Here is a 57,092-nt window from a genome sequence, read left to right as displayed (position 1 = left end):
TCCTGCACCACCACTACGCGGGCCGGATGCGGCCCGCCGCGCACTACGCGATGGGCCTGCTGCCGCGCTGGCTGCGGCTGGCGGCGCCGTTCGCGCGGGTGCTGAACGCGGCGGCGCGGGTGCCTCCGCTGGCGTCGCTCGCCAAGCGGCTGGGGGGCATCGCCCCGGAGCGTACGATTCCGCCGCTGGCGCCCGAACCGTTCGGGCGATGGCTGGGGCGGCATCTGAAGGCCCGTACGGAGGTCTTCGCGCGGAGCCGTTCCGCGGTCCTGTGGCCGGACACCTTCACCGAGTATCTGACGCCGTCGGTGGGCCGGGCGGCGGTACGGGTCTTCGAGTCGGCCGGGATCGGTGTCGTGGCGCCGCCTCAGGGGGGCCGGGTCTGCTGCGGACTGACGTATGTCTCGACGGGCCAGCTCGACCGCGCGCGTACGGTCATGCGCCGCACGCTGGACCTGATGGAACCGCTGCTGGACGCCGGCCTGCCGGTCGTCGTCCTGGAACCGAGCTGCGCGGGCGCGCTCACCACGGACCTGCCGGAGCTGCTCGGCGACGACCCGCGCGCGGCGCGGCTGGCCGCGTCCGTACGGACCTTCGCCCAGGCCCTGGAGGAGTGCGCGCCGTGGTGGCGTCCGCCCCGGCTCGACCGTCGGGTCACCGGCCAGACGCACTGCCACCAGCACGCGGTCCTGGGCGACGAGGCGGACCGCAGGCTGCGTGAACGCGCGGGCCTGACCGGCGAACTGAGCGGCGGCTGCTGCGGGCTGGCGGGCAACTTCGGCTTCGAACGCGGCCATTACGAGGTCTCGGTGGCCTGCGCGGAGGACCAGCTGCTGCCGTCGGTGCGGGCGGCCGGAGAGGGGACGGAGATCCTGGCGGACGGCTTCTCGTGCCGTACCCAGCTGGCGCAGCTGGGCGGCCACCGGGCACGGCATCTCGCGGAGGTGCTCGCGGAGGCGCTGAAGGAGGCGGAATCGACGGGGAGTCCGGCCGAGGGGCGGTGACGGGAGGGGCGGTCCGGCGGTGGCCTTCGCGCCGTGCACCGTCCGGATCCCTCGGCCGGATCCCGTGCTTCTGTGTGTGCTCCTGCTGCTCCTGCCTGCTCCCGTGCTCCTGCCTGCTCCTGCCCCTGCTCCCGCGCCGGCGCGCTCGCGCGCGTCAGCTCGCGGTGGGCCGGCGCCTGCGGGTCGCGGAGACCAGGCTCGCCCCCGCGATGACGGCGGCTCCGGCGACCCCGACGACGACGGACGGGGTGGGGCCCGTGGCGGCCAGCGTTCCGTCGGGCTCACCGCCCGCCGCCCGCGACCGGGCGGCATCGAGGATCAGGTCGGTGACGGCCCTGGGATCGGCGAGCATGGCGAGGTGCGGGGCATTGATCTCGACGGTATGAGATCCGGCCCGCTTGGCCTCGAAGCGCTCCAGCTCGGGGGAGATGGTCTTGTCCTGGGTGGAGACGAGGGCCCAGGAGGGGATGGTCTTCCAGGCGGCGGGTCCGGCCGTGTCGGCGAACGCCTGGGCGGCGATGGGGCGTTGCGTCGCCGCCAGTACCGCTGTGGTGGCCTCGGGCAGCGAGGCCGCGAACACCGGCCGGAACCGCTCGGGCTTGATGTAGAGATCGATGGCGGTGGATCCGTCCGGCTGCGTGAACGGTACGGAGTTCGTGGCCGTACCGAGTTCGCTGCCCGGGAACTTCGCCGACAGGACGGAGAGGACCTCGCCCTTGTCGGGCATCAGCGCGTTGATGTAGACGAGCGCCTTGACGTGCGGATTGCCGACCGCGGCGCCGCTGATCACCGCGCCGGCGTAGGAGTGGGCGACCAGGACGATCGGGCCCTTGATGCTTCTGAGGACGCTGGCTATGTATGCCGCGTCGCCGTGCAGGCCCCGCAACGGATTGGCGGGGGCCATGACGCGGTAGCCGTCGTTCTGGAGGTTCGGGACGACCTCGCCCCAGCTCGACGCGTCGGCGAAGGCGCCGTGCACCAGCACGATCGTCGGTTTGGCGGCGGTGACGCCGCGGGACCCCGAGTGGTCGGCGGCAGCGGCGGCGTCGGCGGCGGGTATGGCGTTGACGAGCGCCGTCGCGGTGAACATCGCGGCGAGGGCGCACGCGTGGTGCGAACGTATCCGGGGGCCGGAACGTGAACCTCTCCTCGGGCCCGGACGCGAACGTGTCCGCCGCCCGGGAGTGGATGGCATGGCCATGTCTCTCTCCTCTGCTGAAACGGGTGAGGGCGAGTCGACATCAGTGTGTTCACCCCCTGCCGAGGGGGCGCGCGGTGACGGGCATGCGGGTGAACGGGGCGCGAGCGGGCGCGAACGGGGCCCGGTTGAACGCGGTCGGACGGGGTCGAGCGGGGTCGGACGGGGTCGGGCGCCGCGGTCGGGCGCCGCGGTCGGGCGCGATCACGCTCCCGATGTCAGTTCGTGGGCCAGGGCCACGAGATGGGGAATCGCCGGATGCGCGGCGCCCTCGCGCCAGACCAGGAAGACCTGGAGCCGCGGGGCGTCGGGCAGCGGCAGGTAGGCGACCCCGGGGTGGGGGTGCACGGCGGCCGTCGAGGCGCCCGTGACGCCGATGCCGCGCGCCGCCGCGATGGTCGTCAGCCAGTCGTCGGTGTTGGTGACCGTGACGGTGGCCGAGGGACCCGCGCCCGGCGGCCACAGCGCCGGACTCGTCGTGCCCGAGACCCGGTTGACGATCAGCGGTTCCGTCACCAGGTCCGCGAGCGTCAGGGACGGACGCGCGGCCAGCGGTCCGTCGGCCGGGACCGCCGCGATCCGGGCCTCGGTGAAGAGCAGCTCCGTGACCAGCCCCGGGGTCTCCACCGGGCCGCGCAGCAGCGCCGCGTCGACCTCGCCGCGCGCCAGCCCGGCCGTACGGTCGTCGATCCGCAGCAGTTCGAGCGGGGTCCCGGGCCGCTCCCGCTCCCAGCGGCGCAGCAACGGCGTGGTGTACGGGCCGAAGGCCGACCACGCGTGGCCGAGCCTGAGCGGCCTGCGGCGCAGCCGCTCGGCGTCGAGGGCGTCGTCGAACGCGGCGACGGCCGAGGCCGCCCGCTCGCGGAAGGCGCGCCCCTCGGCGGTGAGGGCGAGATGGTGGGTGGAGCGCTCCGCGAGCCGTACGCCGAGATGCTTCTCCAGAGCGGCGAGGGTGCGGGAGACGGCGGGCTGCGTGAGATGCAGCCGGGCCGCCGCCCGGGTCACGCTGGACTCCTCGGCGATGGCGAGGAAGCAGCGGAGATGGCGCAGCTCGATGCTCATGCGCCCGGAGCATAACGGCAGCCCAATCGGTATTTCACGGGGTGGACTCCAGGGCCGTAGCGTGACGGCGGGACAGAGCCCGAATGGGCGGCGCAAAAGTGCAGTATGTTGGACCGCGAGTACATTGAAGCGAACCAAGGGAGGGATCCGGTGGAAGAGCCGCGTACCGCTGCCGCTGCCGCCGACACCGGCGCCGCTGCCGACACCGGTGCGGCTGTCGCCTTCGATGCCGCGGCGGTCGATGCCACCGTCGATGCCGCCGCCGCTGTCTCGCTGCCGGAAGCCACCGGGGCCGTCCAGGCGGCACCCCCCGGCGACTCCACCGGATCCGGCCGGCCCGCGCGCGGCAAGCGGGCCCTCGGCCCCGTCGCCCTGGTCGTGGCGGGCGGGCTCTCCGTGCAGTTCGGTGCCGCCGTCGCCGTTCTGCTGATGCCCAGGACCGGCGCCCTCGGCGTCGTCTCGCTGCGGCTCGCGCTCGCCGCGATCGTGCTGCTCGCGGTCTGCCGGCCCGCCCTGCGCGGCCACTCGCGCGCCGACTGGGGCACGGTGATCGCCTTCGGTGCCGTCATGGCCGCCATGAACTGCCTCTTCTACCAGGCGGCCGACCGTATTCCGCTGGGCGCGGCCGTCACCCTGGAAGTCATCGGGCCGCTCGCGCTGTCCGTGATCGTCTCGCGGCGGCTGGTCAACCTCCTGTGGGCGGGGCTCGCGCTCGGCGGTGTGCTGCTGCTCAGCGGCGGCGGGTTCGACCGGCTCGACCCGTTGGGCACGGCGTTCGCGCTCGGGGCGGGCGCCATGTGGGCCGCGTACATAGTCTTCAGCGCGCGTACCGGCCGGCGCTTCCCGCAGGCCGACGGGCTGGCGCTGGCGATGGCGGTCGGCGCGCTGCTCGCCCTCCCGCTGGGTATCGTGGAGTCCGGCTCGAAACTGCTGGTGCCCTCCACGCTCGGGCTCGCTCTCGCGGTCGCGGTGATGTCCTCCGTCCTCCCGTACACCCTCGAACTGCTCGCCCTGCGGCGGCTGCCCGCCCCGACGTTCGCCGTGCTGATGAGTCTGGAACCGGCCATCGCGGCGACCGCCGGTTTCCTCGTCCTGGACCAGGCGCTGGCCGCCACCGACGCGCTGGCGATCGCGCTGGTCATCGTGGCGAGCATGGGTGCCGTACGGACGCAGATCGGCCGCGGGACCCCGAAGTCCGGCCCGGAGTCCGGCCCGGAGTCCGCGCCGGCGCAAACCCCCGCGCCGGCCCGGGGCGAGGCCGGGGAAGAGACCCTGTAACAGCAAAGCAAGCACGCTTGATTGTTTCTCCGGGCACTGCCATGCTCCGGGGCACGCACACCGCCGTGTCCCGAGGGGAGCGCATCCGTGTCCGACTCCGGCTCTGCCGCAGTGCACGACGATCCGCACAGCGACCTGCTCGGCGATCTGCGCGGCGAGAGCGAGGAACTCGACCGGCTGGTCGCCCCGCTGGAGCCCGGAGGATGGCTTCTCGCGACCCCGTCACCCGGTTGGTCCCTCGCCCACCAGATCGCTCATCTCACCTGGACCGACTCCGCCGCGCTGCTCGCCATGACCGACCCGGGCGCCTTCGCCGCCGCATCCGATGAGGCGCGCGCCGCCCCCGGCACCTTCGTCGACGAGGGCGCGGCGGCCGGGGCCTTACTCCCGCCCGCCGAACTGCTCGCCCGGTGGCGCGACGGCCGCGCGCGGCTGCACCGGGCCCTGCGCGAGGCGCCGCCCGGCGCGCGTTTCCCCTGGTACGGGCCGCCGATGAGCGCCGCCTCCATGGCCACCGCACGGCTGATGGAGACCTGGGCACACGGGCAGGACATCGCGGACGCGCTCGGCGTACGGCGCGAACCGACCGCGCGGCTGCGGCATGTGGCGTGGATCGGTGTACGGGCCCGTGACTACGCCTATCTCGTCCGGGGCGCGCGCCCGCCCGCCGAACCCTTCCGCGTCGAACTGACCGGTCCTGGCGGGGAGGTGTGGACGTACGGCCCCGAGGACGCCGTCCAGCGGGTGACCGGGCCCGCGCTCGACTTCTGTCTGCTGGTGACCCAGCGGGCGCACCGCGCCGATCTCGCCGTACGGGCCGAAGGCGCCGACGCCGACGCGTGGCTGGACATCGCGCAGGCCTTCGCCGGACCGGCGGGCCCCGGCCGCGCGCCCAAGGGGGCCCGATGACACCCGCGTCGCCGCCCGCGCCCCCGCCCGCGCCCCCGCCCGTTTCCCCGCCCGCGCCCCCGCCCGTTCCCCCGCCCGCTTCCTCGCCAGTGCCCCTGCCCCTGCCCGCTTCCTCGCCCGCGTCCCCGCCCGTTCCCCCGCTCGCTCCGCCGCCCGGAGTGCTGCGGATCGGGAACGCCTCCGGCTTCTACGGCGACCGCTTCGACGCGCTGCGCGAGATGCTCACGGACGGCCCGCTCGATGTCCTCACCGGTGACTATCTCGCCGAGCTGACCATGCTCATCCTCGGCAGGGACCGGCTGAAGGACCCGGACGCCGGCTATGCGAAGACCTTCCTGCGGCAGCTGGAGGAGAGTCTCGGACTCGCCCACGAGCGGGGCGTCAGGATCGTCACCAACGCGGGCGGACTGAACCCGGCCGGACTCGCCGCCGCCGTGCGCACGCTGGCCGGGCGGGTGGGCGTGCCGGTACGGGTCGCCCATGTCGAGGGGGACGATCTCCTCGCCCGCGGCGGCTGGGGCGAAGGCGTCCTCACCGCCAACGCCTACCTCGGCGGCGCCGGGATCACCGCCTGCCTGCGCGCCGGAGCCGATGTCGTGGTCACCGGACGCGTGACGGACGCGGCGCTGGTGACCGGGCCCGCCGCCGCGCACTTCGGCTGGGACGCCGGCGACCCCGACCGCCCCGGTGATCTCGACGCGCTCGCGGGCGCGGTCGTCGCCGGGCATGTGCTGGAGTGCGGTACGCAGGCGACCGGCGGGAACTACTCCTTCTTCACCCGGCACGACGTACGGCGGCCCGGCTTCCCGCTCGCCGAGATCCACGCCGACGGCTCGGCGGTCATCACCAAGCACGACGGCACGGGCGGGGTGGTCGACCTCGGTACGGTCACCGCGCAGCTGCTGTACGAGACCGGCGGCGCCCGGTACGCGGGACCCGACGTCACCGCGCGCCTCGACACCGTACGGCTGGAACAGGAAGGCCCCGACCGCGTCAGGATCTCCGGCGTACGGGGCGAGCCGCCGCCCCCGGCCCTCAAGGTCGGCCTCAACCGGCTCGGCGGCCTGCGCAACGAGATCGTCTTCGTCCTCACCGGCCTCGACATCGACGCCAAGGCCCGGCTGGTGCGCGGTCAGGTGGAGGACGCGCTCGCCGGACGGCGCCCCGCCGAGGTCCGCTGGGAGCTGGCCCGTACGGACCGGCCGGACGCGGACACCGAGGAGACCGCCAGCGCCCTGCTGCGTCTCGTCGTGCGCGACAGCGATCCGGAGGTGGTGGGCCGGGCGGTCAGCGGGGCGGCGGTCGAGCTGGCGCTCGGCAGCTACCCCGGGTTCCATGTGACCGCCCCGCCGGGCAAGGGCGTGCCGTACGGGGTCTTCGAGGCGGCGTACGTGGACGCGTCCGAGGTCGCCCACACGGCCGTGCTCCCCGACGGGCGGCGGGTGGCGGTGCCCGCTCCGTCACATGCCGTGCCACCCGCCCCGGGTACCACGGCACGCGAGCCCGTCCCCGTCCCCGCCCCCGCGCCGCTGCCCCCGCCCCCGCTGCCCGAACCGCTGCCCGCCGGCCTGCCCACCCGTCGCGTGCCCCTCGGCCTCGTCGTGGGCGCCCGCAGCGGCGACAAGGGCGGTGACGCCAACGTCGGTGTCTGGGCACGGAGCGAGGACGGCTGGCGCTGGCTCGCCCATGCGCTGACGACCGACAGGTTCCGTGAACTGATCCCGGAGAGCCGGGAGCTGACCGTCGTCCGCCATCTTCTGCCCCGGCTGCGGGCCGTCAACTTCGTTGTCGAGGGGCTGCTCGGCGAGGGCGTCGCCGCGCGGGCCCGCTTCGATCCCCAGGCGAAGGCGCTCGGCGAGTGGCTGCGCGCCCGGCACGCCGATATCCCGGAGGTCCTGCTGTGACCGTGCTCCCCTCGGCCCTCGACACCGCGTCCCCCGACTACGGCGCCCACCGCGCCGCCATGCTCGGCAAACTCGACGAACTGGCCGCGGAACACGCCAAAGCCCTGGCGGGCGGCGGGGAGAAGTACGTCGCCCGGCACCGCGAGCGCGGCAAGCTGCTCGCGCGCGAGCGGATCGAGCTGCTGCTCGACCCCGACACCCCGTTCCTCGAACTGTCCCCGCTGGCCGCCTGGGGCAGCGACTACCCGGTCGGCGCGTCCATGGTCACCGGCATCGGTGTGGTCGAGGGCGTCGAGTGCCTGATCACCGCCAACGACCCGACCGTACGCGGCGGCGCCTCCAACCCGTGGACGCTGAAGAAGGCCCTGCGCGCCAACGAGATCGCCTTCGCCAACCGGCTGCCCGTCATCAGCCTGGTCGAGTCGGGCGGCGCCGATCTCCCCTCCCAGAAGGAGATCTTCATCCCCGGCGGCGCGCTCTTCCGCGACCTCACCCGGCTCTCCGCCGCCGGTATCCCCACCGTCGCGGTGGTCTTCGGCAACTCCACGGCGGGCGGCGCGTACGTCCCCGGGATGTCCGACCACACCGTCATGATCAAGGAGCGGTCGAAGGTCTTCCTCGGCGGACCGCCCCTGGTGAAGATGGCCACCGGCGAGGAGAGCGACGACGAGTCGCTCGGCGGCGCCGAGATGCACGCCCGTACGTCCGGGCTCGCGGACCACTACGCGCTGGACGAACAGGACGCGATCCGGCGCGCGCGGCGGATCGTCGCCCGGCTCAACTGGCGCAAGGCGCACCCCGATCCCGGCCCGGCCGAGCCGCCGAAGTACGACGAGGACGAGCTGCTCGGCATCGTCCCCGGCGATCTGAAGATCCCCTTCGACCCGCGCGAGGTCATCGCCCGGATCGTGGACGGCTCGGACCTCGACGAGTTCAAACCGCTGTACGGGCCGAGCCTGGTGACCGGCTGGGCGCGGCTGCACGGCTATCCGGTGGGGGTGCTCGCCAACGCGCAGGGCGTGCTGTTCTCCGCCGAGTCGCAGAAGGCGGCGCAGTTCATCCAGCTCGCCAATCAGCGCGACATCCCGCTCGTCTTCCTGCACAACACCACTGGCTACATGGTCGGCAGGGAGTACGAGCAGGGCGGCATCATCAAGCACGGCGCGATGATGATCAACGCGGTCTCGAACTCCCGTGTCCCGCATCTGTCCGTGCTGATGGGCGCCTCGTACGGTGCCGGGCACTACGGCATGTGCGGTCGCGCGTACGACCCGCGCTTCCTCTTCGCCTGGCCGAGCGCCAAGTCGGCGGTGATGGGCCCGCAGCAGCTCGCCGGGGTCCTGTCGATCGTGGCGCGGGCCTCGGCGGCGGCGAAGGGGCAGCCGTACGACGAGGAGGGCGACGCCGCGCTGCGCGCGGTGGTGGAGCGGCAGATCGAGTCCGAGTCGCTGCCGGTGTTCCTGTCGGGGCGGCTGTACGACGACGGGGTCATCGACCCGCGCGACACCCGTACCGTCCTCGGCCTGTGCCTGTCCGCCGTCCACACCGCCCCGGTCGAGGGCGTGCGGGGCGGCTTCGGCGTCTTCCGGATGTGAGGTTGAGGTCCAGATGATCGAGTCCTTGCTCGTCGCCAACCGGGGCGAGATCGCCTGCCGGGTCTTCCGGACCTGCCGCGAACGGGGGATCGCCACCGTCGCGGTCCACTCGGACGCCGACGCGGGCGCCCTGCACGTACGGGAGGCGGACGCGGCCGTACGGCTGCCGGGGGCCGCGCCCGCCGACACCTATCTGCGCGGCGACCTGATCGTGCGGGCGGCGCTCGCGGCGGGCGCCGACGCGGTGCATCCCGGGTACGGCTTCCTCTCCGAGAACGCGGAGTTCGCGCGGGCCGTGCTGGACGCGGGCCTCGTCTGGGTCGGGCCGCCGCCCGGCGCGATCGAGGCGATGGCGTCCAAGACCCGGGCGAAGAAACTGATGGCGGCGGCGGGCGTACCGCTGCCGGCGCTGGTGGATCCGGCCACCGCCACCGGGGCCGACCTGCCGCTGCTGCTGAAGGCGGCGGCGGGCGGCGGTGGCCGCGGTATGCGGATCGTGCGCGAACTCGCCGTACTGGACGAGGAGATGCGGGCCGCCTCGGCGGAGGCGGCGTCCGCCTTCGGGGACGGGGAGGTCTTCGCCGAGCCGTATGTGGAACGCGGCAGGCATGTGGAGGTGCAGATCCTGGCGGACGCGCACGGCACGGTGTGGGCGCTGGGCACCAGGGACTGCTCCCTCCAGCGCCGCCACCAGAAGGTGATCGAGGAGTCCCCGGCGCCCGGTCTCCCGGACGGGCTGCGTGCCGTACTGCGCGAGGCGGCCGTGGCCGCGGCCCGAGCCGTCGGCTACCGGGGCGCGGGCACGGTCGAGTTCCTGCTCTCGCCCCAGGGGCGGCCGTACTTCCTGGAGATGAACACCCGCCTCCAGGTCGAACACCCGGTGACGGAAGAGGTGTTCGGGCTGGATCTGGTGGCCCTGCAACTCGCCGTCGCGGAGGGCGCGGCGCTTCCGGCGGAGCCGCCGGCCGCCCATGGGCACGCGGTGGAGGCACGGCTCTACGCGGAGGATCCGGCGGCGGGGTGGGCGCCCCAGACGGGGCGGCTGCACGCGCTGGAGGTGCCGGGGGCCGGCGGCGGCCAGGTGCCGGGGGCCGGCGGCGGGGCGCCGGGGTCCGTGCCGGTGGACCCCTCCGCGCCACGCCTGCGCGTCGACACCGGTTACACGCACGGCGACACCATCGGGGTGCACTACGACGCCATGCTCGCCAAGGTCATCGTCTGGGCCCCCACCCGCGCCGAGGCACTGCGCGCGCTCCGGCACACGCTGCGGCGCGCCCGGGTGCACGGCCCCGGCACCAACCGGGAGCTGCTCGTACGGTCGCTCGGCCACCCCGATGTCACCGGCGGACGGTTCGACACCGGGTTCTACGAACGCCATCTGGACGCGCTCACCGCCCCCGCCCCGGGCGAGCGGCACGCGGCCGTCGCCGCCGCGCTCGCCGACGCGGCGGCACGTACCACCGGCGGCACGCTCCCCGCGCGGCTCGGCGGCTGGCGGAACATGGCCGCCCCCGCACAGCGCAAGACGTACGGGGAGCACGAGGTGCGCTACCGGGCCACCCGGGACGGGTTCGTCGTGGAGGCCGAGGAAGGTGAGGTAGGCGACGAGGTGCGGGTGGTCGCCCTCTCCCCTCACCGCGTCAGCCTCGACATCGGCGGTGTCGTACGGCACTTCGACGTCCGTACGTACGGCGACGAGGTCCATGTGGACAGCGCCACCGGCGCGTACCGGCTGATCGCCCGGCCCCGGTTCAGCGAGACCGGCCACCGCACCCCGCCCGGATCGCTGCTCGCGCCGATGCCCGGCACCGTCGTACGGCTCGCCGCCGGGCTGGCCGAAGGCGCCCGGGTCACCGCAGGACAGCCGCTCATCTGGCTGGAGGCCATGAAGATGGAGCACCGCGTCACCGCTCCCGCCTCCGGCACGCTCACCGCACTCCATGCCGCGCCCGGCCGGCAGGTCGAGGTCGGCGCCCTGCTCGCCGTCGTCACCGACACAGACGGCGACACAGACGGACAGGACGCACAGGACGCACCGGACGCACAGGACACGCAGGACGGACAGCACACGCAGGACGCACAGGACGGCCAGGAAGCCCACGCCCAGGAGGAATCCTCACCATGAGCCGAAGCACCGGAAGTGGCCACAGCGGCATCATCGAGAGCGAAGAGCACACCGCACTGCGCGCCGCCGTCGCCGCCCTCGGCCGGCGCCACGGACGCGGATACGACCGCGAAACCCTCTGGCGCGAGGCGGGCAAGCTCGGCTATCTCGGCGTGAACCTCCCCGAGGAGTACGGCGGCGGAGGCGGCGGGATCACCGAACTCTGCCTCGTACTGGAGGAGTTGGGAGGAGCGGGCTGCCCGCTGCTGATGATGGTCGTCTCGCCCGCCATCTGCGGCACCGTGATCTCCCGCTTCGGTACGGACGAGCAGAAGCGGCAGTGGCTGCCCGGTCTCGCCGACGGCTCCCGCACCATGGCCTTCGGCATCACCGAACCCGACGCGGGCTCCAACTCCCACCGGATCACGACCACGGCGCGCAGGGACGGCGACGACTGGGTGCTGAACGGCCGTAAGGTCTTCGTCTCCGGTGTCGACCTCGCCGACGCGACGCTCATCGTCGGCCGTACCGAGGACGCGCGGACCGGCAGCCTCAAGCCGTGCCTGTTCATCGTCCCCCGCGACACCGAGGGCTTCCACCGCTCCCCGATCGAGATGGAACTCCGGGCCGTGGAGAAGCAGTTCGAGCTGGTCCTCGACGACGTACGGCTGCCCGCCGGCGCACTCGTCGGCGACGAGGACGCCGGGCTGCTCCAGCTCTTCGCCGGGCTCAACCCCGAGCGCGTCATGACCGCCGCCTTCGCCCTCGGCATGGGCCGCTACGCGCTGGACCGGGCTGTCGAGTACGCCAGGACCCGCCAGGTGTGGAAGGAGCCGATCGGCGCCCACCAGGCCATCGCGCACCCGCTCGCCCAGGCCCATATCGAACTCGAACTCGCGCGCCTCATGATGCGGAAGGCCGCCCACCTCTACGACGCGGGCGACGACACCGGCGCGGGCGAGGCCGCCAACATGGCCAAATACGCCGCCGGGGAAGCCTGCGTCAGGGCCGTCGACCAGGCCGTACACACGCTCGGCGGCAACGGGCTCACCCGTGAGTACGGTCTGGCGTCCCTCATCAGCGCCGCCCGCGTGGCCCGGATCGCGCCCGTCAGCCGGGAAATGATCCTGAACTACGTATCCCATCAGTCCCTGGGTCTCCCCAAGTCCTATTGATACGGAGGATCCTGTCTCTCCCGGTACTCCCCGTACGTCGAGTACTCCCCGTACATCCAGTACGTCCACGCGTCGAAGGGGCCGTCATGGTGTTCCACAGCGAGTACGCGGATGTCCAGGCCGTCGAACGTCCCATCCACGAGGCCGTGCTCGGCCGCGCCGCCGAGTACGGTGACGCCGTCGCCCTCGTCGACGGCGTGACCGGCGCGAGCATGACGTACGCCGAGCTGGACGCCTTCCACCGCCGGATCGCCGCCGCGTTCACCGACGCCGGGGTGCGCAAGGGGGACGTCCTCGCCCTGCACAGCCCGAACACCGTGGCGTATCCCGCCGTCTTCTACGCCGCCACCCGCGCCGGCGCCTCCGTCACCACCGTCCATCCCCTCGCCACGCCCGAGGAACTCGCCACCCAGCTGCGCGACTGCTCCGCCCGCTGGATCGTCACCGTCTCGCCGCTGCTCGACGCGGCCCGCCGGTCGGCCGAACTCGTCGGCGGCATCGAGGAGATCTTCGTCTGCGACCGGGCGGAGGGGCACCGCTCGATCCTGGACCTGGCGCGGTCGACGGCCCCCGAGCCCGAGATCGCCATCGACCCGGCCGAGGACATCGCGGCCCTGCCGTACTCCTCGGGCACCACCGGCGTCCCCAAGGGCGTCATGCTGACGCACTGCTCGATCGCCACCAATCTCGCGCAGCTCGCACCGGTCGTGCCGATGGGGCCGGGCGACCGGATCCTCGCCGTCCTGCCGTTTTTTCACATCTACGGGCTGACCGCCCTGATGAACGCGCCGCTGCGGTACGGCGCGACGGTCGTCGTCCTGCCGCGCTTCGACCTCGACCAGTTCCTCGCCGCCATCGAGAAGCACCGCATCAACGGCCTGTACGTGGCCCCGCCCATCGTCCTCGCGCTGGCCAAGCACCCGGCCGTCGCCCGGTACGACCTGTCCTCGCTCGACTACATCCTGAGCGCCGCCGCCCCGCTGGACGCCCGGCTCGCCGCCGCCTGTTCGGCCCGGCTGGGGCTCCCGCCCGTGCGCCAGGCGTACGGCATGACGGAGCTGTCGCCCGGCACGCATGCCGTGCCGCTGACCGCCCAGGACCCGCCGCCGGGCGCCGTGGGGAAGCTCCTGCCCGGTACGGAGATGCGTGTCGTCGCCCTGGACGACCCGGAGAAGGACCTCGACGCCGGCGCCGAGGGCGAGATCCTTCTGCGCGGCCCGCAGGTCATGAAGGGGTATCTGGGACGGCCCGACGCCACCGCCGGACTGATCGACGCCGCGGGCTGGGTGCACACCGGCGATGTCGGCCGGGTGGACGCCGACGGCTGGCTCTACGTCGTCGACCGGGTCAAGGAGCTGATCAAGTACAAGGGGTTCCAGGTCGCCCCCGCCGATCTGGAGGCCCTGCTGCTCACCCATGAGCGCATCGCGGACGCGGCGGTGATCGGTGTCCTCGACGAGGACGGCAACGAGGTGCCCAAGGCATACATTGTTCGCCAGTCGGGTGCGGACGTGCTCACACAGGAGGACGTCATGGCGTTCGTCGCCGAACGCGTCGCCCCGTACAAGAAGGTCCGCCGGGTCGAATTCGTCGGAGGCGTACCCCGCGCCGCCTCCGGAAAGATCCTCAGACGTGAACTGAGAGACCGGGAAGCGCGGGACCGCGAGAGGAAGAACACGTGACGCAGACGCAGCCACCGGCGTCCAAGCCCGTGCTGGTCACCACGGCGCACGAACGGGGCATCACCACCCTGACCCTGGACTCACCGGCGAACCGCAACGCCCTGTCGGCGCGGCTCGTCGACGCGCTCGGCGACGCCCTCACTGCCTGCGCCGGGGACCCCGCCGTACGGGCGGTGCTGCTCACCCACACCGGCACCACCTTCAGCGCGGGCGCCGACCTGAAGGAACCGGCCAACCCGTACACCTTCATCGCCCTCATGCGGCAGATCGTCGAGCTGCCCAAGCCCGTCGTCGCGCGCGTCAGCGGCCATGTCAGGGCCGGCGGCATCGGGCTGCTCGGCGCGTGCGACATCGCCCTCGCCGACCGCACGTCCGACTTCGCCTTCACGGAGGTACGGATCGGAGTCGCCCCGGCCGTGATCTCGCTGCCGCTCCTGCCTCGCGTCGAACCGCGCGCCGCGGCCCGCTACTACCTCACCGGCGAGCGCTTCGACGCCGAGCGCGCCGCCACCGCGGGGGTGATCACCGAGGCCGCGGACGATGTGGACGCCGCGCTCGCGCCCGTACTCGACGGGCTGCGCAGGGCCTCGCCGCAAGGGCTCGCCGAGTCCAAGAAGCTGCTGACGGTGGGGGTACTGGACGCCTTCGAGCGGTACGCCGAGGACCTCGTCCAGCGCTCCGCCTCGCTCTTCGTGACGGCGGAGGCGCGCGAGGGCATCACCGCGTTCCTCGAACGGCGGGACGCCTCGTGGGTGCGATAGGGCCCGCCGGCGCCACGCCCCGATCCGCCGGCACCGGTCCCGGAGCCGCCGGCACCGGTGCCAGATCCGCCGGGACCGCGCCCAAGCAGGACCGTAGTCGCGCCACCCGGCGCAAGCTGCTGGAGGCCGCCGTGGCCTGCCTCGCCGAGTACGGCTGGGCGGGCTCCACCGTCGCCGTCGTCGCCGAGCGCGCGGGCGTCTCGCGCGGGGCGGCGCAGCACCACTTCCCGACCCGCGAGGACCTGTTCACGGCGGCCGTCGAGTACGTGGCGGAGGAACGGTCCACGGCGCTGCGCGCCCTGGTCCCGGCCGGGCCCGCGCACCGCCGCGCGGCGGTCGAGGGCATCGTCACGCTCTATACGGGCCCGCTGTTCCGCGCGGCGCTGCACCTCTGGGTCGCGGCCTCCGACGAGGAGCAACTGCGGCCCCGCGTCACCGAACTGGAGGCCCGGGTCGGCCGTGAGTCCCACCGGATCGCGGTCGAACTGCTGGGCGCCGACGAGTCCGTGCCCGGCGTGCGCGAGACCGTGCAGGGGCTGCTCGACATGGCGCGCGGCCTGGGCCTGGCGACCCTGCTGACGGACGACGCGCGGCGGCGGGAGCGGGTGGTGGCGCAGTGGGCGCGGATCCTGGACGGCGTGCTCGGCTGAGGGGCGCGTACAACCCCGAGTTCCGGCGGGGCTGTACGCGACGGGGGCCGTATCGCCTCGGGGTTCGTATCGGACGGAGGCCGTATCGCGACGGGGCGGACGGCCCGCTCGGCGCGCGGCGCGTCCTCCGCGCGGCGCGTCCTCCGCGCGGCGCGTCCTCCGCGCGGCGCGTCCTCCGCGCGGCGCGTCCTCCGCGCGGCGCGTCCTCCGCGCGGCGCGCGATCCGCTCAGCGCGTGATCGCGTCGAATCCCTCGATCTCACGCGGGCTGCGCGTCCCCGGCCCGACGTAGCGCGCCGAAGGCCGCACCAGCCGGCCCGTGCGCTTCTGCTCCAGGATGTGCGCCGACCAGCCGGCCGTACGGGCACAGGTGAACATCGACGTGAACATGTGCGCCGGGACCTCCGCGAAGTCCAGCACGATCGCCGCCCAGAACTCGACGTTCGTCGCCAGCACCCGGTCGGGCCTGCGCGCGTGCAGCTCCTCCAGCGCGGCCTTCTCCAGCGCCTCCGCCACCTCGAACCGCGGCGCGGCCAGCTCGCGCGCCGTACGCCGCAGCACCCGCGCGCGCGGGTCCTCGGCCCGGTAGACCCGGTGCCCGAAGCCCATCAGCCGCTCGCCCTGGTCCAGGGCCCGCTTGACGTACGCCGTCGCGTCGCCCGTGCGCTCGATCTCCTCGATCATGCCGAGGACCCGTGAGGGCGCGCCGCCGTGCAGCGGCCCCGACATCGCGCCGACGGCACCCGACAGAGCGGCCGCGACATCGGCGCCGGTGGACGCGATGACCCGGGCGGTGAAGGTGGAGGCGTTCATCCCGTGCTCGGCGGCCGATGTCCAGTAGGCGTCCACGGCCCGCACATGCCGCGGGTCGGGCTCACCTCGCCAGCGGATCATGAAGCGTTCGACGACGGACTCGGCCTTGTCGATCTCCCGCTGCGGCACCATCGGCAGCCCCTGGCCGCGGGCCGACTGGGCGACGTACGAGAGCGCCATCACCGCGGCACGCGCCAGGTCGTCACGGGCCGTCCGCTCATCGATGTCGAGGAGCGGTTTCAGCCCCCACACGGGCGCGAGCATGGCCAGCGCGGACTGCACATCGACCCGGATGTCACCGGAGTGGACCGGGATCGGGAACGGCTCGGCGGGCGGCAGACCGGGCGCGAACGCCCCGTCGACCAGCAGCCCCCACACATTGCCGAAGGAGACCTGGCCGACCAGGTCCTCGATATCGACGCCGCGGTAGCGGAGCGAGCCGCCCTCCTTGTCCGGTTCGGCGATCTCCGTCTCGAACGCGACGACTCCTTCGAGTCCGGGGACGAACGAGGGGTCCAAGGAGGTGTCGGAAGCGGACATCAGGGCGGCTCCTCTGAGGTGGGGGTGGACTTCGGCGGCTCGGTCACCCCGGTGGATGCCCCCTGAGGCAGCGGTCAGGGAGGCGGGAACGTCCGGGAGGCAGGAACGATAGCCCCTGGTGTACGAAGGCCACAGTGGTCTGCCCCAAGATTTTGGCGGGTTCCTCCGATGCGGGGAAGCGTGATAACCGGCACACTGCCAGACTTTGTTCCCGGGGGATTAGCGGCACCCGGTGCCGGGGAAACTGGCCCTGCGGCAGGATGACCGCGTGCCCTATGAGACCCCGGATTCCGTCGATCCCGCCGACCCTGACGACCCCGCCGCCATGCGTGAGCAGTACCGCACCACTCCGCTTCTGGAGAAGGACCTCGCGCCCGCTCCGGCCGACCAGTTCGCCCGCTGGTTCAAGGAGGCCGTGGCCGGCGATCTGCACGAGCCGAACGCGATGGTCGTCTCGACGGCCACCCCCGACGGCCGGCCCTCCGCGCGCACGGTGCTGCTGAAGGCGTACGACGACCGGGGCTTCGTCTTCTTCACGAACTACACGTCCCGCAAGAGCGGCGAGATCGAGGCGAACCCGTCCGTCTCCCTGCTCTTCCCGTGGCACCCCATGGCCCGCCAGATCATCATCACGGGCACCGCCGCGCGCACCGGCCGCGACGAGACAGCGGCGTACTTCCGCACCCGCCCCCACGGCTCCCAGCTGGGCGCGTGGGCCAGCGACCAGTCCAGCCCGATCGCCTCCCGTGAGGAGCTGCTCCACCGCTACGACGAGCTGGCGTCCCGCTATCCGGAGGGCGAGAGCGTGCCGGTGCCTCCGCACTGGGGCGGCTACCGCGTCACACCGGAGACCGTCGAATTCTGGCAGGGCCACGAGAACAGGCTCCACGACCGGCTGCGCTACGTACGCGAGGGGGAGGGCTGGCGGGTGGAGCGGCTCTGCCCGTAGGCACCGAGAACCGGCCGGCAGGGCGAACCGGCAGGAAGAACCACGGGAAGAACCGGCGGGAAAAGCGGAACCCCGCGGGCTCGGGTTCCTCCGAAGAGGAGCCGGCCGGACGTACCGGCGAGCCCGCGGGGCGGTGACTGCTGTGGATTGGGCCGGCGGTTACCGGCTCCGCACTGAGTGCGACAACGGGCCGTCAGCCCGCAGCCACCTCACGAGTCCGGAAAGAAATCACTTCCGAATCACCTCCTTTCAGTGTGTGTCACACCTTAGGAGGGCCCCCGGGGACTCTCAAGCGAATTTCGTGAGGGAGTTTCCCGAGGGATTTCCGGTACGCGCTCAAAGGAAGCCGGGTACGCTCGTATGCGTGTTCCTCGTCGAAACCCTGATCGATGGCCCATGGCGTGTGGTGGCCGGTGTGCGGGACCGCTTTTGGGGTGCGACGATTTCGGGGAACCTTGTGTGTGCTGAGTCACGTTCGAGTTGAATGATCGGACGTGCGTCAGCACAGGCGGAGACGCCCTGCAGGGGGTGCCAGGATGAGTGCTTCTCGGAGTGAGACCACCGATCCGCGCGGGCCGGACGAGCCGGAGCCCGATCACGAATCGGACAGCGGTGCCGGAGTCGGCGCAGGCGCGGACGGCGGGGGCGGGGCGGAGCGGGACGGAGCCGGCGCCGATCTGCTCGCGGCGCTGCTCGACGGTATGGACGCGGCCCTGTGCGCCTTCGACGCGCATGGCGTGATCACCCACTGGAACCGCGAGGCCGAGCGGATACTCGGCTGGTCCGCCGAGGAAGCCGTCGGGCGGCAGGGCTTCGCCGGATGGGCCGTGCGGACCGCCGACGCGGACGAGGTGCAGGCGCGGCTGATGGCCGTGATGGATACGCCGGGGCGGCAGGTGGACGAGTTCGCCCTGCTGCGCAAGGACGGCGGCAGGGTGCTGATCCGGACCCAGTCGTCCGGGATGCGCGGGGCGGACGGCAAGCCCGCCGGGGTCTACAGCGCCTTCAGCGAGGTCCATGAACAGATCGATCTGGAGCGGTCCATCGCGCTCAGCGAGGCGCTCTTCGACGACGCGTCCTGGGGTGTCGTCCTCGTGGACGTCGATCTGCGGCCGACCGTCGTCAATGGCTACGCGGCGCGCGCGCTCGGCTCCGGGCGCGGCTCGGTGCTGGGCCGGCCGCTGGGCGAGCTGGTCGTGCAGGGTGTCGAGGAGCTGGAGGCCGCACTCCACCATGTGCTCGCGGAAGGGGCGCCGAAGTCGGCCGCCGAGCTGTGGGTGTCGGTCCACGCCCCGGACGGGGAGCGGCGGCGCTGCTGGCGCAGCGGCTTTCTGCGGCTGGCGTCCCCACTGGCGGAGGAGCCGGTGCCGCTGGGCGTGGGATGGATGTTCCAGGACGTGACCGAGTCGAAGCTGGCGGCGCAGGAGGCGGACCGGTTGCGGTTCCGGTCGAGCCAGCTGTACCGGGCGGGGCGCGCGGCGGCGGAGTGCGAGGACCCGATGGAGGCGGCGACGGTCTATCTGGATTTCGCGCTGGCCGGTTTCGCGGATCACGCGCTGATCGATCTGGTGGCGGAGGAGCGGCAGGACGGGGCGGCGGCTCCCGTACGGCTGGTGCGGGTGGCGGAGACGCCGTCCGGTGGCGGGTCGGGGCCGAGCACGACCGTCGAGACGGGTGGGATACCGGTGCGGTACATGACCGGGCATCCGGCGCTTCAGGCGATGGACCGCAACGGTGCGGTCCGGGCGAGCGCTCCCGGCGCGTCTGCCGCCTCCGCCGGAGCCGGTTCAGGTTCAGCCGCCACGGCCGGTTCCGCCGGTTCTGCCGGGGCCGCGACGGGCGCCGTTTCCTCCCCGGCCTGGGCGACCGCGCGGCAGTGGCCGCCCGACTCGGTGCACGCCCTGTGCACGGTGCTGCGCAGCCGGGGCAGGTCGCTGGGCGTGGTGACATTCCTGCGGGGCGCGAGCCGGGCCGCCTTCGAACGGCCGGACGCGGTGTACGCCGAGGACGTGACGATCCGCGTGGCGGCGGCCCTGGATCTCTCCGGGGCGCTGTCCGACTGACGACCTGACGACCTGACGCCTGACTACCTGACGACCTGACGTCCTGCCGCGCGGACAGCGCAGACAGGTCCGGCAGCACGGACAGCGCAGGCGGCACGGGCGGCACCGGCGGCTTCCCGCACACGCCGCCGCGCGCCGCCCGCTACTGGCACACCGTCAGGACGCGCCCGCCTTGGGGCCCGTCGCCGGGCCGCCCTCCCGGAGGGACGCCGCCTCCGGGGGCAGCATCCTGACCGGTTCCGTCTCCGCGTCGTTGTGCCGCATCGCCCAGTTCTCCAGGGCGATCCGGCACGCGTGGTCGAGATGGCGCAGGCCGGACAGGTCCAGCTCGATGGGACGGTCCTTCGGCAGCGCCTCCAACTGCTCCATGATGCGCGGCAGTCGCAGGAACGTCGCGTTGCCGGTGACCGACACCACCATCCGTCCGCCGGTGAGTTCATGGACGTCGACGTGGAGATGGGAGATCTCCCACGCGGTCTTGACCACCGCGAGCAGCAGTCCGAGGACCACACCCTCGAAGAGGTTCGTGACCAGGACCGCCAGCGCTGTGATGGCGAGGATCACCGCTTCGCCGCGGTGCTCCTGCCACAACGGGCGCAGGTCCTTGACCGGTACGAGCTTGCAGCCCGCGTGCACCAGGACACCGGCGAGTGCCGCGAGCGGGATGACGCCGATCGCCGCCGGCAGCAGCGCGGCGAACAGCAGCAGCCACAGGCCGTGCAGGATCCGGGAGAGCGGAGTCCGCGCGCCCGCCTGGACGTTGGCGGAGCTGCGTACGATGACCGCGGTCATCGGCAGCGCGCCGAGCGCCCCGCAGACCGTGTTCCCCACGCCCTGCGCCATGAGTTCCTTGTTGTAGTCCGTGCGCGGACCGTCATGCATACGGTCCACCGCCGCGGCGCTGAACAGGCTCTCCGCCGAGGCGATCAGCGTGAACGCCAGCACGGTGCCGATCGCGGCCACGCTCGCCAGCTGCCCGAACTCTCCGAGTCCGGGCGGGTTTATGGACTCCAGCAGACCCTGCACCTCGACCTTGGCGATGGGAAGGTCCAGCAGGAAGGCCGCGCCGGTGGCCAGGGCCACGGCTGCCAGCGGGCCCGGGATCACCCGGGCTCCGGCCGGGAGGCGGGGCCAGAGCACCAGTACGGCGATGGTCCCCGCCCCGATGAGGAACGCGGTCAGCGCCGTACCGTTGGTGAGAATGTCGCCGGCCAGTCCGGGCAGGCCGGCGATCTTGCCGAGTCCGCCGGACGGCTGCGCGGTGTCGGCCATGGCGTACACCTGGCCCAGGACGAGCACCAGGCCGATGCCGGCCAGCATTCCCTGGACGACGGCGACCGAGATGGCCCGGAACCAGCGGCCGAACCCGAGGGCTCCCAGGGCCAGTTGCAGCAATCCGGACACCAGGACGATGGCACCGAGGGTGCCGACGCCGAATTCTTTGACGGCTTCGTATACGAGGACCGTGAGACCGGCCGCGGGGCCGCTCACCTGAAGCGAGCTGCCGGGCAGGAAGCCCACGACGAGCCCGCCGACGATACCGGTGACCAGACCGAGTTCGGCGGGGACTCCGGAGGCGACCGCCACCCCCACACAGAGGGGTAGGGCGACGAGGAAGACGACGAGGGACGCGAGTATCTCGCGTCGAAGGACACGGCGGTCCTTCAGAAGTGGAAGGGAGAGCATGACGGGTTGTCCTAGCTGTGCGGTCCGCGAGCGGACAGAAGGTGGGGAGAGGTCGATGCCGAGGCCGCTGTCACAGCGGTCTGAACTCCCCACCCAGCTCGGGCCGGTGGACGCTGATCGCGCCCGTGTCCACTTCGTAGTACCAGGCGTGCAAGGAGAGACGGCCGTCCGCGAGACGTTCCCGTACGGCGGGATAGCTCCGGAGGGTGTCGAGCTGTGCCGCCGCGTGGTGCCGTACGGCGTGGGCGAGACCGTGCTCCGACGGAAGCTTGGAGGCGCGGAGGCCGAGCCAGCCGCGCACGGCGGGAACGGCCGACAGGTCCTCGCCGCGGACCATGGCGCCGACGGCGCCGCAGTGTGAGTGACCGCAGACGACGATGTCACGGACGTCGAGCACGCGCAGCGCGTACTCGATCGTGGCGGTCTCGCCGCTGGGGCGGTCCCGGTCGTACGGGGGGACGATGTTGCCCGCCGTACGCAGCTCGAACAGCTCGCCGGGGCGGGCGCCGGTGATGAGCGAGGGGATGACACGGGAGTCCGAGCAGGTGATGAACAGTGCTTGCGGCGTCTGCCCCGCCGCGAGATCTCGGAACTCTTCGGGGCGTTCCGCCACCTGCACGGAGAAGGAACGGGCGTTGTCGATGAGGGATTTCATGATGGCCTGCCTCCTGCACTCCCGGGCTCGCCGGGGCGCGGTGTGGTCGGGTCAGTGGGGGGTGAAACGGGTGTGCGAGAACTGCTGGTTGTGCATGAGCGTTGAACCTGGAGGTCGATCGTGAGGGTGAAGACGTGAAGGTGAAGACGTGTGGGTGAAGACGTGAGGGTCGCGTCAGGGGAAAGGGCCGGGCGTCAGAGAGGTCCCGGGCCTGATGGGGAGCCGTGCGGGCGTCGCACCCTGCCGGATCGCGGCAGTTGGGGAGCCCGGCGTGGCGGCTGCCGGGTGATGGTCCGGGCGGCCGGGGTCAGAGAGCGGTCGTCCCGCGTCTGACGGTGGACTCGCGGTCCAGTCGGATTCTCACAGCTCGCCCTTTCCGTCTTTCGGTCTTTCCGTGGTGCCGTGCGGGCACGGCTGTACGGCGCCGACATGTCGTCAGTTCCGATGATGCCGCACCGCAGCCTCACCTACTTTGCCTGAACATTACTTCTTTGTGAAAGATCAAAATTCCGCCAAGTGCTCTCTTGGTGACGCAAAGTGGCGGTTCGTGGGTACGGAAACGAGCTGGGGCCTGCGGGAGCGTGCCCCACAGGCCCCAGATGTCACTCTCGGTGTCCGCTGTTACGTGCGTCGCATTTTCTGTCTTCGGTCGCGTCGCTTTACCCAGGCCGCCACAGTCCGTCGCCGTTCACAGATGCGTTCTAGTGCCGGTAGAAGATCCGGTCGCCGTACTCGGTCATGACGCGGCCGTTCCACTCGGTCCCGCCGTCCACGTTCCCGGAGCGAAGGAGCGGGGGTTCGATTCCGCGTTCGGCGAGTTCTCCGGCGGCGGCGGCCATCATGGCCTGCATCAGGGCGCTGGTGACGACGGTGGAGGCGGGCGCGAAGGGCGCCTCGATGCCGTCGGCCGTCAGTTCCGCGTCACCGACCGCGATCTTGCTGTCCAGCACGATGTCGCAGTGGTCCTTGAGGTAGGTCCCGGTGAGGTGGCGTGACTTCGTCTCCGTCGCGTACGCCACGGACGTCACGCCGATGACCTTGAGCCCCAGCGCCCGCGCGTTCATCGCCATCTCGACGGGCAGCGCGTTGCGCCCGGAGAGGGAGATGATCACCAGCAGGTCCCCGGCACGGGCGGGGGAGGAGTCGAGGACGGCGCCCGCCAGCCCGTCGACCCGCTCCAGCGCGGAGCCGAGGGTGGCCGGCATGACATCGACGCCGACCACGCCGGGCACGGTGAGCAGGTTCATCACGGCGAAGCCGCCGGCCCGGTAGACGACATCCTGCGCGGCGAGCGAGGAGTGCCCGGCACCGAAGGCGAAGAGCCGGCCTCCGGCGGCGACGGTGTCGGCGACGGCGGTTCCGGCGGCGGCGACGCCGGCGGCCTCCTCGTCGCGTACCCGCTGGAGCAGACCGATCGCCGCATCGAAGAACTGACCGGCCAGCTTGCTCTCGCTCATCGAGGAGGCCCTTCCAGGGTGGGGGATCAAGGGCGGAACAGGGGGGTGGTTCACGGCTGGGACCAGGGGCGGGGCGGGCACGGGAATGTCTGTGCCGCGGATCACGTTGAGGTCTGGACCATTGCTCTGTCAATACGGCGACCCGACATGGCTGTCCCGCCGCAACCGGGTTCCGCCCCTTCCGCTCTCCACGCACGGCACGGTTGTCGGTGGTATGCGTCAGAATTGAGTCAGGGCCAGCGCACGATTTATCGAGGGGCATGTATGTCCGGACTGATCGACACGACGGAGATGTACCTCCGCACCATCCTTGAGCTGGAAGAGGAAGGTGTGGTCCCGATGCGGGCCCGGATCGCGGAGCGGCTCGACCAGAGCGGGCCGACGGTCAGCCAGACCGTGGCCCGTATGGAGCGCGACGGACTGGTGCAGGTCGCGGGTGACCGGCATCTGGAGCTGACGGAAGAAGGGCGCCGGCTGGCGACGCGCGTCATGCGCAAGCACAGGCTCGCCGAGTGTCTCCTGGTCGATGTGATCGGCCTGGAGTGGGAGCAGGTGCACGCGGAGGCGTGCCGCTGGGAGCACGTGATGAGCGAGGCGGTGGAGCGGCGCGTGCTCGAACTGCTCCGCCACCCGACGGAATCGCCGTACGGCAACCCGATCCCGGGCCTGGAGGAGCTGGGCGAGAAGGCCGAGGCGGATCCGTTCCTGGATGTGGGGATGGTGAGTCTCGCCGAGCTGGACCCGGGCGCCGAGGGCAAGACGGTCGTGGTGCGGCGGATCGGCGAGCCCATCCAGACCGATGCGCAGCTGATGTACACGCTGCGGCGCGCGGGCGTACAGCCCGGGTCCGTGGTGAGCGTGACGGAGTCGCCCGGCGGGGTGCTGGTCGGAAGCAGTGGCGAGGCGGCGGAGCTTCAGTCCGAGGTGGCGTCGCACGTCTTCGTCGCCAAGCGCTGAGGCACCGGGTCCCGTAGTCGAAGGAGCGTCGTCCGCCCATGGGGGGCGGGCGGCGCTCCGGCGTGTGCGCCTCCGGGGTGGGTGCGCGGGTGTGCTGAGACGCCCGGACGGCGGAGTGACTCAGGGGAGCGTCGCGTGGCCGGACTGTATGCGCTTTCCGGCGGGAGGGGGCGACGGCTGGGCGTTCGCGTGCCAGTCTGTGGCAGAGGCATATGACCTGAGGTGCCGGCCGGGGGTGCGGCTCCGGGTCGGTCCGAGGCCGGGGAGGGAGCAGGGTGATGCGCCTGTGCGGGGGTGTGCACTGTGTGTCGCGTCTGCGGTACGGCGCGTATGTCCCGCCGCTGTCCGGGCCGGGAGAGCTGTGTGATCCATGTGATCCGCGGGCGTGTGACCGAGTGCGTGAGCGAGTGCGTGAGCGGGCGTGTGATCCGCGTGCTCCGCGCGAGCCCGGCGATCCGAGCCCGAGCCGGAGCGTTCTGCGAGGGGGCGGCTCCGGTGCCTTTCGGCACCGGAGCCTGTCCTCCCCTGCGCTGACCCGGAGCCCCGAGCTCCCAGGGTCATTCCCCTCGGACCGTCATCCCCGAGCGGCCCGCCTCCCGGAGAAGATCTCCCCCGGGCCGCGTCCGGCAATCCTGGGGTGTGGTCACTCGAACGAGCGGTGTTGCGGGCGGGAAACAGTTTTTCGAATGGGAGTTCGATAGTCTGGCGTGGCTGGACGCATCGGAACGGGGCCATGGCGGAATCCGACTCGACCACTCAGGACCGAAGGGGGTGCCGGGACGCATGGTGCGGCGCATCGATGTGACCGGAGCGGACGGTGTACGTCTCGCTGCCTGGGAGTTTGCCGACCCGCCCAAGCGGCGGGAGGAGACGGAGAGGGCTTCCGGCGTCTTACTGCTGCACGGCCTCATGGGCCGCGCCTCGCACTGGGCCGCCACGGCGCGCTGGCTCGCGGAGCGGCACCGCGCGATCGCGCTCGACCAGCGCGGACACGGCCGCAGCGACAAGCCGTCCGGCGGGCCGTTCACGCGCGAGGCGTACGTGGCCGACGCCGAGGCCGCGATCGAACAGCTCGGACTGGGTCCCGTCACGCTCATCGGTCACTCGATGGGCGCGCTCACCGCCTGGCAGCTCGCCGCCAAGCGGCCCGATCTGGTCCGGGCCCTGATCATCTGCGACATGCGGGCGTCGGCGCTGGGGGCGGCCTCCCAGCGGGAGTGGACGGACTGGTTCCGCGCCTGGCCGGTCCCGTTCGCCACGCTCGCCGACGTACGGAAGTGGTTCGGCGAGGACGACCCCTGGGTGGAGCGGCCCACGCCGGCGCGGGGCGAGTTCTTCGCCGAGGTGATGGCGGAGAGCGCGGACGGCTGGCGCCCGGTCTTCTCGCGCCGCCAGATGCTGACGTCCCGGGAGACCTGGGTCTATGACGCGCACTGGGAGGAGCTGGCGCACGTCCAGTGCCCCACCCTGGTGGTCCGCGGTCTGGACGGCGAGCTGGGCCGTGCGGAGGCCCAGGAGATGGTGCGGGTGCTGCCGCGCGGCCAGTACGCGGAGGTGACGGACGCGGGCCATCTCGCCCACTACGACCAGCCGGAAGCCTGGCGCGCGGCGATCGAACCGTTCCTGGACGGCGTGCTGACGCCCTGACGCGACGGGACCCGCACCGCCGACATGACGGGCCCCGGACACGTGGGCACCCGCTGACCGCGACGGGACCCGCGGACGCGACAGGACGCCCTGACGCTCCCGGGTGCCCTGACGTGGCTGGGCTGCCCTGACGCTCCGGGGTGCCCTGACGCGCCGGGCTGCCCTGACGTGACCGGGCTCCCCGCCTGCCGCGCCGTCAGCCCTTGCTGACCGCCGAGAGGATCTCCGGCAGGCGCGCCGCCGTCCGCGGAGCCGCCAGGCGCAGGCCGCCCGCCGCCGCCAGGGCGCCGTACACCGCACCGGCCGGGAGCAGCAGCCACGCCCATTCGTCCGCGCCGGACACATGGATCCAGATCGTCAGCGCGAGCACCGGCGCACACAACAGCGCGGCGCCGAGCATGCCGCCGAAGATCGAGATCCACGCGAGACCGGCCTGGCCGGGGGCGACGTTCTTGTAACCGCTGTCCTGCGGTATCGAGTACGGGAAGCGCGCCGAGGCGACCGCGCCCGTCGCCAGCATCGCGCCGAGCAGCGCGAAGGACAGCCCGAGCGCCTCGGGCAGCGCCCCCCAGTCACCCAGCAGCGCCGCCGTGGCCACGGTCACCAGCGCCGAGTACGGCAGGGTGATCACCAGCAGCGCCAGTGCCCGCGCGCGGAGTTCGAGATAGGCGTCCCGCGTCGAGGAGATCGTCAGCGCGACCATCCAGAAGGCCGAGGTGTCCTGGCCGAACTGGTTGTACATCTGGATGCCGAGCATGCCGGCCGCGAAGCACGCGAAGTAGATCGTGCCCCTGCCCTGGAGCGCGTTGAGCAGGGGCACGATCAGGCCGATGGCCAGCGAGGTCACCCAGGCCGCCTTGGTCTTCGGGTCGCGCCACACGTACCGCAGACTGCGCAGCATCACCGTGCCCGTACGCCCCTCGGGCAGCAGCCGCCCCGGCTGCCACACCGACTCCTTGCGTGCCGGTTCCGACGCCGCGAGCGTCGAGCCGTCCGGGGCGGTCATCAGCTTCACCAGCGACCGCTGCCACGCGTACAGCAGGGCCGCCAGCGCGGCCACCGTGAGCAGCAGCTGGGCCGCGGCCCGCCCGTACGCGCCCTCGCTCACCGACTCCACCGCGCCCATCGCGGACGCCGGCGGGAGCCACCGTACGATCCGCGCCGCCGGGTCGAGCGCGGAGAGCCCGCCCGCGTCACCGAGCCGCTGGACACCGAAGTTGACGACCTGGATGCCCACCGCGATCACCAGACCGCTCAGCACGGCCAGATCGCGTCCCTTGCGCGAGGTCAGCAGCCGGATATTGGCCGTCGCGACAGCGCGCGCCAGCGCCACGCACACGAGCAGGACCAGCGCCACCGCCAGGACCGAGACGGCCACGGCCGCCGCGCCGTGCGCCGTGGCCGCCGCCGAGCCCACCGCCAGGCAGAGCGTGAACAGCGGCCCGATCCCCACCAGCGAGGCCGCGAGCAGCGCCCCGACCAGCGCGCGCGGGCGCAGCGGCAGCATCACCAGCCGGGTCGGGTCGAGGGTCTCGTCGCCGCCGGGGAAGAAGAGCGGCATCACGGCCCAGCCCAGCGCCAGCAGGGCGGTCAGCAGCACGACCAGCATGCCCGCGTGGTCACTTCCGCGCAGCAGGAGCAGACCGAGCAGCTGCGCCGCCGCGAGGAGCAGCGCGAAGACCGCCGACGCGATGTACGCGACCGTACGGCCCGACGACTGCCGCAGCCCGTTGCGCAGCAGGGAGAGCTTCAGCCGTACGAAGACAGACGTGAGCGGGACGGACGAGGGCGAGCCGGACGGGGCCTGGGCTGACGAGGGCCGGCCTGACGAGGGCCGGGCGGGCGCCGACGGTACGGGCGCCGCCGGGGCGGTCCCCGGCGAAGGGGGCGTGGGCGGAGCGGAGGTTATCGGCGTGGGGTTGTTCTCGGCCATGTTCATCGCGCGCCGCCCAGCCAGTCCAGCGATTCCCCGGCGCCGTGGCCCTGGACGCCCACCAGTTCCAGGAAGGCGCTCTGGAGGGTGGGCGCGTCACCCCGTACCTCTTCGAGGGTGCCCTGCGCGCGGATACGGCCCGCCACCATCACGGCGACCCAGTCGCACAGCGACTCGACCAGTTCCATGACATGGCTGGAGAAGACGACGGTCGCGCCCGAGTCCGTATAGCGCTCCAGGACGCCGCGGATCGTCTGCGCGGAGACCGGGTCGACGCCCTCGAACGGCTCGTCCAGGAAGAGGACCTGGGGGTTGTGGAGCAGTGCTGCCGCGAGGCCGATCTTCTTTCGCATACCTGTCGAGTAGTCGACAACGAGTTTGTGCTGCGCGCCCGCCAGGTCCAGTACGTCGAGGAGCTGTGTGGCCCGCTTGTCGACCTCGGTGCCCGGCAGCCCCCGCAGCCGCCCGGTGTAGCCGAGGAGCTCCCGCCCGGAGAGCCGCTCGAAGAGCCGCAGCCCCTCCGGCAGGACCCCGATCCGCGCCTTGACCTCGACGGGGTCCTGCCAGACGTCGTGGCCGGCGACCCGTACCCGTCCCTGGTCGGGCCGGAGGAGCCCGGTGACCATGGACAGGGTCGTGGTCTTGCCCGCGCCGTTCGGGCCGACCAGGCCGATGAACTGGCCCGCGGGCAGTTCGAGATCGATGCCGGCGACGGCGATGTGTTCGCCGAAGCGCTTCCACAGCCCCTCGACCTGAACGGCGGGCTCGGCGCGGGGGGTGGTCTCCGCGCCGGTGGCCGGCGGTATCGGCCGCTTCCCGTCGGCCCCCTCGGCCCCGCTGGCCTCCTCGGCCCCGCTGGCCTCCTTGGCCCCACCGACCGCCTCGGCGCCGCCGGCCCCCTCCGCCGGTGTCCGATCCCGTGCCTGGTCCCGTGCCTGGTCCGGCATCGCGCACCGCCTTCCGTGCTTTCGCGTCTCGTACAGATGTCCCCGTATATATCTACGGGGACCACCTTATGTACGGGGCGCCGGACAGGACCTCGGCCGGACAGGACCTCCTCCGGACAGGCCCCATTAAGCGCGGCGGGCCCGCTCCTCGGCCGCCTCCCGCCCGCACGCGTAGGCGAGGGGGCTCATCAGCTCCTCGACATCCGGCAGCCAGCGGTTGGCCTGCGTGGGCCGGCGCGCCCACTGCACCGCGCCGCTGCCGCCGATCCGCGTCGGCGGGGCCGCCACGTAGTCCCCCTCGCCGCGTGTGACCAGGTCGATCGCGCCGGGGGTCCAGCCCAGCTTCCGTACGAGGTCGTCCACCTTGGCCGCGGCGCCCGGCAGTACGAAGAACAGCATCCGGCGGGCCGGGGTACGGGTCACCGGCCCGAGCGTCAGGTCCATCCGCTCCATCCTGGCCAGTGCGAGGAAGCCGGCCGACTCCGGTACGTCGAGCGCGTCGAAGGTGCGTCCCGTCGGCAGCAGGATGGACGCCCTGGGCTGTTTCGACCACAGTCTGCGCGCCGCGACCGCGCTGCCCGTCGCCTGCGCCGCCCAGTCGGGACCCGCCGCGTGCGCTCCCGGCGCCGGGCAGTCCGTCCGGTCGCACGAGCAGGTCTCCCGGCCGTCCGCCGCCTCCAGCCAGGTACCGGGGAACACGTCCCAGTGCCGCTCTTCCGCGTACCGCACCGCGCTGTCCAGCAGCAGGTCGCCCCGCTGTTGAGGGATGTGCGCGGCGTCCGTCACTCCGATGGTCTCTTCCACGAACAGCACAACTACCGCCGCCACCACGGGTTACGGGGTGCCCGTTGCCACGCCGGGGAACGCCCGCCCCGCATATGGGGCGCATGGATGCATGGGCGGGGGCGCGCGGGAAGGGGTGGAGCGGTAAGCGGGTAGCCACCCTCGGGGGTCCGACAACATATGGGCAACGCGGAAGGCATGCGGGCAAGCCTTGCCGTGTTTACCCAAGCTTTCTGAAATTCCTCGAATTTTTCCGTTATCACCGAACATGTGCATTCTCCGCATATGTGCCGGGCAGTGTTCAGTGAGCTGATCACTGCGGCCACAGGGGGTATCCATTGGCAGCCAGACCACTTGTCGCGCGCCAGCCGAACGAACGGCTCCAGGCGCTCATCCAGGAGGCGGGGTGTTCCAACGCCGGGCTCGCCCGGCGCGTCAACATGGTGGGCGCGGAGCGAGGGTTGGACCTGCGCTACGACAAGACCTCGGTGGCGCGCTGGTTACGCGGACAGCAGCCGCGTGGCCGGGCCCCGGGCGTCATCGCCGAGGCGCTGGGCCGGAAGCTGGGCCGTACGGTCACGATCGACGAGATCGGGATGGCGAACGGCAAGAATCTGGCCTCGGGTGTCGGTCTTCAGTTCTCGCCCACCGTCATGGGCGCGATCGAGCAGGCCTGTGAGCTGTGGCGCAGTGATGTGGGCCGCCGTGACTTCCTGTCCGGCTCGGCGGTGGCGTCCTCAGCGCTCGTCGAGCCCAGCAGGGACTGGCTGATCACCGGTGCGGACCCGGCCGTCGCGCGCAACACCGGCGCACGGGTGGGGGATTCGGATGTCGAGGCGGTACGAGCCATGACCGCGGCCCTCATCGACCTGGACCACCGTTTCGGCAGCGGCCATGTCCGTCCCGTCGTCGTCCACTATCTGAACAGCGTGGTGTCGGGCCTGCTCTCCGGTTCGTACCGGGAGGCGGTCGGCCGGCGGCTCTTCGCGGCGGTCTCCCGACTGACCGAGCTGGCCGGCTATATGGCGATCGACACCGGTCAACCGGGGCTCGCCCAGCGCTACTACATCCAGGCGCTGCGGCTGGCCCAGGCGTCCGGGGACCGCGGGTACGGCGGCTATGTGCTGGCCGCGTCGATGAGTCATCTGGCGGCGCAGCTCGGGAATCCGCGCGAGATCGCGCAGTTGGCGCGCGCGGCGCAGGAGGGAGCGCGCGGGCAGGTGGCGCCGAGGGCGCAGGCCATGTTCCACGCGGCCGAGGCCCGGGGCCACGCGCTGATGGGCGACGCCCGTACCTGTGAGGCGGCCGTCGGCCGGGCGGTCACCGCGCTGGAGCAGTCGGGCGACGCCTCGGGCGACGACCCGGACTGGATCGCGCATTTCGATCAGGCCTACCTCGCCGACGAGTTGGCGCACTGCTACCGCGATCTGGGCCGGCCGGAGGAGGCGGCCCGGCACGCCGAGGTCTCGCTGGCGGGCCATCCCGAGACCCGGGCCAGACGGCGCGCGATCGGGCTCGTCCTGCTCGCCACGTCCCAGGTCCAGCAGCGGGAGGTCGAGGAGGCGTGCCGGACGGGCACGCGCGCGGTGGAGCTGCTGGGCGCGCTGCGCTCCAGCCGGGGCGCGGAGTATCTCGACGATCTCCAGCAGCGGATGGAGCCGTACGCGAACGAACCCGCGGTGCGGGAGTTCACGGCGCGGCTGGAGATCCAGGCGGCGTGACGGCGCCCACTCCCGCGCTCCCAGGTCCTGTCCGGTCGGTCCTCGTGCCCCACGAGCACCGACCGGACAGGACCTGGCGGAGCCCTGCGCGTGAGGCGGGCCGTGGAAGTGCTGTGTGGACGCCGTGGGGGTGGCGTGAGGGTGATCAAGTCCAGGACGGGGTGGGCGAATTCGGACCCGTTATCAGCGTCGTGAGGGGGCGAGTTGTTACTGGACCGACGCGCGTGGCAGCGGTCGCGATTCACCCGGTAGCGTGAACCGACGATTCGGTAGGTCCACACGTTCCACACGTAGGAGTCCCGGTGACGCACAGCGGACAAGGGGATGAGCCGCAGCACCCCGCCGCGCGCCCCGCGCACGAAGGCGTGGTGCTGCCCAGCGACGGCAGCGGGCCCTGGATTCCCGGCACGGCCGCGGACCAGGACCGGGCGGTGCCGGCCGGCGGGCAGCCGTGGGGGCAGCCCTGGGGCCCGCAGGACGGCCACCAGGAGCAGCAGCCCGGGTACGGCGGCGCGCCGTCGGCCCCGGAGGGGCAGGGCGTACCGCAGTCGTACGAACAGACCTACGGGCAGACCTACGGCCAGACCTACGGGCAGGCGTACGCGCCGCAGCAGGGCGGCCAGTCGTACGGCGCTCCGCTCCCGCCCGCCCAGGGGCAGCCGGTCCCGGGGCAGCAGCCGGTCCCGGGGCAGCCGGCCGAGGGGCAGCCGTACGCGCCGTACCAGCAGTATCCGCAGGGGCAGCAGCTTCCGCCGGCGCAGTCGCAGCCCTTGCCGCAGCCGCTGCCTCCGGCACAGCCCCACGCGCAGCCTCTGCCGCTGCCCGCGGAGGCGCCCGCGCCGGGAAGCGCGGACGCGACGCAGTATCTGCCGCCGGTGCCCGCGATGGGGGACTCGGACGCCACGCAGTTCATCGCCCCGGTCGCTCCGGTCTCGCCGGGCCCCGGCATGCTGCCGCCGGAGAGCTCCGCGGAGGCCACGCAGTACCTGCCGTCCACCGCGCCCCCTCCGCAGGGCCCGGACTCGGACGCCACGCAGTTCATCGCGCCCGTCTCCGCCCAGGGCGCCCCGGCCGCGCCCTCCGGAGCCCCGTACGGCATCCGGCCCGGCGCCCCGGGCGACCGCCAGCCGCCCGCGGAGTTCGACAACCTCTTCCGTACGGACGGGCCGGGCGGGGGACAGGGCGCGGAGTCGACGCAGCAGATGCCCCCGTTCGGCGCGGGCCGGGGTCCGCAGCCGCCGCAGCAGCCCCAGCAGCAGCGCGCGCCGTACGGTCAGCAGCCCGCCGCCTACCAGCAGCCGGCCGCCGCGTACCAGCAGCCGTCGGCACGGCAGGACCCGGCGGGCGGCGGCCGTGGCACGGGGCGCCGCAAGTCGTCCCGGGCGCCGGTGATCGCGGCCGTGGTCGTCGGCTGCGCCGTTCTCGGCCTGGGCGCGGGCGCGCTGATGAGCGACGGCGGCGATTCGCCCAAGGACGACAGCAAGACGGTGGGGTCGGCGAGTTCGCCCAGCACCGAACCCTCCACCCAGGCCGCCGCCCCGGACCCGGTGAAGCAACAGGCCGAGGCGCTCGACAAGCTCCTCGCGGACAGCAACGACAGCCGCTCGACGGTCATCAGCGCGGTCGAGGACATCAAGTCCTGCGACAACCTGGACCAGGCGGCCACCGACCTCCACGGGGCGGCCGAGCAGCGCCGGGGCCTGGTGACCCAGCTGGAGGCCCTGACCCTCGACAAACTGCCGAACCACGCCGCCCTGACGTCCGCCCTCACCGACGCCTGGCAGGCCTCCGCCTCGGCGGACGACCACTACGCGCAGTGGGCCAAGCAGACCAAGGGCAAGAAGGGCTGCAAGGACGGCCGCGCCCGCACGACCTCGCAGGCGGCCAAGGCGAACCAGGCGAGCGGTGAGGCCACGGCGGCGAAGCAGAAGGCGTCGGGCCTCTGGAACAGCATCGCCAAGAAATACGACCTGACGGAACGCGCCCCGACCCAGCTGTAGCCCACGCGGCCCACGGGCCCCACGCCCCCGAGACGGGGTGCGGGGCCCGTGGCGCGGGGCCGGTGGGCCGGGGCCGCGCGATCTACGGCGCGCCGTCGGCCACATCGGAAGGCGGCCGGTCGCGCGGTACATACGCGGTTGAGCAGGCGGGGCGCGGGGACCGGTCGTCCCGCGTGATCGGATCTCCGTGCCACAGCAGAGTCACTCCGTGCTCGTGGCAGTAGGCGCCGGTCTCGTCCTCGTACGGGAAGTCGTGCCCGCCCGTGACGCATCTGGTCACCGCGTCGGCTCCGCTCCGGCCGTGTCCGGGGCGTAGTGCTCCAGGAGCCACTGACAGTCGAGCGCGAGCAGCCGTACGTGAACGTGTGCCGTCAGAACTCCGGAGCCGAGTCCTCGCGCGGCGTGGCGCTGGATGCTGTCCAGGCGGGCGGTCAGCCGGTACCAGTCGGTGCCGCCACGCCACAGCCGGCCGGCCTCGGCGCGGGCGGTGGGGAGCAACTCGGCGATGTGGTCGCGAAGCACCGAGGCCAGTTCGGACAGCTCGTCGCGACTGCGCGTTCCGGAGCTGACCTGCCGGGCCCGGTCGATGCTGCTCTGCCATCGGGCGGCCCTGTCGTCTCCCGGCGGGGTGATCACCTCTTCAGGAGTGCTACGTGGCAATGGGGTTGTGCCGGTCCCGGCCATGGTCGTGGCTCCTCGTCCTCATCGGTCGCTCGATCCGTGCGATCAGAGTGGCCGTGCCTGACACACGGAGCGAGGACTCCAGGAGGACTTCACAGCGGCTTGAAAAGGACCTTGTTGACCCCTTTCGGGTGATGGGGTGAACGTGAAGCGGGCCTGATGCGACACTGCAAGTCCCCATGCGTCCCGCCCTGGAGGTAGAGCATGTCCCGTCCCTCAGGCAATATCAGGCTCAAGTCCGCCCGGGTGGCGGCCGGCTACACCTCACAGCAGGCACTGGCCGACGCGTTGACGGAGTCGGCCAAGGGGCTCGGGATCCGTGGCCTGTCGGTCGGCGTTCGGCAGGTTCGCCGATGGGAGTCGGCGAATCCGCCCTGGCCGCAGCCGGACTGCCAGCGCGTACTGACGCACCTGCTGGGACAACCGATGGAATCCCTGGGATTCACGCCGCCCTGGGACGCCGTCGGCGCGAGCCCGGACCGCGTGCGCCGGAATCTGATCACGGCCACCGTGGCCGCCGTCGGCCTCGCCGCCGTACCGACGCAGACGGCTTCGGCTGTCCAACCCGCCAGCGTGGCAGCCGATTTCACGGCGGTGACGCGTTCGCACCGACGCCTCTACTGGTCGGTGGCGCCTGCCACGCTGCACCCGTCCGCGGCGGCGCACGCTTCCCTGGGATGCGCGTTGCTTCCCGAGACCGCCGGGCAGACGCGGAAGCTGGTGGCCGCCGCGCTGGCGGAGACATGGATGCTGGTCGGCCGTATCGAGTTCTTCGACCTGCGTGATCCGGACCGGGCGAGCGACACGCTGTTGCGGGCGTTGCAGGCGGCGGGCGAGGCAGATGATTCGTTGCTCGGGTCCGCGATCCTCGCGCACACCGCGTTCATCCCCGGGTGGGAGGGCCGGCGCGACGATGCCATGGAGCGCATGGTGGCGGCACGCACCTACGCGCGGCGGGGGCCGGCGTCAGCGGAGTTCGAGGCGTGGCTGGACGCGGTCGAGGCCGAGTGCGAGACGCGCTGCGGAAACAGCAGGACCGCGCTGAACCTGATCGGACGTGCCGAGGACACCATCGCCGCGGGGTCGGGTCATCCCCATCCGGATTGGATGGACTGGTTCGGCCCGGTACGCCTCGCGGCGTTCAAGGGCAACACGCAACTCAAGGCGGGGCACTTGCCGCAGGCCCGTACCACCCTGCTCACCGTGCTGGACGAGCTGTCGCCCGAGGAGGACAAGCAGTCGACGGTCGTCCTCGGCGATCTGGCCGCCGTGGAGGCGGCGGCGGGGAATCCGGCGGAATCCTGTCAGTACGCGATCCGTGCCCTCGACCAGCTGGCCGTGACGTGGTACGCGACCGGAATGGACCGGGTGCGCGAGGTGCGCAAGTCGCTTGCGCCGTGGCAGCACGAACCCTCTGTCCGGGAGCTCGATGACCGGCTGTACGGCTGGGCGACGACGGTCAGCGCTCTTGCGCGTTGAGCTCGGCGATCTGCTCGGGGAGCTCGCTGAGGCTGTCGATCCGCATGGTCGGCAGCCTCTTCGCCGCCTCGGTGGCCCATTGGATGGTGGCCCACGGGCCGCGTCGGATCAGCGCGGTGCGCATGCCCGCCGCGAGAGCGGGGCGGATGTCGTTGTCGAGGCGATCGCCGACGTAGAGGATCTCGTCGTTCGCGAACGGCACGGCGTCGCCGACACGAACGAAGAACTCCGGGTCGGGTTTGCTCGCGCCCCAGTCGTCGGAGGTGCCGATCAGGTCTACGTCTCCCGTGAACAGCTCACGGAGGATGCCACCGGCCCGTACGGTCTGGTTGCCCGCGATGCCGAGCCACTGTCCGCTCGCGCGTAGCCGGGCCAGGGCCGGGCGGACGTCGGGGTACAGGTCGGTCTCGTCGAAGTGCTCCGGCTGACCCGCTCGCGCGCGGGCCTCACGCTGCTCGTACAGCTCGAACCCGGGCCTGAACTCCTGGAAGACATCCCGGTAGTCCCGGCCCTGGGCGATGACGGCGCCGAACACGGCGGCGAAGGTGTGACGGGGAACCCCGAGCCAGTCGGCCCATGTGCCGTACTCCCGGGTCTCGTCGACCAGACACTCACCGACATCGAAGACCACCGCGCGAATCATGGCCGTGAGTGTATTGCCACCCCGTGGCAGGAGGCCCACGCACCGGCCGGGAGCCGTCAGTGCGTGCCGCTCAGGGTCTGGCCGACGTTCGCGAAGCCCTTTCTCTCCGCCACCAGCCTTCCGTCGCGGACCACTTGGAACGTCACGTTCCCGTTCACGATCCGGGGGAAGCCCGGCGTGCCCAGCATGTCCTCGTAGCGCCAGCGCAGCGGTGGGGTCAGGCCGCCCGTGTCGACGCGTACGCCGCGGTCCAGGCTGTCCGCGATCTTGCCGGAGGTGATCACATCGCTGTTGACCGACTCGATGACCGCCTTGAGGGCGGTGTACGCGATCCAGGTGGTCTGGGCGCCCGGGTCGGTCGGGTCGATGTCGTTGTCGCCGAAGGCGTACTTGTCGATCACGTCGCGCATCGGCTTCCACGCCGGGTCGCTCGCCACCGGGTACCAGCCGGTGAGGTACGCGTCCTCGAAGGGGCCGTCCTTGCCGCCCGTGCGGTTGATCAGCGGCTGGCCGACGCTGCCGAGGACCGACGAGACGCGGATGTCGCGGCCGTCCTCGGGGAGGCGGCGGTAGGAGTCGAAGAAGGTCTCCGTGCGGTCGCCGAGCACCGCGGTGACACAGCCGCCGTCCCCGGCGCCCTCGCGGGCGAGGGTGGACGCCTTGGTGTAGTCGGTGGCGTCCTCCGCCGCGCGGATGTCGGTGGCCGGGCCGCGGTTGCCCTTGGCCAGGCCGGAGTTGAGCAGCTCGGGCTGGTCGTCGCCGGTGATCGTGTCGGGCCGTACCAGCGCGGTCTTCTCGCAGTTGCGGGCCAGTTGGAGGCCGTTGCCCGCGAGGAGCGTGGCCTGGCCGCCGTTGACGGGGTAGGAGAGGAAGCTGGTGAACTCCTCCTCCGTGACGCCGTATCCGCCGAGGTACGGGATCGACGCGGCCTCCAGCGGTGCCATGAACTCGCGGCCGTGCTGGCTGTACGAGCCGACGACCGCGACGGCCTTCTCCTTCACCGCCCGGCGCGCGCACTCGGCGGCGCCCGCCGTGTCGTTGCGTTCGTTGCAGGTCAGGACGCGCAGCTCGTGGCCGTCGATACCGCCCGACGCGTTGACCCAGCGGGCGTACGCCTTGGCCATGGCAGGCATACCGGGCAGGTTGGTGGCGTTGGTGCCGACCGGCGCCCAGGTCATGACCGTGACGGGCTCCCTGGAGCCCCCCGAGCCGCCAGGGAGAACGCCGCAGCCGGTCAGAAGGGAAAGAAGCGAAGCCCCGGCCGCCGTCATACAGAGAGCGCGGACCGCACTGGACTGGAAGGGGCGGGGGGAGGTGGGGCGTCGCCAACCGGTCATAGTCCTGCACACTCGCGCCTTTCGAGTAACACCCGAGTGAGCGGGGACCAACGTTCGGTGTCCTGGAGGTGAATTGCGGGGGCCCGGCCGGACGCCCCCGGGCGGAACGTAAAGTCGTGGACTGTGCAGCAAGGTTCCGAGAACTCTTCCCGTCGTGCCCGTCGCTCCCCCACCATGGGCGGCATGCCGCTCAATGACATGCCGTGGTGGCGCTGGCGCAGCAATGTGCGCTCGGCGCTGCACATGCTTTCCGATCCCGTCTTCCACCAGGAGTACTGGCTGGCCGGCCTGGAGGGGTACGGCGACGTCACCGACGCCGTCTACCGTCTCGTCGAGGACACCTGGCTGGACAACTGGTCCGCCGAGAAATACGTCGGCACGATCTTCCGCGACTCGGGCGAGGCCGCCCTCGTCGATCTCGCCGTGCTCCGGGTGCTGCGCATCATGCACCAGGTCGGCGCGGACGCGCCCGTCTCCGCCTATCTGGAGCATCATGGCTGGCCAGAGGCGGTACGGGCGGCCCGCGAGGCGCACGTACGGCTGGCGACCAGCGACGGGGACGACCCGGATGTGGTGCCGACCTCACTGGATGTGCTGCGGATCATGACGCGGTCCGCCTGACGCCCGCGTACGCCATGTTCGCGTGCGAATGTCCACGTACTGGGCGATTCCGGGGCGCGCGGGGCAGATGTGGGATCCTCTGAGGTCATGACCACCGCCACGCCGCCCCCCGCCGCCCCGCCGTCCGCCCCCTCCGATCAGTACGTCCTGACGCTGTCCTGCCCGGACAAGCAGGGCATCGTGCACGCCGTGTCGAGCTATCTCTTCATGACCGGCTGCAACATCGAGGACAGCCAGCAGTTCGGGGACCACGACACGGGTCTCTTCTTCATGCGGGTGCACTTCTCGGCGGACGCCCCGGTGACCGTGGAGAAGCTGCGGGCGAGCTTCGCCGCCATCGGTGACTCGTTCCGGATGGAGTGGGCGATCCACCGCGCCGACGAGCGGATGCGGATCGTCCTCATGGTCAGCAGGTTCGGCCACTGCCTGAACGATCTGCTCTTCCGGGCCTCCACCGGCGCGCTGCCGGTGGACATCGTCGCGGTCGTCTCGAACCACACGGACTTCGCCGATCTGGCCGCCTCGTACGACATCCCGTTCCACCACATCCCGGTGACCAGGGACACCAAGGCGGCGGCCGAGGCCGAGCTGCTGGAGCTGGTCCGCGCGGAGCGGGTGGAGCTGGTGGTGCTCGCCCGCTACATGCAGGTCATCTCGGACGATCTGTGCAAGCAGCTGAACGGCCGGCTCATCAATATCCACCACTCCTTCCTGCCGAGCTTCAAGGGCGCCAAGCCGTACCACCAGGCACACGCGCGCGGCGTGAAGCTGATCGGCGCGACGGCGCACTACGTGACCGCCGATCTCGACGAGGGCCCGATCATCGAGCAGGAGGTCGAGCGGGTCGGCCACCAGGTCACGCCCGCGCAGCTGGTGGCGATCGGCCGGGACGTGGAGTGCCAGGCGCTGGCGCGCGCGGTGAAGTGGCACGCGGAGCACCGGATCCTGCTCAACGGGCACCGCACCGTCGTCTTCGACTGACGGGAGCCGGTCGACGCGGACCGGCTGACGGGAACCGCTCGACGCGAAACCGGTCGACGCGAGCGGGTCGATGCGAGCCGGTCGATGCGGACCGCTCGGCGCGGACCGCTCGACGGGGCCTGACCGACCGGTCCCGCGTGGGTCCGCGTGGGTGCCTTCAGAGGCGGCTCATCGTGGCCGCCGCGAACAGCACATCCCTGATCGCCTCACGGTCGCCCTCCTGGCCCGCCGCCGCGTCCTCCGGCGAGACCCGCCCGGCCACCAGCTGGCAGAACTCGACACCGTCCAGCGCCACCTGCGCCACGGAACGCTCGCGGGAACCGACCGCCGCCGGTGAGTCCAGCGCGATGAACCAGTCGCCGCCGCCCGCGCCCTCGATCTCCAGATGCAGCGACCGGCCGGGCGAGCCCGCCGTCACCAGCTCCCGGGCCGGCGCCGCGAGACCGCTCCGGCGGCGGATGGCGAGCGCGGCGGGGAGCAGCCGGGTCGCCAGATCGATCATCTCGTGCAGATGGCCGGCGCTGGGCGGCTTGTACGGGTAGTCCACCGCCTCCGCGATGTCCGCGCCGTGCACCCAGCACTCGAAGGCGCGGTCGAGCAGCGCGTCGCGCAGGGGCAGGGCGAAGAACCCGTACGACACGGAGAGTTCGGCGACCCCGCGCCCCGCGAAGGACACCGTCCTGATGAGGGTGTGGCTCTGCTCGCGCCAGGGCTCGTGGACGGTGCGGGTCGGCGGGGGCTTCGCGGCCCGCCAGAAGCTCTCCGTACGCGCGGTCGGGTGGACAGGGGCGTCGGAGCCGCCGAGCGGGTCGTCGAGTCCGAGGGAGGTGGCGACCAGGCCGTCGACGGTCATCAGATGGCCGATCACCCCCGCGACGGTCGTCCGGCGGGAGACGGTCCCCTCGTCCTCGTACCACTTGAGCCGTACGGGCGCGTGCCACTCGGGGTCACCGATGTCCCGCAGGAGCGCGTCGAGCCGCGCGGTCTCGGCGTCGTACGGAGCGGCCCAGCCGGGCACCGGGACACGGGCGGGGCGGCGGCCGAGAGCGTTCTCCAGCACGCGGGAGCGCAGCAGCGGGTCGAGGTCCAGGTTCCCGTCGGCGTGCAGCAGCCCCACGGCGTCGCGCAGCCGGAGCGCCTCGTCCGCGCAGGGGGCGCACTCGGTGAGGTGCGCTTCGACGAGCGCGGTCTCCTCGGCGGCGCAGGCGCTCAGCGCCCAGGCTCCGAGCAGTGACATGAGCACCTTGTGCGACAGCGGCTCGGCGGCGGGCGGCGCTTCACGCCCCTCGGGTGCCTCACGCCCCTCGGGTGCTCCACGTCCCTGGGCTGCTTCACGCCCCTCGGGCACGTCACGCGCTTCCGGTGTCTCACGGGCCCGCGGGCGCTCCCCTTCCGTCACGTCCACGTCGTCCGGCGGCGTCCTCGGACCGGGGATACGGAGGAAACCCGCCGGCTCGTCGGGATCGCGGCCGTCACGGGAGCCGCCGTCCAGCGGGCCGGTCACGAGGAACGTCCGATTCCCGGCGGCGACGAGCCACTCCGTGCCTGGGTGTTGGCCGTGGAGAGCAGTTGCAGCCCGAGCCGCAGCCGGCGCCGCGCCTCGTCCTCCGTGACACCCAGGTCCGCCGCGGTCTGGCGGTAGTCCCTGCGCTGGAAGTACGCCAGCTCCAGCGCGTCCCACAGGGGCGTCGGCATCGACCTGACTATGTAGTCCGCCCGCGCGGCCACCGAGACCCGGCTTATCTTCTGCTCCAGTTCCTCCGCCGAACCGTCGCCGCGCGCCTCGTACGCCTCCGCTTCCGTACGCCGGAGCCGCTGCACGGCCAGCCGCTGTGTGACTTTCGCCACCCAGGAGCGTATGGAGCCCTGTTTGGGGTCGTACGTGTCCGGGTTCTCCCAGACATGACCGAACACTTCACGGGTGACCCGGTCGGCCGCGTCGTCGTCGTCGAGTACCCGATGGGCCAGGCCGTGCACCAGGGACGCGTACCGGTCGTACAGCTCCCCGAGAGCCGCCGCCTCGCCCCGCGTCAGCCGCTGGTGCATCCTGCGGTCCCACCGGGGCGGTGTGTCCTTCGCCATGCGACCCCCAGCCCTGTTCCTCTGTGCGCCTGCCTGTGCCTCTGTCCGTTCCCGTGCCCCTGTCCACCATCATGTCGAAGCCCGTCGGCGGCCACCATTGGCCACCGTTCCCTCGAATGTAGTGGGCGCCGCTGATAACGCACTCCCCTTTGCCCAAGTGCGCCCCCGAGGCGCTCCTGCGGGCCCGGCGCGGGCGGCGGCGGGCGGCGGAGTGAGGTTTGACAACGTTTCACCGGGGCGCGGCGGGGCAGTGGCGGGATGAGGAAGGGCAACTTCCGGATCAGCCTCTTCGGGCTCTTGCGGATCGCCTCTTCCGGATCAGCCCAGGTACCCGAGGAAAGGTCCAGGCGCGTGACGCTCACGATGGAGGAGTCCGAGCAGGACCCGTGGACCGTGCTGCACATCACGGGCGAACTGGACATCGTGACCTCGCCGGAGGTCCGTCAGCGAGTCCATGACGCGGTCGCCGCCGGGCGCCACGCGCTGGTGCTCGACCTCTCTCAGGTGTTCTTCTGCGACTCCAGCGGGGTCGGCGTACTGATCGCCTCGCGCAGACTGCTCCACTCCTGCCGCGGCAGACTCCATGTCATCCTGCCGGCCCGTGGCGCCGAGGCGGGTTCGCACGTCAACCGGGTTCTGGCGGCCCTGGGCGTACGCCGGCTCTTCGAGGTCTATCCGGACGTGTCCGCGGCCGTTGACGACGCGGTCCAGCCGCTTTCGGCATAGCGGGTCCGCGCGTAACGGGACACATCGCGGGCCCCGGCCGTCGTACGCTCCGGGGATGGACAGCGCAGAGTACGAGGCCAAGATCGCCTCCCGGTTCGCAGCCTTCGACCAGGACGGCAGCGGGTACATCGACCGTGAAGACTTCAGCGGAGCGGCGGCGGCGCTGCTCGCCGAGTTCGGGACGACGGCACGCTCCGACAAGGGACAGGCGCTCTACAGCGGGGCCGAGGCGTTCTGGCAGGGCATGGCCGGGATCGCGGACGTGGACGGCGACCAGCGGGTCAGCAGGCAGGAGTTCGTCACCGGCGCGGTGAAGCGGCTGCGCGACAACCCCGAGCGGTTCGCGGAGATCGCCCGGCCGTTCCTGCGCGCCGCGATCGCCGTGGCCGACGAGGACGGCGGCGGGGTGACCCCGGCGTCGGCCGAGCGCGCGCTGAGGGTGCTCGGCGTCGAGCCGGAGGCGGCGACGCGGGTGGCGGCGGAGCTGGACGTGGACCACGACGGCAGAATCCAGGAGGGGGAGATCCTGTCCGGTTTCGCGGCGTACTACGTGACGCCCGAGCCCTGATGAGCGGTCCGGGGCCGGTGCGCCGGCCCCGGTGACTCGCCCGGTCACCGGCCGCGGAGACTCGCCCGGCGACTCGCCCCGGCTGCTCACCCCGGCGACTCGCCCGGTAACTCCCTTCCCGTGGAAGGGGAAAGCTCTGGCCTCAGCGCTCTGATGCGTCACCGTCCGTGGCCGGAACGTGCCGTCCGGGGCCGATACCGGGTTGTGTCCTGCCGGCGGGCCGTCACACGCCGGAGTCGCGTCCGGCCTCCGGTACGCTCCGTGGGGTGCGAGAGGTTGCGAGGCGCGACGGTCGCGGTGCTGCCGGTACGGCGGCTCCGGGATCGCGAATGCGCGCCGCTCGCGCGGTACATGGGCGCCGTGCGCGCCCGTGTTCGACTCCCCGCGACGCGCGTCGCACAGTATGCACTACGCGTACTCCTTCGCGCTGGAATATGCCCGAAGCGCTTGTTGCGGTGACTGTACGTCAACCATGCTGTCTCGCAAGGAAATCACGTTCCGTAACTCTTGAGACTCTTGTGACTCTGTTGAGGACCTTGTCGAGGCGCGAGGCGATGTGTCCGCCGGTTCGGATGGTGTGAGCGGTGCAGGTGCTTCAGGTTCAGTTGGAGGTCGGGCCGGATCCCGCGGAGGTGGGGCGGGCCCGCAGATGGGCCCGTTCCAGGCTGGCCGGTTCCGGCATAGAGGACGATGAGCCGGTCGCCGAGACGCTGATCCTGCTCATCTCGGAGCTGGTCACCAACGCCGTGGTGCACACCGGCTGTCCGGCGGTGCTGCGGATGCTCTTCGGTTCCGGCGCGGCCGAGGCCGGGACCGTACGGGTGGAGGTCGCCGATGCCAGCGCCTGCCCGCCGCGTCCGCGCCACGCGGACGGCGAGGACACCAACGGCCGCGGTCTGGAACTGGTCGACGGACTGGCCGACCGGTGGGGCTGGCAGCCGGAAGGCGCGGGCAAGCGCATCTGGTGCGAGGTCGACAGAAGCGCGCCGGGGGTAGCGCCGAAAGCATATGCCCCGGCCGTCTATGAGCCCTCGTGCGCTGTGCCGCGGCCGGCGTGACGCGCCGATCCCCCGAATCGCCGTTGACGGGGCACTCCGGCGTGATCACGCTGGGGTGAGCGATCCGCCGCGAGGGGACGCCGAGGGCGCGGGCCGTGTCCTCGGCGAGTGCGGTTCGTGGCCCGGCGCCGGTCCTCGGAGCCCGTACGCCGGGGTGAGCCGGATGGCGGACGGCGGCGCGGCGCGTGCGCGCCCGTCATCCGGCTCCTGAACGCCCCTGTACGTACCGGCCCGTAGTCAACGGTCCGCGCGCGCTCCCGCACCCGCTCTCGCACCCGCACCCGCACTCGTACCCGTACCCGCTCCCGCTCCCGCGCGGAACGTACGGCGGTAGACCGTCGGCGGAACGCCCAGCACCGACTGGAGATGCTGCCGCATCGACTGCGCCGTGCCGAACCCCGCGTCCCGCGCCACCTGATCGACCGACAGATCCGTCGACTCCAGCAGGTGTCTGGCCCGTTCGACCCGTTGCAGCACCAGCCATTGCCCCGGGCTGATCCCGGCCTCCTCGCGGAAGCGGCGCGTGAACGTCCGTACGGACATCGACTCCTGCTCCGCCATGTCCCGCAGCTGTATCGGTTCGTGGAGGCGCGTGAGGGCCCAGCCGCGTGCGGTCGCGGTGGTCGCCAGCTGCGGTTCGGGGACCGGGCGTTCGATGTACTGCGCCTGGCCGCCGTCCCGGTACGGCGGGACGACCGTACGCCGCGCGACCTCGTTGGCGACCGCCGTGCCGTGATCGCGCCGGACGATATGCAGGCACAGATCGATCCCGGCGGCGACCCCCGCGGAGGTCAGTACATCGCCGTCGTCGATGAACAGGACGTCCGCGTCCACCTTGACCCGCGGGAACAGCCGCTGGAAGTGGGCGGCGGAGGACCAGTGGGTGGTGGCGGGGCGGCCGTCCAGATAACCGGCGGCGGCCAGCACATAGCTGCCCGTGCAGATCGAGACCATGCGCGTGCCGGGGCGCAGCCGGGCGAACGCGGCGTGGAGTTCGTCGGTGAGCCTGCCCTCGTCGAAGACCGGGCCGAGTTCGTAGGACGCGGGAATGACGACCGTGTCGGCGGTCGCGAGCGTCTCGGGGCCGTTCTCGACGAGGATCGAGAAGTCGGCGTCGGTCCGTACCGGCCCCGGTTCCCGGACCGAGCAGGTCACGATCTCGTACAGCGGCTCGCGGGAGGAGTCACGCGCGCGGCCGAAGATCCGCTGGGGAATGCCCAGTTCGAAGGGGATCGCTCCGTCGAGGGCGAGAACGACGACCCGGTGCGGGCGGCGGTCCGGCATGGTGGGGCTCTCCTGTCCTCCGGTCTTGGTGGTCCGTTCCCCGGATGGACCCTGGTGGTCCAGACCATTACTTGATATCAGTCGCGTCTGTGACAGAAAAGCGCACGGTGGCTCCGGGCATTCCCGAACCGGCCGCCCATCCGTACGAAGCACCGGCCGCCCATCCGCACGAAGCCCCGACCGCCCATCCGCACGAAGCCCCGGCCGCAGCGGCACCGGAAGGGCCGGAAGGGGCCGTCCGTACCCTCTGGAACCGTAACTTCCGGCTCTTCTTCCTCGCCCGTACCATCGCCCGCTTCGGGGACGGCATGGTGCCCGTCGCCCTCGCCGCCGGTCTGCTCGACGCCGGGTACGGCGCGTCGTCCGTCAGCTTCGCGCTCGGCGCCTGGATGGCGTGCTTCGCCGGGTTCGTGATCGTCGGGGGAGTGCTGGCCGACCGGTTCACCCCGCGCCGGATGATGGTGCTGGCGGACGGCGTACGACTGGTGGGCACCGCGGTGCTGGCCGTCGCCTTCGCCTCAGGTGCGCCCGCGCTCTGGCTCGTCTACGCGCTCAGCGCGCTCAACGGCCTGGGCGCCGCGATCTTCCAGCCGGGGGTGGCCAGCATGCTCCCGCGGCTCGCGCCCGATGTGCAGCGGGGCAACGCGGTGCTGCGGGTCGCGGAGTCGCTGACCGCGATGGCGGGCCCGGCGATCGCGGGCGCGCTGGCCGGCTTCGGCGGGCCCGGCCTGATCTTCGGGGTCAACGCGGCGACCTTCGGGATCAGCGGGATCTGTCTCTTCCTGACCCGGATGGCGTCGGTCGCGCCGGTGGTGACCGGTGAGTCGATGCTCGCCGAACTCCTCGGCGGCTGGCGCGAGTTCCGGGCCAGGTCCTGGCTGTGGGGGGTCATCGCCGTCTGGTCGGTGTACGGCATCACGGTGCTCGGCCCGATCACACCGCTGGAGGCGGTCGTCGTCACCGAGCGGCACAGCTCGGCGATGTTCGGTCTGATGATGACGGTCCATGGCGCGGGCAATGTGGCGGGCGGGCTGCTGGCGATGCGGCTGCGGCCGGTCAGACCCCTGTTCGCGGGCGCGCTCTCGCTGTTCGGGGTGATCGCGAACGTACTGGTCCTGGCGTACGACGTGCCGGTGCCGCTGCTGGCCGCGGGCTTCTTCGTCGGGGGTGTGTCGCTGGCGTTCTGGCTGGTCATGTGGTCGACGACGGTCCAGACGCAGATCCCCGACGAGGCGCTCAACCGGCTGCACGCGTACGACGTGGCGGGTTCGCTGATCATGCTGGCGGTGGGGCGGGCGCTGGCCGGGCCGGTCGCGGAGGCGGTGGGGGTACGGGAAGTGCTGGTGGCCGGGGCGGTGATCAACGTGGGGGTGTGCGCGGTGCTGCTGGCCGTACCGGCGATCCGGGGCCTGAAACGGGTGGAGTGAGTGGAGCAGGTGCAGTGAATGGAGCGGGTGCAGTGAGCGGAGTGACGGCAGATGTGGTGGGGCGGCGGGAGGGCGGCGCGAGGAGGTGGCCCGATCCCAGCGAATGCTGACCGCCGGGCCACTCGTCGGCGGCGTGACGCCCCCCGATGCTGTCTGACGTGACCCAGACAACCGACCTCTCCTCGAACGGCGCCGAGGCGCCCGACCCGTCCGTGCCGCACGAGCCCGCCGCGCCGCTTGCGCCCCGCACCCCGGGGCGTGTCCACCGGGCGTGGTTCGTCGCCGCCGTCACGTTCGTGACGATCATCGGCGCGGCGGCGTTCGCCTCACTGCCCGGTCTGCTGATCGAGCCGCTGCACACGGAGTTCGACTGGTCGCGCGGCACGATCGGCTTCGCCGTCTCGGTCAACCTGGCGCTGTACGGACTGACCGCGCCGTTCGCCGCGGCGCTGATGGACCGCTTCGGTATCCGCCGGGTCGTCGCCGTCGCGCTCACCATCATCTCGGTCGGTTCCGTCCTGACCGTATGGATGACCGCGGCCTGGCAGCTGGTCCTGTACTGGGGCGTCCTGGTCGGTCTCGGCAGCGGTTCGATGGCGCTCGCCTTCGCCGCGACGGTGACCAACCGCTGGTTCGTGGCGCGGCGCGGTCTGGTCACCGGCATCCTCACCGCTGCGGGCGCCTCGGGGCAGCTGGTGTTCCTGCCGCTGCTCTCCTGGCTGGTGGAGCACCACGGCTGGCGCCCGGCCGCCGTCACGGTCTCGCTGGCCGCCCTCGCGGTGGTCCCGTTCGTCTGGCTGCTGCTGCGGGACCACCCGGCGGATGTCGGCCTGCCCGCGTACGGCGCCGAGACGTTCGTACCCAAGCCCGCACCGGTGACGGGCGCCGCGCGGCGCGCGGTGTCGGTGCTGATCTCGGCGGCGCGCACCGGGCCGTTCTGGCTGCTCGCCGGGACCTTCGCGATCTGTGGCGCCTCGACGAACGGTCTCGTCAAGACCCACTTCGTACCGGCCGCGCACGACCACGGCATGCCGATCACGGCCGCCGCCTCGCTGCTCGCGGTGATCGGCGTCTTCGACGTGGTCGGCACGATCGCCTCCGGCTGGTTCACCGACCGCTTCGAGGCCCGCAGGCTGCTGGCGGTCTACTACGCGCTGCGCGGTGTCTCGCTGCTCTTCCTGCCCATGCTGCTGGCGCCTTCCGTCCATCCGCCGATGATCTTCTTCATCGTCTTCTACGGCCTGGACTGGGTCGCCACCGTCCCGCCGACGATCGCCCTGTGCCGCGAGCACTACGGCGAGGACAGCGCGATCGTCTTCGGCTGGGTCCTCGCCTCGCACCAGGTCGGCGCGGCGGTGATCGCCTTCGCGGGCGGTCTGGCGCGGGATGTCTTCGGCTCGTACGACGTGGTCTGGTACGCCTCGGGGGCGCTGTGCGCGGCGGCGGCGCTGATGGCGCTGGTGATCAGGCGCAGGCCGGTCGTGGCCGGCTCCATCCCTGGTTAGAGAAGCTGATCATCCTGGAGCCCGAGGACCGCGCGGATCCGCGCTCATAGGCTCGATCACATCACGGAACGCAATCGGCGACCGGTTGTTCCCGTTCCGTGCGGTGGCCGATCACCTGCGGCCGCTGATCCGTGTGATGTCCGTTCCGAGGAGGATCTCCATGTTCCAGCGCATCGTCGTCCCGTCACTTGTCGGTGCCGTCGCTCTCGGCGGTGTCGCCCTCGGTGGCGTCGCGTCGGCCGGCCCGTCCGGCACCCCGTCCGGCACTCCGTCCGCCGCCGCGCCCGCCAAGCCGACGGTGGAGAACAGCGCGGCCCGCTACGTCGCCCCCGCCGGCGGCGCCGCGGGCTCGCTCACCTTCACCGCGAAGGTGACCGACGACTCGGGGGTCCGGAGCCTCAAGGTCCTTGCCTGGCCGAAGAGTTCGGACCTCAAGCCGACGGCCGCGGAAGTGGCGACCGCCGAGAGCGCCACGTGCGAGAAGTCCTCGGCGCGGACCTCCGCGTGCACCTACACCCTGAAGGTCACGCCCAGGGAGGCCGCCGAGCTGCCCGAGGGCATCTGGAACGTCTCCGTGCTGGCCACGGCCAAGGATGGGGACACGGCGTTCGTGCCCGAGGCCGCGACGTTCAGCGTCCCGCGCTGACCCCGCCGCCGTGCCCCCTCGTGCGTGGGAGAGGGCACGGCTCCAGGGCCTGACGGGAGTCGACGGGCTCCTGACGAGAGTCGACGGGCCCTGACGGGAGCCGACGGGCTGACGGGAGCCGACGGGCCCTGACGAGCCGACAGGGCCTAACGAGAAGACGCCGTCCGGGAGGAGGCCAGGGCCTTCGCTATCGCGCGCGCGTCCCTCGCCATCTCGCGGAGGTTCCCGCTGATCGGGTTGGTGAAGCCCGTGAAGTAGAGGCCCGGCGCCCGCTCCGGGGTACGGCCGCCGTGGGCCACCGGCCGTCCCCGCTCGTCCAGTACGTCCAGATGCCCCAGCAGGTCCTCCAGGGCCCGGCGGTAGCCGGTCGCCGCGATGACCACGTCGGGGGCGATCCGGGAGCCGTCCGCCAGCACGACCTTGCCGGGCTCGAAGGAATCGACCGCCGCCACCGGTTCGACCCGGCCCTTGCGCACCGCCTTGATCAGACCCACGTCCTGCACCGGGATCGCGCCCTCGCGCACCCGCGAGTACAGGCCCGTGTCCGGGCGCGGCAGCCCCTTCGCCGACAGGTCGGGCACCGAGATCCGGCCCAGCACCCGCGCCGCGCGGTCGACGAGCCGGACCGGCAGCCGGCGGACCAGCACGGCGGTCGCCTGCGCCGGCCAGCCCAGCGTGGAGCGGCGCACGATGTGCGGGACGGTACGGACCGCGAGGCGCACCCGCGCCGCGCCGCCCTCGACGAGGTCCACGGCGATCTCCGCGCCCGTGTTGCCCACTCCGACGACCAGGACGTCCTTGCCCTCGTACGGCCGGGGGTTGCGGTACTCGCCCGCGTGCAGCAGCTCGCCGCCGTACGACTCACGGCCGGGCCAGGACGGCAGCCTCGGCGTGTGGTTGTAGCCGGTGGCCACGACGACGGCGCGGCCGGTCAGCTCCCGGCCGCCGGTCGCCCGCAGCAGCCAGCCGGTCCCGTCGGGGGCAGGCTCGACCCGGGTGACCTCCACCCGGGTGACGACGTCCAGGCCGTGGTGCTCCGCGTACTTCTCCAGATAGCGCACCAGCTGCGCGCGGGGCACCCAGCGCCCGAAGGAACGCGGGATCCGCAGACCGGGCAGGGCCGACATCCGGCGCGTGGTGTGCAGCCGCAGCCGGTCGTAGTGGCGGCGCCAGGAGGCCGCGACGGCGTCGGATTTCTCCAGTACGACGGCCCGTACGCCCTGTTCGCGCAGCGCGGCTGCTACGGCGAGCCCACCGGGGCCCGCGCCGATGACGTACACGGGAAGGCTGTGGGCGCGGTCGGAATCGTCGGGCATGAAAGCTGAGCGTAATCGGAACCTCACTTGTTGGGACTCGGTCAAGACAAGGAAAGGGTTGCGAATCGATCACATCCGGCGTACGGCGGCGTACGCCGGCTCAGGGCCAGAGCAACTCCCGTACCCACAGCGCCCCTTCGCGCCGGTAGCGCAGCCGTACATGCTGTCGGCGCGCGTCGCCCTGGAAGAACTCCGCCTCGTCCGGCACGAGCGTGTACGCGGTCCAGGTCGGCGCCTCCGCGTCCGGTTCCCGCCGCGCCCGGTCCCACGCCGCCGCGCTCGCCTCTGCCAACTCCCCTGCCGAACCCAGGACTTCGCTCTGCCGCCCGACCAGCGCCGAGGCCAGCGCTCCCGTCGAGCGGACCCGCAGATCCGCGTCGCTCTCCTCGGCGCCGGCCGTGCGGACCCCGCCCCGCAGACGTACGGCACGCCCCTGCGCCGCCCAGTAGAAGCCGAGCGCGGCCTCGGGGCGCGCGGCCAGCTGGCGGCCCTTGCGGCTGGTCGCGTGCGAGGCGAAGTGCCAGCCGTGCGCGTCCGCGTCGTGCAGCATCAGCGTCCGGACGTCGGGCCTGCCCTGATCGTCGACGGTCGCGAGCGTCATCGTGTGCGGCTCCGGCTGGCCGGCGGCCACCGCCTCGGCGAACCAGCGGTGGAACAGCGGCAGCGGCTCGTCGGGCGCGTCCGCCGGATCGAACACGGGCAGGTCGGTGTCCCAGACGGGCTGGGCGCGCAGCAGGGCGCGGAAGGTCTCTTGTCGCCGGTCGTCGTCCATGCGGACCATTCAACTGGCTGGTGGTGGAGCGGCTGACGCTTTCGGGGGTGTTCCCGGCGGAGGAGGCCGGTGCGCTGATCGGGGCGCTGGTGGAACGGCTGCTGCCGCCGGCGTGACAGAACGGGGCGGGGCACGTCGTACGTGTGTACGTGACCGCCGGCCCATGCGCCGGCCCGCTTCCGCGGGTTACGTCAGTCGGGGTACCGCTGTGGTCGCTCGGTGCGGCTGGCGCCGCTGTTCACGCGGTGCGTGCGGTTCCTGAGGTTCCTGCTGGTCGTACTGGTCCTGCTGGTCCTGCTGTTTGTGCTGGTCCTGCTGTTCGTGCTGGTGCCGCCGGGCGGCGCGCTACTTCGCGGGCTTCTTGCCCGTGATGCCCAGATGGACCAACTGGGCGAGCGTCGGCCGCAGTTCGGCCTGCTTCACGCCCCAGCTCTGGAAGCCCTTCTGGTGCGAGGCCACCGAGGCGAGCAGCACGACCAGCGAGCCCGCCAGCGCCGCCGGGCTGATGTCCTTGTCGATCCTGCCCTTGGACTGAAGCTCCTTCACGGACTCCGTGAGGGAACCGGTCACGGAGTTCAGGATCTTCATACGGATCTTGTTGAACCTCTTGTCGCCCTCCGCCGCGCCCAGATCGACCACCCGGAGGATGGCGTCGTGTTTGCGCCAGAAGTCGAGGAAGCCGTCGACGAGTTCCTCGGACGTCTGCCAGCCGGCCTTGCCGGCCCAGGAGCGGCCGGAGACCAGTCCGGTCAACCCGGCGCCCTCCTTGGCCATTTCCTCGGCGATCTCGAGGACGGCGCCTTCGACGTCCGGGAAATACTGGTAGAAGGTCGCGGGTGACGTGCCCGCCTTGCGGGCGACGTCGATGACTTTGACGTCCCGGTACGGCGAGGAGCTGAGCATCTCGCCGAGGCAGTCGAGCAGCTTCTGCCGCGTCGCCTGCCCGCGTCGACCAGCCACGCGGCCGTCGACGGTGCGCACTTGTCCTGTCATGCAGTCAGCTTACCGAGGGGTGATCCCAGCGCGATTTGGCCGAAGCAAATGGGGAACCGGCCATCGCGCGGTGGGTCCGGCACTGGCGTCGGCACGGACGTCGTCGGGGGGCGCGCGTGGATCCGGGAGGCGGGCGGCGCGGGCGCGGGCTTGAATAGTGTTATCAACAGCCTGTGGACAACTTCGGTGGATAACTCGGGGTGGTGGCGGGTTCACGCTGCGATAATGAATCAATTGTTCTATTTATCCATACGGAAGGAGTCCGGGACATGGACGCATTCGCGGAAGGCACGCCGTGCTGGGTGGATGTGTCTCTCCCCGACCTGGAAGCGGGCAAGCGCTTCTACGGGGAGCTGTTCGGCTGGACCTTCGGCCGGGCCAGGGGCATGGACGAGGGGCACTACACCGTGGCGTTCAGCGGCGGGAAGCGCGTCGCGGGCCTCATCGCCAAGCGGGACGGCCGGATGCCGACCGTATGGACCGTCTATTTCGCCACCCCGGACGCCGACGCGCTCAGCGAGCGGATCAGGGCGAGCGGCGGCCAGATGGTGCGGGAGCCGCTGACCGTCGGACGGTTCGGCGTGATGGCGCTGGCCGCCGACCCCGCGGGCGCGGTCTTCGGGCTCTGGCAGGTGAGCGAGGACCTGGGCTTCGAGAAGACGGGCCTGCCGGGATCCTTCTGCTGGACAGAGGTCTACACGAGGGACAAGGAGAGCGTCGATCCCTTCTACGAGAAGGTCTTCGGCTTCCGGGGGAAGGACCTCCCGGGGGACGGCGTCGACTTCCGGCTGTGGTCCCCGGCCGGTTCCGCGCCGGGCTCGGACGGCGCGATCGGCGGGCGCAGTGTGATGACGGACGCGTTCCCGGCGGAGCTGCCCGGTCATTTCCTCAGCTACTTCTCGGTCGACGACTGCGACGAGACGGCGGCGGCGGTCGTCCGGCTCGGCGGCCGGATCACCGCACCTCCGTTCGACATCGACTACGGACGGATGGCGGGGCTGCTGGACAACCAGGGCGCGTACTTCGCCGTTCTGGCCGAGCCGACGCGTGAGCCGGAGCGCCCGCCGGGGCCGGAAGGGGCGGTGGTGACAGGGGTGGGACCGGGGGCGGAGGATCGCGCGGCGGAGGGGTCCGAGCGGGACGCGGGACCCGGGCCGGAACGGGAAGCGGAGCCGGAAAGCGCATGAAGTGTCCGGATCGGGATGAGACACCCCGATCCGCCCCCGGGTTCGCAACCGCCGCCTCCGACAGGAAGAATCAGGGGGCACGGGGCCGTACCGTTGTGGCCCGTACGGGGAGGTGGCACGCAAGTGGAGCAGCTGACGCAGCACGACCCGAGGCGTATCGGCCCTTTCGAGGTGCTCGGGCGGCTCGGAGCCGGCGGCATGGGGCTGGTCTATCTCGCGCGCTCGGCGTCCGGCCGCCGGGTGGCGATCAAGACGGTGCGCACCGAGCTTGCCGAGGACCAGTTGTTCCGGGTCCGCTTCACGAGAGAGGTGGAGGCCGCCCGCGCCGTCAGCGGGTTCTACACCGCGGCCGTCGTGGACGCCGATCCACGGGCCGCCGTGCCCTGGCTGGCGACGGCGTATGTGCCCGCCCCCTCGCTGGAAGAAATAGTGAGTGAGTGCGGTCCGATGCCCGCCCAGGCGGTGCGCTGGCTGGCGGCGGGGATCGCGGAGGCGCTCCAGTCCATCCATGGCGCCAACCTCGTGCACCGCGACATGAAGCCGTCGAATGTCCTGGTGGTGGAGGACGGGCCCCGGGTCATCGACTTCGGTATCGCCTCCGGGGTCTCCAACACCCGGCTGACCATGACCAATGTCGCCGTGGGCACGCCCGCGTACATGTCGCCCGAGCAGGCCCGCGACTCGCGCAGTGTGACGGGCGCCAGCGATGTCTTCTCGCTCGGCTCGACGCTCGTCTTCGCCGCCACGGGACACGCTCCCTTCCATGGCGCCAACCCCGTCGAGACGGTCTTCATGCTGCTGCGCGAGGGCCCGGACCTGGCGGGGCTGCCGGAGGAGCTGCGACCGCTCATCGAGGCGTGCATGAAGATGGACGCCTCGCAGCGGCCCTCGCCCGCCGACCTCCAGGCCCAGCTGGCCCCGCATCTCTTCGCCTCGGGCAGCGACGACAGCGGCACCGCGTCGGCGTGGCTGCCGGATCTCGCCACCGCGATGATCGAGCGCCGCCGGGCCGGCGGCCGGGGCCCCTCGCCCGCCGTACGGCCCGCCGGTCCCGTCGCCCCCGTACCGCCCAGACCCGCGCACGAGCCACCGGTGCCCGCGCAGGCGGGCCCCGACTGGGACGCCGCGTGGCGGCCCGGCCCGGCGCGGCGGGGCGGCGGCGGGAACGAGAACCAGCACGGGGGCCGGTCCGAGCCGTCGCCCGCGATGTCGCCGCCCGCCCTGCCGCACGCGCCCCGCTCCGCGCCCCAGGACGGGCCGGTCAGGCTGCCCGGCTCGCCGGTGCCGATCGGTCCAGGCCCCCGGGTCGCGGACACGCGCGTCGGCGTCGGCGGCGCCGACGCGGGCCCCGCCACCGGCTGGATCCGCCCGCCCGCCGGGCTGAACGGCGCGGAGGGACCCACCGGCCACGCGCCCGCCCCGGCCGCCCCGCCGGTGCCCTCACCGGCCCAGCCCCCCGAGGGCGCTCCCGGCCGCTGGCGGCCCTGGCGGTTCCGGATGTCCAACGACGTCTGGGGGACACCGGTCGTCGACGGCGATCTGCTGTACGTCACCTCCTTCGAGGTGCACGCGCTCGATGTGGCCAGCGGACGCCGCCAGTTCAAGACCCGGGACGTGGCGTGGGCGATGGCCGTCGCCGGAGGCCGGATCCATGCCTCGGACGGGCCGACGCTGTACGCGCTCGACGGCGCGGACGGCACCGAGCGCTGGCGGCTCCAGACGGACGCCTGGGTGTACTCCCTGAAGGTCGACCGGGGCACGGTCGTCACCGGCACGCGCGGCGGCGGCGTCCAGGCGTGGGAGGCGTCGAACGGCGACAAGCTGTGGGAGACCGCCGGGGCCCAGACGGACTTCGAGACGCCGGAGGCCGGGCCCGTGATCCACGACGGCACGGTGTACGTGTGGAAGGACGCCCGGCTGCTCGCCCTGGACGCGCGCACGGGCACCGAGCTGTGGTCGTATCCCGTCGGGGACGCCGCCTCCTGCGGGGGCGTGCCGGTGCGGGTACGGCCCGCCGCCGACGGCCAGTTGTATGTCTCGGCCGGTACGCGCGTGCTCTCCATCGACTTGGTCAGCGGCCATGTGCGCTGGCACTTCGAGGCGCCCGCGGTCTTCCTCTCCCCGCCGGCCTTCGCGCCGGGACCGGCCGTGACCGGCGGCGGTGTCTATCTGGCCGACTATCTCGGCACGGTCTACGCGCTGGACGCCACCACCGGCAAGGACCGCTGGCGCATCGCGACGGAGTCCCGGCAGTCGATCGAACCGGTGCTGGTCGCGGACGGCAACATCCATGTCGGCAGCGGCAGCGCGCTGTACACGCTGGACGCGGTGACGGGCACGCCCAAGTGGCGCTTCGCGGCGGGCGGCGAGGTCATCGGCGCGCCGGTCGTCGCCGACGGCCGGCTGCACTTCGGCTCGGCCGACCATGTCCTCTACACGCTCGACGCGAGCGGCGGCCAGCTGCGCTGGAAGCTGGCGACGGGCGGCGAGATCACCGGCTCGCCCGTGGCGCGGCGGGGCGTGGTGTACGCGTGCAGCAAGGACCGCTGTGTGTACGCGCTGGACGCGGTGAAGGGGACGGCGACGGGGCGCGCGTCGAGATGACGAGCCGGTCAGCGTGGCCGGGGGGTCTCGGGCGGTTCCTCGGGAGGCACACCCTCCGGCGGTGTGGAGCTGGGGCTCCACGGCTCGTCGGAGATCCGGGGGAGCGACTGGGTGTCGCCGTCGTGCCGGGACCACTCCTCCGGGGGTGAGGTCCGCGGCGGCTCGGGCTCGTACCCGTACCGCTCGTATCCGTACCGGTCGTACGGCTGCGAGGGCTCGTACGGAGGCTGGTACTGGGGCTGTGGCCGGGGCTGTTCGTACCGCGGCTGCTCGTACTGGGGCTGGTACCGCTGGTCGTACGGGGGCTGGTACGGCTGGGGCTGGTACTGCTGTGGGTACTGCTGTTGATTCGGGGGCTCGTAGTCGTAGCGGGGCTCGCGGTCCCGCCGGGCGCGGCGCAGGCGACCGCTCATCACCAGCGCCGCCAGCAGCAGCAGGATCCCGCCGCCGAGGGCGTACGCGACGCCGGTGCCCAGGCCCGAACCGTTGGCGCTGACACCGAGACCGTCCGCCGACTGGCCCTGGCGCACCATCCACAGGACCGTGAAGCCGAGCACGACAAGACCGGCCAGCCCCACGAACATCCGCGAACGCAGCACGACGGCGAACAGCGTGAGCAGGGCGGCGAAGAAGAAGGGCAGCGCGAGCGAGTAGAAGACGTGGGCGCCGCTGCCCGAGATGCCGTTGAACAGGTCGGAGACCGGGTAGTCGCTCCCCTCCTTGCCGTCGTACCAGGGACGGAAGGGACCGAGGACGGCGGCGACCGCTCCGATGAGAGCGAGCAGCGAGCCGAGGATGTTGCGGACCATCGCCGGCCCTCCTTCGCGGTGCGTGAGCGTGCTCCGCTGGCGACGCTACGCCGCGTGTCCGGCCCCCGCCACGCGACCGCCGGGCGTCCGCCACGTGGCCGGGGGCGCCCGCGCCCCAACTGCTAGGGTGTCGCGCGCTATTGACAGGTCCATGGGCAGCGCGGCCCCTGGGCCATCGGGTGAGTGAGTACCCGAGTACAACGGGGGAGTGGTTCGAACGTGATGCGTCGACGTCTGAAAATCGCGGCTGTACTGGTCGTGGTGGTGCTGGCCCTGACGGGGTTCTCGTCCTCCACGGGCGGCAAGAGCGGCAAGAGCCGCGGATCGAGTGGCGGCAGCGGCGGTGGTGGCGGGGGAGGCTGCTCCAACTCCAAGAAGAGCAACGGTTCGTACTCGGGTTCGCACGCGGACGACGACTCCGACTACGGCTCCGATGACGACTACGGCTCGTCCGGCAGCTCGTACGGCGACCCGACGCCCGCGGCCACGGCGACGGACGGTCCGGAGGCGCGGGTCGTGACCTGCGTCCGCAAGGCGAAGGGCAAGCGGAAGGCCGTCACCTACGCGACCGTGCGGGTGACAGCGGAGTCCGGCCTGACGGACACCTACGAGGTCGACGTGAGGTTCGAGGACGCCTCCGGCTCGGTCGTCGACTTCGGCGACGCGAACGTCGAGCTGGAGGGCGGGGAGACGACGACGGTCAGGGTCCCGATGGACAGCCCGAAGCAGGTCTCGCGGGTACGGGAGTGCGTGGCGACCGTCCAGAGCTGACGCGTGGGGGACGAGAGAGGCGGGGCGGGGGGCCACCCCCCCCCCCCCCCCGGGGGGGGGGGGGGGCCCCCCGGGGGGGGGCGGGCGGCGGGGGGGGGGGGCCCCGGGGGGGGGGGGCCCCGCCCCGGGC

Annotated in this window: 48 protein-coding genes (1 of these 48 running past the window's edge); 28 read left to right on the top strand and 20 right to left on the bottom strand. The window is 72.2% G+C overall.

The annotated features are described in order from the left end of the window. Positions 1–1,004, top strand: partial view of an FAD-binding and (Fe-S)-binding domain-containing protein gene (locus ACIOGX_RS19855; RefSeq protein WP_401914783.1) — the 3' portion only. It extends 1,996 nt beyond the left edge of the window; the window shows 1,004 of its 3,000 coding nt (coding positions 1,997–3,000); the start codon falls outside the window, past its left edge; the stop codon is at positions 1,002–1,004. 154 nt (positions 1,005–1,158) lie between these two features. On the opposite strand, the gene ACIOGX_RS19850 is transcribed toward ACIOGX_RS19855, so the two are convergent. Together ACIOGX_RS19850 and ACIOGX_RS19845 are read right to left on the bottom strand one after the other, a co-directional pair. Continuing rightward, positions 1,159–2,094 (bottom strand): alpha/beta fold hydrolase, encoded by a 936-nt coding sequence (locus ACIOGX_RS19850; RefSeq protein ID WP_401768110.1) that lies wholly within the window; start codon positions 2,092–2,094, stop codon positions 1,159–1,161. Between the two features lie 312 nt (positions 2,095–2,406). Then, positions 2,407–3,264 (bottom strand): LysR family transcriptional regulator, encoded by an 858-nt coding sequence (locus ACIOGX_RS19845; RefSeq protein ID WP_356515086.1) that lies wholly within the window; start codon positions 3,262–3,264, stop codon positions 2,407–2,409. Between the two features lie 273 nt (positions 3,265–3,537). Here ACIOGX_RS19845 and ACIOGX_RS19840 point away from each other — a divergent pair, with 273 nt between their 5' ends. From ACIOGX_RS19840 to ACIOGX_RS19800, 9 genes are all read left to right on the top strand, one after another. Continuing rightward, positions 3,538–4,542, top strand: coding sequence for an EamA family transporter (locus ACIOGX_RS19840; protein ID WP_401915120.1), 1,005 nt, complete (start codon positions 3,538–3,540; stop codon positions 4,540–4,542). 87 nt (positions 4,543–4,629) lie between these two features. Next, positions 4,630–5,451: a TIGR03084 family metal-binding protein gene (locus tag ACIOGX_RS19835; protein WP_401914780.1), complete on the top strand. Its 822-nt coding sequence runs from the start codon at positions 4,630–4,632 to the stop codon at positions 5,449–5,451. A 158-nt stretch (positions 5,452–5,609) separates the two neighbouring features. Further along, positions 5,610–7,355 (top strand): acyclic terpene utilization AtuA family protein, encoded by a 1,746-nt coding sequence (locus ACIOGX_RS19830; protein WP_401914778.1) that lies wholly within the window; start codon positions 5,610–5,612, stop codon positions 7,353–7,355. Next, on the top strand, positions 7,352–8,950 hold the full coding sequence (locus ACIOGX_RS19825; RefSeq protein ID WP_401914775.1) for an acyl-CoA carboxylase subunit beta: 1,599 nt from the start codon (positions 7,352–7,354) through the stop codon (positions 8,948–8,950). Before ACIOGX_RS19830 ends, ACIOGX_RS19825 begins: the two co-directional genes overlap by 4 nt. Positions 8,951–8,963: 13 nt before the next feature. Then, the gene (locus ACIOGX_RS19820; protein ID WP_401914773.1) at positions 8,964–11,075 is read left to right on the top strand and encodes a biotin carboxylase N-terminal domain-containing protein; all 2,112 of its coding nucleotides are present in this window, start codon (positions 8,964–8,966) and stop codon (positions 11,073–11,075) included. Beyond that, positions 11,072–12,229 (top strand): acyl-CoA dehydrogenase family protein, encoded by a 1,158-nt coding sequence (locus tag ACIOGX_RS19815; RefSeq protein WP_401914771.1) that lies wholly within the window; start codon positions 11,072–11,074, stop codon positions 12,227–12,229. The genes ACIOGX_RS19820 and ACIOGX_RS19815 overlap by 4 nt, the downstream gene beginning before the upstream one ends. Positions 12,230–12,315: 86 nt before the next feature. After that, positions 12,316–13,911 (top strand): 4-coumarate--CoA ligase family protein, encoded by a 1,596-nt coding sequence (locus ACIOGX_RS19810; protein WP_401914768.1) that lies wholly within the window; start codon positions 12,316–12,318, stop codon positions 13,909–13,911. Further along, entirely contained in the window at positions 13,908–14,672 is a 765-nt protein-coding gene (locus ACIOGX_RS19805) for an enoyl-CoA hydratase family protein (protein WP_356515100.1), read from the top strand. The genes ACIOGX_RS19810 and ACIOGX_RS19805 overlap by 4 nt, the downstream gene beginning before the upstream one ends. Continuing rightward, positions 14,660–15,322 (top strand): TetR/AcrR family transcriptional regulator, encoded by a 663-nt coding sequence (locus ACIOGX_RS19800; RefSeq protein WP_401914766.1) that lies wholly within the window; start codon positions 14,660–14,662, stop codon positions 15,320–15,322. The genes ACIOGX_RS19805 and ACIOGX_RS19800 overlap by 13 nt, the downstream gene beginning before the upstream one ends. A 227-nt stretch (positions 15,323–15,549) precedes the next feature. Here the strand turns inward: ACIOGX_RS19800 and ACIOGX_RS19795 are convergent, their stop codons facing one another. Continuing rightward, positions 15,550–16,674 carry a citrate synthase 2 gene (locus ACIOGX_RS19795; RefSeq protein ID WP_356515104.1) on the bottom strand — a complete coding sequence of 375 codons (1,125 nt, stop codon included), beginning with the start codon at positions 16,672–16,674 and terminating at the stop codon, positions 15,550–15,552. A 325-nt stretch (positions 16,675–16,999) separates the two neighbouring features. Between ACIOGX_RS19795 and pdxH the strand changes: the two genes are divergently transcribed. After that, positions 17,000–17,623 (top strand): pyridoxamine 5'-phosphate oxidase, encoded by a 624-nt coding sequence (gene pdxH, locus ACIOGX_RS19790; protein WP_383972478.1) that lies wholly within the window; start codon positions 17,000–17,002, stop codon positions 17,621–17,623. Positions 17,624–18,159: 536 nt separating this feature from the next. Next, positions 18,160–19,686 (top strand): PAS domain-containing protein, encoded by a 1,527-nt coding sequence (locus tag ACIOGX_RS19785; RefSeq protein ID WP_401914764.1) that lies wholly within the window; start codon positions 18,160–18,162, stop codon positions 19,684–19,686. A gap of 156 nt (positions 19,687–19,842) precedes the next feature. Here ACIOGX_RS19785 and ACIOGX_RS19780 read toward each other — a convergent pair whose 3' ends face one another. The 3 genes from ACIOGX_RS19780 to ACIOGX_RS19770 all read right to left on the bottom strand — a co-directional run bounded on the left by ACIOGX_RS19780 (position 19,843) and on the right by ACIOGX_RS19770 (position 23,484). After that, positions 19,843–21,372: a SulP family inorganic anion transporter gene (locus ACIOGX_RS19780; protein WP_356515108.1), complete on the bottom strand. Its 1,530-nt coding sequence runs from the start codon at positions 21,370–21,372 to the stop codon at positions 19,843–19,845. Positions 21,373–21,442: 70 nt separating this feature from the next. Further along, positions 21,443–22,027 (bottom strand): carbonic anhydrase, encoded by a 585-nt coding sequence (locus ACIOGX_RS19775; RefSeq protein WP_401914761.1) that lies wholly within the window; start codon positions 22,025–22,027, stop codon positions 21,443–21,445. Positions 22,028–22,728: 701 nt separating this feature from the next. Continuing rightward, positions 22,729–23,484: an SIS domain-containing protein gene (locus tag ACIOGX_RS19770; RefSeq protein ID WP_401914759.1), complete on the bottom strand. Its 756-nt coding sequence runs from the start codon at positions 23,482–23,484 to the stop codon at positions 22,729–22,731. A gap of 264 nt (positions 23,485–23,748) precedes the next feature. Between ACIOGX_RS19770 and ACIOGX_RS19765 the strand changes: the two genes are divergently transcribed. Next, complete coding sequence (locus tag ACIOGX_RS19765) at positions 23,749–24,441, top strand: metal-dependent transcriptional regulator (RefSeq protein ID WP_030351277.1); 693 nt, start codon at positions 23,749–23,751, stop codon at positions 24,439–24,441. A gap of 783 nt (positions 24,442–25,224) precedes the next feature. After that, positions 25,225–26,088, top strand: a complete 864-nt coding sequence (locus tag ACIOGX_RS19760; protein ID WP_356515113.1) for an alpha/beta hydrolase — start codon at positions 25,225–25,227, stop codon at positions 26,086–26,088. Positions 26,089–26,284: 196 nt separating this feature from the next. Here the strand turns inward: ACIOGX_RS19760 and ACIOGX_RS19755 are convergent, their stop codons facing one another. From ACIOGX_RS19755 to ACIOGX_RS19745, 3 genes are all read right to left on the bottom strand, one after another. After that, entirely contained in the window at positions 26,285–28,021 is a 1,737-nt protein-coding gene (locus ACIOGX_RS19755) for a transporter (RefSeq protein WP_401914756.1), read from the bottom strand. 2 nt (positions 28,022–28,023) lie between these two features. After that, the gene (locus ACIOGX_RS19750) at positions 28,024–28,968 is read right to left on the bottom strand and encodes an ABC transporter ATP-binding protein (protein ID WP_401914753.1); all 945 of its coding nucleotides are present in this window, start codon (positions 28,966–28,968) and stop codon (positions 28,024–28,026) included. A gap of 126 nt (positions 28,969–29,094) precedes the next feature. Next, positions 29,095–29,781: a bifunctional DNA primase/polymerase gene (locus ACIOGX_RS19745; protein ID WP_356515201.1), complete on the bottom strand. Its 687-nt coding sequence runs from the start codon at positions 29,779–29,781 to the stop codon at positions 29,095–29,097. 308 nt (positions 29,782–30,089) lie between these two features. Here ACIOGX_RS19745 and ACIOGX_RS19740 point away from each other — a divergent pair, with 308 nt between their 5' ends. After that, entirely contained in the window at positions 30,090–31,472 is a 1,383-nt protein-coding gene (locus ACIOGX_RS19740) for a transcriptional regulator (RefSeq protein ID WP_356515119.1), read from the top strand. 302 nt (positions 31,473–31,774) lie between these two features. Then, on the top strand, positions 31,775–33,472 hold the full coding sequence (locus ACIOGX_RS19735) for a hypothetical protein (protein WP_401914750.1): 1,698 nt from the start codon (positions 31,775–31,777) through the stop codon (positions 33,470–33,472). Positions 33,473–33,554: 82 nt separating this feature from the next. Here ACIOGX_RS19735 and ACIOGX_RS19730 read toward each other — a convergent pair whose 3' ends face one another. Continuing rightward, a complete protein-coding gene (locus tag ACIOGX_RS19730) occupies positions 33,555–33,752 on the bottom strand; it encodes a hypothetical protein (protein WP_356515123.1) in 198 nt (65 codons plus the stop codon). Continuing rightward, positions 33,749–34,108: a DUF6415 family natural product biosynthesis protein gene (locus tag ACIOGX_RS19725; RefSeq protein ID WP_356515125.1), complete on the bottom strand. Its 360-nt coding sequence runs from the start codon at positions 34,106–34,108 to the stop codon at positions 33,749–33,751. Before ACIOGX_RS19725 ends, ACIOGX_RS19730 begins: the two co-directional genes overlap by 4 nt. A gap of 249 nt (positions 34,109–34,357) precedes the next feature. Here ACIOGX_RS19725 and ACIOGX_RS19720 point away from each other — a divergent pair, with 249 nt between their 5' ends. Then, positions 34,358–35,632 carry a transcriptional regulator gene (locus ACIOGX_RS19720; RefSeq protein ID WP_356515127.1) on the top strand — a complete coding sequence of 425 codons (1,275 nt, stop codon included), beginning with the start codon at positions 34,358–34,360 and terminating at the stop codon, positions 35,630–35,632. Here ACIOGX_RS19720 and ACIOGX_RS19715 read toward each other — a convergent pair. Further along, a complete protein-coding gene (locus tag ACIOGX_RS19715; protein WP_401914745.1) occupies positions 35,613–36,275 on the bottom strand; it encodes an HAD family hydrolase in 663 nt (220 codons plus the stop codon). The two genes, ACIOGX_RS19720 and ACIOGX_RS19715, sit on opposite strands and share 20 nt — an antisense overlap. 56 nt (positions 36,276–36,331) lie before the next feature. Continuing rightward, positions 36,332–37,612 (bottom strand): ABC transporter substrate-binding protein, encoded by a 1,281-nt coding sequence (locus ACIOGX_RS19710; RefSeq protein ID WP_129768965.1) that lies wholly within the window; start codon positions 37,610–37,612, stop codon positions 36,332–36,334. A 174-nt stretch (positions 37,613–37,786) separates the two neighbouring features. Here ACIOGX_RS19710 and ACIOGX_RS19705 point away from each other — a divergent pair, with 174 nt between their 5' ends. Beyond that, on the top strand, positions 37,787–38,233 hold the full coding sequence (locus ACIOGX_RS19705; protein WP_030351269.1) for a hypothetical protein: 447 nt from the start codon (positions 37,787–37,789) through the stop codon (positions 38,231–38,233). Between the two features lie 87 nt (positions 38,234–38,320). Continuing rightward, positions 38,321–39,214, top strand: coding sequence for a formyltetrahydrofolate deformylase (gene purU, locus ACIOGX_RS19700; RefSeq protein ID WP_356515133.1), 894 nt, complete (start codon positions 38,321–38,323; stop codon positions 39,212–39,214). A gap of 157 nt (positions 39,215–39,371) precedes the next feature. Here the strand turns inward: purU and ACIOGX_RS19695 are convergent, their stop codons facing one another. Beyond that, on the bottom strand, positions 39,372–40,706 hold the full coding sequence (locus ACIOGX_RS19695) for a maleylpyruvate isomerase N-terminal domain-containing protein (RefSeq protein WP_401915118.1): 1,335 nt from the start codon (positions 40,704–40,706) through the stop codon (positions 39,372–39,374). 8 nt (positions 40,707–40,714) lie between these two features. Continuing rightward, positions 40,715–41,296: an RNA polymerase sigma factor gene (locus ACIOGX_RS19690; RefSeq protein ID WP_401914741.1), complete on the bottom strand. Its 582-nt coding sequence runs from the start codon at positions 41,294–41,296 to the stop codon at positions 40,715–40,717. 351 nt (positions 41,297–41,647) lie between these two features. On the opposite strand from ACIOGX_RS19690, the gene ACIOGX_RS19685 reads away from it, so the two are divergent. The 3 genes from ACIOGX_RS19685 to ACIOGX_RS19675 all read left to right on the top strand — a co-directional run bounded on the left by ACIOGX_RS19685 (position 41,648) and on the right by ACIOGX_RS19675 (position 43,648). After that, positions 41,648–42,022 (top strand): STAS domain-containing protein, encoded by a 375-nt coding sequence (locus ACIOGX_RS19685; RefSeq protein WP_356515137.1) that lies wholly within the window; start codon positions 41,648–41,650, stop codon positions 42,020–42,022. Positions 42,023–42,077: 55 nt separating this feature from the next. Beyond that, a complete protein-coding gene (locus ACIOGX_RS19680) occupies positions 42,078–42,590 on the top strand; it encodes an EF-hand domain-containing protein (protein WP_356515139.1) in 513 nt (170 codons plus the stop codon). A gap of 584 nt (positions 42,591–43,174) precedes the next feature. After that, positions 43,175–43,648 (top strand): ATP-binding protein, encoded by a 474-nt coding sequence (locus tag ACIOGX_RS19675; RefSeq protein WP_356515141.1) that lies wholly within the window; start codon positions 43,175–43,177, stop codon positions 43,646–43,648. Between the two features lie 237 nt (positions 43,649–43,885). On the opposite strand, the gene ACIOGX_RS19670 is transcribed toward ACIOGX_RS19675, so the two are convergent. After that, complete coding sequence (locus tag ACIOGX_RS19670) at positions 43,886–44,932, bottom strand: GlxA family transcriptional regulator (RefSeq protein ID WP_401914737.1); 1,047 nt, start codon at positions 44,930–44,932, stop codon at positions 43,886–43,888. Positions 44,933–45,021: 89 nt separating this feature from the next. Between ACIOGX_RS19670 and ACIOGX_RS19665 the strand changes: the two genes are divergently transcribed. The 3 genes from ACIOGX_RS19665 (at position 45,022) to ACIOGX_RS19655 (ending at position 48,510) form a co-directional block, all read left to right on the top strand. Continuing rightward, a complete protein-coding gene (locus tag ACIOGX_RS19665) occupies positions 45,022–46,359 on the top strand; it encodes an MFS transporter (RefSeq protein ID WP_401914734.1) in 1,338 nt (445 codons plus the stop codon). Between the two features lie 146 nt (positions 46,360–46,505). Further along, entirely contained in the window at positions 46,506–47,864 is a 1,359-nt protein-coding gene (locus ACIOGX_RS19660; RefSeq protein WP_401914731.1) for an MFS transporter, read from the top strand. Between the two features lie 160 nt (positions 47,865–48,024). Next, positions 48,025–48,510: a DUF5707 domain-containing protein gene (locus tag ACIOGX_RS19655; RefSeq protein ID WP_401914728.1), complete on the top strand. Its 486-nt coding sequence runs from the start codon at positions 48,025–48,027 to the stop codon at positions 48,508–48,510. Positions 48,511–48,656: 146 nt separating this feature from the next. On the opposite strand, the gene ACIOGX_RS19650 is transcribed toward ACIOGX_RS19655, so the two are convergent. The 3 genes from ACIOGX_RS19650 to ACIOGX_RS19640 form a co-directional block, all read right to left on the bottom strand. Beyond that, positions 48,657–49,826: a flavin-containing monooxygenase gene (locus tag ACIOGX_RS19650; protein WP_401914725.1), complete on the bottom strand. Its 1,170-nt coding sequence runs from the start codon at positions 49,824–49,826 to the stop codon at positions 48,657–48,659. A 100-nt stretch (positions 49,827–49,926) separates the two neighbouring features. Then, entirely contained in the window at positions 49,927–50,598 is a 672-nt protein-coding gene (locus ACIOGX_RS19645) for a pyridoxal 5'-phosphate synthase (RefSeq protein ID WP_401914722.1), read from the bottom strand. 345 nt (positions 50,599–50,943) lie between these two features. Continuing rightward, positions 50,944–51,591: a TetR family transcriptional regulator gene (locus tag ACIOGX_RS19640; protein ID WP_129768954.1), complete on the bottom strand. Its 648-nt coding sequence runs from the start codon at positions 51,589–51,591 to the stop codon at positions 50,944–50,946. A 269-nt stretch (positions 51,592–51,860) separates the two neighbouring features. Here ACIOGX_RS19640 and ACIOGX_RS19635 point away from each other — a divergent pair, with 269 nt between their 5' ends. Together ACIOGX_RS19635 and ACIOGX_RS19630 are read left to right on the top strand one after the other, a co-directional pair. Next, entirely contained in the window at positions 51,861–52,778 is a 918-nt protein-coding gene (locus ACIOGX_RS19635) for a VOC family protein (protein WP_401768150.1), read from the top strand. A 123-nt stretch (positions 52,779–52,901) separates the two neighbouring features. Beyond that, a complete protein-coding gene (locus tag ACIOGX_RS19630; protein WP_401914719.1) occupies positions 52,902–55,382 on the top strand; it encodes a PQQ-binding-like beta-propeller repeat protein in 2,481 nt (826 codons plus the stop codon). Positions 55,383–55,390: 8 nt separating this feature from the next. On the opposite strand, the gene ACIOGX_RS19625 is transcribed toward ACIOGX_RS19630, so the two are convergent. Beyond that, positions 55,391–56,191: a hypothetical protein gene (locus ACIOGX_RS19625; RefSeq protein WP_401914716.1), complete on the bottom strand. Its 801-nt coding sequence runs from the start codon at positions 56,189–56,191 to the stop codon at positions 55,391–55,393. Positions 56,192–56,413: 222 nt separating this feature from the next. On the opposite strand from ACIOGX_RS19625, the gene ACIOGX_RS19620 reads away from it, so the two are divergent. After that, positions 56,414–56,962, top strand: coding sequence for a hypothetical protein (locus ACIOGX_RS19620; protein WP_401915116.1), 549 nt, complete (start codon positions 56,414–56,416; stop codon positions 56,960–56,962). The last annotated feature ends 130 nt before the right edge of the window (positions 56,963–57,092 follow it).

Origin of the sequence: Streptomyces sp. NPDC088147 (genome assembly GCF_044741565.1) — a bacterium.
In the GTDB taxonomy this organism is placed as follows: domain Bacteria; phylum Actinomycetota; class Actinomycetes; order Streptomycetales; family Streptomycetaceae; genus Streptomyces.
The sequence above is the reverse complement of the archived record's forward strand: the minus strand, read 5'-3'. Positions and strand labels throughout refer to the sequence as shown.

Coding starts and splice junctions, on each gene's coding strand:
- ACIOGX_RS19850 (WP_401768110.1), bottom strand. CDS start 2,094: ATGTTCACCGCGACGGCGCTCGTCAACGCCATACCCGCCGCCGACGCC.
- ACIOGX_RS19845 (WP_356515086.1), bottom strand. CDS start 3,264: ATGAGCATCGAGCTGCGCCATCTCCGCTGCTTCCTCGCCATCGCCGAG.
- ACIOGX_RS19820 (WP_401914773.1), top strand. CDS start 8,964: ATGATCGAGTCCTTGCTCGTCGCCAACCGGGGCGAGATCGCCTGCCGG.
- ACIOGX_RS19815 (WP_401914771.1), top strand. CDS start 11,072: ATGAGCCGAAGCACCGGAAGTGGCCACAGCGGCATCATCGAGAGCGAA.
- ACIOGX_RS19810 (WP_401914768.1), top strand. CDS start 12,316: ATGGTGTTCCACAGCGAGTACGCGGATGTCCAGGCCGTCGAACGTCCC.
- ACIOGX_RS19795 (WP_356515104.1), bottom strand. CDS start 16,674: ATGTCCGCTTCCGACACCTCCTTGGACCCCTCGTTCGTCCCCGGACTC.
- pdxH (WP_383972478.1), top strand. CDS start 17,000: ATGCGTGAGCAGTACCGCACCACTCCGCTTCTGGAGAAGGACCTCGCG.
- ACIOGX_RS19785 (WP_401914764.1), top strand. CDS start 18,160: ATGAGTGCTTCTCGGAGTGAGACCACCGATCCGCGCGGGCCGGACGAG.
- ACIOGX_RS19780 (WP_356515108.1), bottom strand. CDS start 21,372: ATGCTCTCCCTTCCACTTCTGAAGGACCGCCGTGTCCTTCGACGCGAG.
- ACIOGX_RS19775 (WP_401914761.1), bottom strand. CDS start 22,027: ATGAAATCCCTCATCGACAACGCCCGTTCCTTCTCCGTGCAGGTGGCG.
- ACIOGX_RS19770 (WP_401914759.1), bottom strand. CDS start 23,484: ATGAGCGAGAGCAAGCTGGCCGGTCAGTTCTTCGATGCGGCGATCGGT.
- ACIOGX_RS19765 (WP_030351277.1), top strand. CDS start 23,749: ATGTCCGGACTGATCGACACGACGGAGATGTACCTCCGCACCATCCTT.
- ACIOGX_RS19760 (WP_356515113.1), top strand. CDS start 25,225: ATGGTGCGGCGCATCGATGTGACCGGAGCGGACGGTGTACGTCTCGCT.
- ACIOGX_RS19755 (WP_401914756.1), bottom strand. CDS start 28,021: ATGGCCGAGAACAACCCCACGCCGATAACCTCCGCTCCGCCCACGCCC.
- ACIOGX_RS19750 (WP_401914753.1), bottom strand. CDS start 28,968: ATGCCGGACCAGGCACGGGACCAGGCACGGGATCGGACACCGGCGGAG.
- ACIOGX_RS19720 (WP_356515127.1), top strand. CDS start 34,358: ATGTCCCGTCCCTCAGGCAATATCAGGCTCAAGTCCGCCCGGGTGGCG.
- ACIOGX_RS19715 (WP_401914745.1), bottom strand. CDS start 36,275: ATGATTCGCGCGGTGGTCTTCGATGTCGGTGAGTGTCTGGTCGACGAG.
- ACIOGX_RS19710 (WP_129768965.1), bottom strand. CDS start 37,612: ATGACCGGTTGGCGACGCCCCACCTCCCCCCGCCCCTTCCAGTCCAGT.
- ACIOGX_RS19705 (WP_030351269.1), top strand. CDS start 37,787: ATGGGCGGCATGCCGCTCAATGACATGCCGTGGTGGCGCTGGCGCAGC.
- purU (WP_356515133.1), top strand. CDS start 38,321: ATGACCACCGCCACGCCGCCCCCCGCCGCCCCGCCGTCCGCCCCCTCC.
- ACIOGX_RS19690 (WP_401914741.1), bottom strand. CDS start 41,296: ATGGCGAAGGACACACCGCCCCGGTGGGACCGCAGGATGCACCAGCGG.
- ACIOGX_RS19680 (WP_356515139.1), top strand. CDS start 42,078: ATGGACAGCGCAGAGTACGAGGCCAAGATCGCCTCCCGGTTCGCAGCC.
- ACIOGX_RS19670 (WP_401914737.1), bottom strand. CDS start 44,932: ATGCCGGACCGCCGCCCGCACCGGGTCGTCGTTCTCGCCCTCGACGGA.
- ACIOGX_RS19660 (WP_401914731.1), top strand. CDS start 46,506: ATGCTGTCTGACGTGACCCAGACAACCGACCTCTCCTCGAACGGCGCC.
- ACIOGX_RS19655 (WP_401914728.1), top strand. CDS start 48,025: ATGTTCCAGCGCATCGTCGTCCCGTCACTTGTCGGTGCCGTCGCTCTC.
- ACIOGX_RS19650 (WP_401914725.1), bottom strand. CDS start 49,826: ATGCCCGACGATTCCGACCGCGCCCACAGCCTTCCCGTGTACGTCATC.
- ACIOGX_RS19645 (WP_401914722.1), bottom strand. CDS start 50,598: ATGGACGACGACCGGCGACAAGAGACCTTCCGCGCCCTGCTGCGCGCC.
- ACIOGX_RS19640 (WP_129768954.1), bottom strand. CDS start 51,591: ATGACAGGACAAGTGCGCACCGTCGACGGCCGCGTGGCTGGTCGACGC.
- ACIOGX_RS19635 (WP_401768150.1), top strand. CDS start 51,861: ATGGACGCATTCGCGGAAGGCACGCCGTGCTGGGTGGATGTGTCTCTC.
- ACIOGX_RS19625 (WP_401914716.1), bottom strand. CDS start 56,191: ATGGTCCGCAACATCCTCGGCTCGCTGCTCGCTCTCATCGGAGCGGTC.
- ACIOGX_RS19620 (WP_401915116.1), top strand. CDS start 56,414: ATGCGTCGACGTCTGAAAATCGCGGCTGTACTGGTCGTGGTGGTGCTG.